At 46.5% G+C, this 57,671-nt stretch carries 53 protein-coding genes (2 of these 53 only partly in view); 25 read left to right on the plus strand and 28 right to left on the minus strand.

What is annotated here, in order from left to right; translation table 11 throughout:
• On the plus strand, window positions 1–1,439 hold the 3' portion of the coding sequence (locus tag L9P36_RS08455) for a sensor domain-containing diguanylate cyclase (RefSeq protein WP_237466263.1). It extends 190 nt beyond the left edge of the window; only the last 1,439 of its 1,629 coding nucleotides appear in the window; its start codon lies off the left edge, out of view; it ends in the stop codon at window positions 1,437–1,439.
• A 281-nt stretch (window positions 1,440–1,720) separates the two neighbouring features.
• Window positions 1,721–3,352, plus strand: coding sequence for a sensor domain-containing diguanylate cyclase (locus L9P36_RS08460; protein ID WP_237466264.1), 1,632 nt, complete (start codon window positions 1,721–1,723; stop codon window positions 3,350–3,352).
• Here L9P36_RS08460 and L9P36_RS08465 read toward each other — a convergent pair.
• The gene (locus L9P36_RS08465) at window positions 3,345–5,390 is read right to left on the minus strand and encodes a DNA topoisomerase III (protein WP_237466265.1); all 2,046 of its coding nucleotides are present in this window, start codon (window positions 5,388–5,390) and stop codon (window positions 3,345–3,347) included. The two genes, L9P36_RS08460 and L9P36_RS08465, sit on opposite strands and share 8 nt — an antisense overlap.
• A 278-nt stretch (window positions 5,391–5,668) precedes the next feature.
• On the opposite strand from L9P36_RS08465, the gene sppA reads away from it, so the two are divergent.
• Together sppA and ansA are read left to right on the plus strand one after the other, a co-directional pair.
• Window positions 5,669–7,501, plus strand: coding sequence for a signal peptide peptidase SppA (gene sppA / locus L9P36_RS08470; protein ID WP_237466266.1), 1,833 nt, complete (start codon window positions 5,669–5,671; stop codon window positions 7,499–7,501).
• A 101-nt stretch (window positions 7,502–7,602) separates the two neighbouring features.
• Window positions 7,603–8,619 carry an asparaginase gene (gene ansA / locus L9P36_RS08475; RefSeq protein ID WP_237466267.1) on the plus strand — a complete coding sequence of 339 codons (1,017 nt, stop codon included), beginning with the start codon at window positions 7,603–7,605 and terminating at the stop codon, window positions 8,617–8,619.
• A 61-nt stretch (window positions 8,620–8,680) separates the two neighbouring features.
• Here the strand turns inward: ansA and L9P36_RS08480 are convergent, their stop codons facing one another.
• On the minus strand, window positions 8,681–8,983 hold the full coding sequence (locus tag L9P36_RS08480) for a DUF1315 family protein (RefSeq protein WP_237466268.1): 303 nt from the start codon (window positions 8,981–8,983) through the stop codon (window positions 8,681–8,683).
• A gap of 120 nt (window positions 8,984–9,103) precedes the next feature.
• On the opposite strand from L9P36_RS08480, the gene L9P36_RS08485 reads away from it, so the two are divergent.
• Window positions 9,104–9,937, plus strand: coding sequence for a DUF2989 domain-containing protein (locus tag L9P36_RS08485; RefSeq protein ID WP_237466269.1), 834 nt, complete (start codon window positions 9,104–9,106; stop codon window positions 9,935–9,937).
• Between the two features lie 80 nt (window positions 9,938–10,017).
• Here L9P36_RS08485 and L9P36_RS08490 read toward each other — a convergent pair whose 3' ends face one another.
• Both L9P36_RS08490 and msrB read right to left on the minus strand, forming a co-directional pair.
• Window positions 10,018–10,980 carry an OmpA family protein gene (locus tag L9P36_RS08490; protein WP_237466270.1) on the minus strand — a complete coding sequence of 321 codons (963 nt, stop codon included), beginning with the start codon at window positions 10,978–10,980 and terminating at the stop codon, window positions 10,018–10,020.
• A gap of 264 nt (window positions 10,981–11,244) precedes the next feature.
• A complete protein-coding gene (msrB, locus tag L9P36_RS08495) occupies window positions 11,245–11,643 on the minus strand; it encodes a peptide-methionine (R)-S-oxide reductase MsrB (RefSeq protein ID WP_237466271.1) in 399 nt (132 codons plus the stop codon).
• Between the two features lie 324 nt (window positions 11,644–11,967).
• Here msrB and gap point away from each other — a divergent pair, with 324 nt between their 5' ends.
• A complete protein-coding gene (gap, locus tag L9P36_RS08500; protein WP_237466272.1) occupies window positions 11,968–12,963 on the plus strand; it encodes a type I glyceraldehyde-3-phosphate dehydrogenase in 996 nt (331 codons plus the stop codon).
• A 110-nt stretch (window positions 12,964–13,073) separates the two neighbouring features.
• A complete protein-coding gene (locus L9P36_RS08505; RefSeq protein ID WP_237466273.1) occupies window positions 13,074–13,967 on the plus strand; it encodes a D-hexose-6-phosphate mutarotase in 894 nt (297 codons plus the stop codon).
• A gap of 79 nt (window positions 13,968–14,046) precedes the next feature.
• Here the strand turns inward: L9P36_RS08505 and L9P36_RS08510 are convergent, their stop codons facing one another.
• Together L9P36_RS08510 and fadR are read right to left on the minus strand one after the other, a co-directional pair.
• A complete protein-coding gene (locus tag L9P36_RS08510; RefSeq protein ID WP_237466274.1) occupies window positions 14,047–14,424 on the minus strand; it encodes a VOC family protein in 378 nt (125 codons plus the stop codon).
• 216 nt (window positions 14,425–14,640) lie between these two features.
• Window positions 14,641–15,495 carry a fatty acid metabolism transcriptional regulator FadR gene (gene fadR / locus L9P36_RS08515; RefSeq protein ID WP_237466275.1) on the minus strand — a complete coding sequence of 285 codons (855 nt, stop codon included), beginning with the start codon at window positions 15,493–15,495 and terminating at the stop codon, window positions 14,641–14,643.
• Between the two features lie 498 nt (window positions 15,496–15,993).
• Between fadR and nhaB the strand changes: the two genes are divergently transcribed.
• The 4 genes from nhaB (at window position 15,994) to L9P36_RS08535 (ending at window position 21,242) form a co-directional block, all read left to right on the plus strand.
• Window positions 15,994–17,601: a Na(+)/H(+) antiporter NhaB gene (nhaB, locus tag L9P36_RS08520; protein WP_237466276.1), complete on the plus strand. Its 1,608-nt coding sequence runs from the start codon at window positions 15,994–15,996 to the stop codon at window positions 17,599–17,601.
• 84 nt (window positions 17,602–17,685) lie between these two features.
• The gene (gene dsbB / locus L9P36_RS08525) at window positions 17,686–18,213 is read left to right on the plus strand and encodes a disulfide bond formation protein DsbB (RefSeq protein ID WP_237466277.1); all 528 of its coding nucleotides are present in this window, start codon (window positions 17,686–17,688) and stop codon (window positions 18,211–18,213) included.
• Between the two features lie 291 nt (window positions 18,214–18,504).
• Window positions 18,505–18,951 carry a HAMP domain-containing protein gene (locus tag L9P36_RS08530; RefSeq protein ID WP_237466278.1) on the plus strand — a complete coding sequence of 149 codons (447 nt, stop codon included), beginning with the start codon at window positions 18,505–18,507 and terminating at the stop codon, window positions 18,949–18,951.
• Window positions 18,948–21,242, plus strand: a complete 2,295-nt coding sequence (locus L9P36_RS08535; protein ID WP_237466279.1) for a tetratricopeptide repeat protein — start codon at window positions 18,948–18,950, stop codon at window positions 21,240–21,242. The genes L9P36_RS08530 and L9P36_RS08535 overlap by 4 nt, the downstream gene beginning before the upstream one ends.
• A 19-nt stretch (window positions 21,243–21,261) precedes the next feature.
• On the opposite strand, the gene L9P36_RS08540 is transcribed toward L9P36_RS08535, so the two are convergent.
• Window positions 21,262–21,915: a YchE family NAAT transporter gene (locus tag L9P36_RS08540; RefSeq protein ID WP_237466280.1), complete on the minus strand. Its 654-nt coding sequence runs from the start codon at window positions 21,913–21,915 to the stop codon at window positions 21,262–21,264.
• A 505-nt stretch (window positions 21,916–22,420) separates the two neighbouring features.
• Between L9P36_RS08540 and adhE the strand changes: the two genes are divergently transcribed.
• Both adhE and L9P36_RS08550 read left to right on the plus strand, forming a co-directional pair.
• A complete protein-coding gene (gene adhE, locus L9P36_RS08545; protein ID WP_237466281.1) occupies window positions 22,421–25,093 on the plus strand; it encodes a bifunctional acetaldehyde-CoA/alcohol dehydrogenase in 2,673 nt (890 codons plus the stop codon).
• 226 nt (window positions 25,094–25,319) lie between these two features.
• Window positions 25,320–26,420, plus strand: a complete 1,101-nt coding sequence (locus tag L9P36_RS08550) for an SGNH/GDSL hydrolase family protein (protein ID WP_237466282.1) — start codon at window positions 25,320–25,322, stop codon at window positions 26,418–26,420.
• A gap of 65 nt (window positions 26,421–26,485) precedes the next feature.
• On the opposite strand, the gene L9P36_RS08555 is transcribed toward L9P36_RS08550, so the two are convergent.
• Complete coding sequence (locus tag L9P36_RS08555) at window positions 26,486–26,824, minus strand: Grx4 family monothiol glutaredoxin (protein ID WP_237466283.1); 339 nt, start codon at window positions 26,822–26,824, stop codon at window positions 26,486–26,488.
• Between the two features lie 208 nt (window positions 26,825–27,032).
• On the opposite strand from L9P36_RS08555, the gene sodB reads away from it, so the two are divergent.
• Entirely contained in the window at window positions 27,033–27,617 is a 585-nt protein-coding gene (gene sodB / locus L9P36_RS08560) for a superoxide dismutase [Fe] (RefSeq protein WP_237466284.1), read from the plus strand.
• Window positions 27,618–27,686: 69 nt separating this feature from the next.
• Here sodB and asd read toward each other — a convergent pair whose 3' ends face one another.
• The 6 genes from asd to znuA all read right to left on the minus strand — a co-directional run bounded on the left by asd (window position 27,687) and on the right by znuA (window position 33,460).
• Window positions 27,687–28,811 carry an aspartate-semialdehyde dehydrogenase gene (gene asd, locus L9P36_RS08565; RefSeq protein WP_237466285.1) on the minus strand — a complete coding sequence of 375 codons (1,125 nt, stop codon included), beginning with the start codon at window positions 28,809–28,811 and terminating at the stop codon, window positions 27,687–27,689.
• A 199-nt stretch (window positions 28,812–29,010) separates the two neighbouring features.
• Window positions 29,011–29,241 (minus strand): FeoC-like transcriptional regulator, encoded by a 231-nt coding sequence (locus tag L9P36_RS08570; protein WP_237466286.1) that lies wholly within the window; start codon window positions 29,239–29,241, stop codon window positions 29,011–29,013.
• Window positions 29,238–31,520 (minus strand): Fe(2+) transporter permease subunit FeoB, encoded by a 2,283-nt coding sequence (gene feoB, locus L9P36_RS08575; protein ID WP_237466287.1) that lies wholly within the window; start codon window positions 31,518–31,520, stop codon window positions 29,238–29,240. The genes L9P36_RS08570 and feoB overlap by 4 nt, the downstream gene beginning before the upstream one ends.
• Complete coding sequence (locus tag L9P36_RS08580) at window positions 31,517–31,750, minus strand: FeoA family protein (protein ID WP_237466288.1); 234 nt, start codon at window positions 31,748–31,750, stop codon at window positions 31,517–31,519. The genes feoB and L9P36_RS08580 overlap by 4 nt, the downstream gene beginning before the upstream one ends.
• A gap of 318 nt (window positions 31,751–32,068) precedes the next feature.
• Entirely contained in the window at window positions 32,069–32,311 is a 243-nt protein-coding gene (locus L9P36_RS08585) for a hypothetical protein (RefSeq protein ID WP_237466289.1), read from the minus strand.
• A gap of 243 nt (window positions 32,312–32,554) precedes the next feature.
• A complete protein-coding gene (gene znuA / locus L9P36_RS08590; RefSeq protein WP_237466290.1) occupies window positions 32,555–33,460 on the minus strand; it encodes a zinc ABC transporter substrate-binding protein ZnuA in 906 nt (301 codons plus the stop codon).
• A gap of 76 nt (window positions 33,461–33,536) precedes the next feature.
• On the opposite strand from znuA, the gene znuC reads away from it, so the two are divergent.
• Window positions 33,537–34,283 (plus strand): zinc ABC transporter ATP-binding protein ZnuC, encoded by a 747-nt coding sequence (znuC, locus tag L9P36_RS08595; protein WP_237466291.1) that lies wholly within the window; start codon window positions 33,537–33,539, stop codon window positions 34,281–34,283.
• A gap of 2 nt (window positions 34,284–34,285) precedes the next feature.
• On the plus strand, window positions 34,286–35,071 hold the full coding sequence (znuB, locus tag L9P36_RS08600) for a zinc ABC transporter permease subunit ZnuB (RefSeq protein WP_237466292.1): 786 nt from the start codon (window positions 34,286–34,288) through the stop codon (window positions 35,069–35,071).
• Window positions 35,072–35,141: 70 nt separating this feature from the next.
• Here znuB and sucD read toward each other — a convergent pair whose 3' ends face one another.
• From sucD to sdhC, 8 genes are all read right to left on the minus strand, one after another.
• Complete coding sequence (gene sucD / locus L9P36_RS08605; RefSeq protein ID WP_237466293.1) at window positions 35,142–36,014, minus strand: succinate--CoA ligase subunit alpha; 873 nt, start codon at window positions 36,012–36,014, stop codon at window positions 35,142–35,144.
• 4 nt (window positions 36,015–36,018) lie between these two features.
• On the minus strand, window positions 36,019–37,182 hold the full coding sequence (gene sucC, locus L9P36_RS08610; RefSeq protein WP_237466294.1) for an ADP-forming succinate--CoA ligase subunit beta: 1,164 nt from the start codon (window positions 37,180–37,182) through the stop codon (window positions 36,019–36,021).
• A gap of 106 nt (window positions 37,183–37,288) precedes the next feature.
• Window positions 37,289–38,509, minus strand: coding sequence for a 2-oxoglutarate dehydrogenase complex dihydrolipoyllysine-residue succinyltransferase (odhB, locus tag L9P36_RS08615; RefSeq protein WP_237466295.1), 1,221 nt, complete (start codon window positions 38,507–38,509; stop codon window positions 37,289–37,291).
• 10 nt (window positions 38,510–38,519) lie between these two features.
• Window positions 38,520–41,348, minus strand: coding sequence for a 2-oxoglutarate dehydrogenase E1 component (gene sucA, locus L9P36_RS08620; RefSeq protein ID WP_237466296.1), 2,829 nt, complete (start codon window positions 41,346–41,348; stop codon window positions 38,520–38,522).
• Between the two features lie 99 nt (window positions 41,349–41,447).
• On the minus strand, window positions 41,448–42,164 hold the full coding sequence (locus tag L9P36_RS08625; protein WP_237466297.1) for a succinate dehydrogenase iron-sulfur subunit: 717 nt from the start codon (window positions 42,162–42,164) through the stop codon (window positions 41,448–41,450).
• A gap of 10 nt (window positions 42,165–42,174) precedes the next feature.
• A complete protein-coding gene (gene sdhA, locus L9P36_RS08630; protein ID WP_237466298.1) occupies window positions 42,175–43,941 on the minus strand; it encodes a succinate dehydrogenase flavoprotein subunit in 1,767 nt (588 codons plus the stop codon).
• Window positions 43,938–44,288, minus strand: a complete 351-nt coding sequence (sdhD, locus tag L9P36_RS08635) for a succinate dehydrogenase, hydrophobic membrane anchor protein (RefSeq protein ID WP_237466299.1) — start codon at window positions 44,286–44,288, stop codon at window positions 43,938–43,940. The genes sdhA and sdhD overlap by 4 nt, the downstream gene beginning before the upstream one ends.
• Complete coding sequence (gene sdhC, locus L9P36_RS08640; RefSeq protein WP_237466300.1) at window positions 44,282–44,668, minus strand: succinate dehydrogenase, cytochrome b556 subunit; 387 nt, start codon at window positions 44,666–44,668, stop codon at window positions 44,282–44,284. The genes sdhD and sdhC overlap by 7 nt, the downstream gene beginning before the upstream one ends.
• Window positions 44,669–45,062: 394 nt before the next feature.
• Here sdhC and L9P36_RS08645 point away from each other — a divergent pair, with 394 nt between their 5' ends.
• Entirely contained in the window at window positions 45,063–46,385 is a 1,323-nt protein-coding gene (locus L9P36_RS08645; protein ID WP_237466301.1) for a citrate synthase, read from the plus strand.
• A 77-nt stretch (window positions 46,386–46,462) separates the two neighbouring features.
• Here the strand turns inward: L9P36_RS08645 and L9P36_RS08650 are convergent, their stop codons facing one another.
• Window positions 46,463–47,221 carry a Nif3-like dinuclear metal center hexameric protein gene (locus tag L9P36_RS08650; protein ID WP_237466302.1) on the minus strand — a complete coding sequence of 253 codons (759 nt, stop codon included), beginning with the start codon at window positions 47,219–47,221 and terminating at the stop codon, window positions 46,463–46,465.
• A gap of 69 nt (window positions 47,222–47,290) precedes the next feature.
• Window positions 47,291–47,497 (minus strand): DUF2517 family protein, encoded by a 207-nt coding sequence (locus L9P36_RS08655; protein ID WP_237466303.1) that lies wholly within the window; start codon window positions 47,495–47,497, stop codon window positions 47,291–47,293.
• Between the two features lie 112 nt (window positions 47,498–47,609).
• Between L9P36_RS08655 and L9P36_RS08660 the strand changes: the two genes are divergently transcribed.
• On the plus strand, window positions 47,610–48,392 hold the full coding sequence (locus L9P36_RS08660) for a DUF1853 family protein (RefSeq protein WP_237466304.1): 783 nt from the start codon (window positions 47,610–47,612) through the stop codon (window positions 48,390–48,392).
• A gap of 110 nt (window positions 48,393–48,502) precedes the next feature.
• On the opposite strand, the gene pgm is transcribed toward L9P36_RS08660, so the two are convergent.
• Both pgm and seqA read right to left on the minus strand, forming a co-directional pair.
• Entirely contained in the window at window positions 48,503–50,143 is a 1,641-nt protein-coding gene (pgm, locus tag L9P36_RS08665; RefSeq protein WP_237466305.1) for a phosphoglucomutase (alpha-D-glucose-1,6-bisphosphate-dependent), read from the minus strand.
• Between the two features lie 27 nt (window positions 50,144–50,170).
• The gene (gene seqA / locus L9P36_RS08670; protein ID WP_237466306.1) at window positions 50,171–50,722 is read right to left on the minus strand and encodes a replication initiation negative regulator SeqA; all 552 of its coding nucleotides are present in this window, start codon (window positions 50,720–50,722) and stop codon (window positions 50,171–50,173) included.
• Between the two features lie 94 nt (window positions 50,723–50,816).
• On the opposite strand from seqA, the gene L9P36_RS08675 reads away from it, so the two are divergent.
• From L9P36_RS08675 to L9P36_RS08705, 7 genes are all read left to right on the plus strand, one after another.
• Complete coding sequence (locus L9P36_RS08675; RefSeq protein ID WP_237466307.1) at window positions 50,817–51,614, plus strand: alpha/beta fold hydrolase; 798 nt, start codon at window positions 50,817–50,819, stop codon at window positions 51,612–51,614.
• 33 nt (window positions 51,615–51,647) lie between these two features.
• Window positions 51,648–51,863, plus strand: coding sequence for a DUF2788 domain-containing protein (locus tag L9P36_RS08680; RefSeq protein ID WP_237466308.1), 216 nt, complete (start codon window positions 51,648–51,650; stop codon window positions 51,861–51,863).
• Between the two features lie 19 nt (window positions 51,864–51,882).
• Window positions 51,883–52,176, plus strand: a complete 294-nt coding sequence (gene ybfE / locus L9P36_RS08685; protein WP_237466309.1) for a LexA regulated protein — start codon at window positions 51,883–51,885, stop codon at window positions 52,174–52,176.
• Between the two features lie 36 nt (window positions 52,177–52,212).
• On the plus strand, window positions 52,213–52,740 hold the full coding sequence (gene fldA, locus L9P36_RS08690; RefSeq protein WP_237466310.1) for a flavodoxin FldA: 528 nt from the start codon (window positions 52,213–52,215) through the stop codon (window positions 52,738–52,740).
• Between the two features lie 278 nt (window positions 52,741–53,018).
• Window positions 53,019–53,465 carry a ferric iron uptake transcriptional regulator gene (gene fur / locus L9P36_RS08695; RefSeq protein ID WP_237466311.1) on the plus strand — a complete coding sequence of 149 codons (447 nt, stop codon included), beginning with the start codon at window positions 53,019–53,021 and terminating at the stop codon, window positions 53,463–53,465.
• 186 nt (window positions 53,466–53,651) lie between these two features.
• Window positions 53,652–55,268, plus strand: a complete 1,617-nt coding sequence (locus L9P36_RS08700; protein WP_237466312.1) for a tetratricopeptide repeat protein — start codon at window positions 53,652–53,654, stop codon at window positions 55,266–55,268.
• Window positions 55,269–55,272: 4 nt separating this feature from the next.
• Entirely contained in the window at window positions 55,273–55,665 is a 393-nt protein-coding gene (locus L9P36_RS08705; protein WP_237466313.1) for a PilZ domain-containing protein, read from the plus strand.
• Window positions 55,666–55,772: 107 nt separating this feature from the next.
• Here the strand turns inward: L9P36_RS08705 and glnS are convergent, their stop codons facing one another.
• Window positions 55,773–57,440, minus strand: coding sequence for a glutamine--tRNA ligase (gene glnS / locus L9P36_RS08710; protein WP_237466314.1), 1,668 nt, complete (start codon window positions 57,438–57,440; stop codon window positions 55,773–55,775).
• 188 nt (window positions 57,441–57,628) lie between these two features.
• Window positions 57,629–57,671: the 3' portion of an N-acetylglucosamine-specific PTS transporter subunit IIBC gene (nagE, locus tag L9P36_RS08715; protein WP_237466315.1), read on the minus strand. The gene runs 1,637 nt beyond the window's last position; the window shows 43 of its 1,680 coding nt (coding positions 1,638–1,680); its start codon lies beyond the right edge, outside the window — the gene reads right to left on this strand; the stop codon is at window positions 57,629–57,631.

Raw genomic sequence — 57,671 nt, forward strand, 5'->3', positions numbered from 1 at the left:
ATTATTCACCGGCACGACCCACAGAATGCGCCTATGAAGCCGACGAAATCGCCTTCTACCACGACGATGATGACCCACAGCATCCCAATTCAGGCCAAGTCATTCTACCGCTCACCCGTCATCAGCAAAATTTTGGTTATGTGATGATCGATAGCAACCAATTGGATGGTTTTTGCAACCATGAGCTTGCCATTATTAGTCGCATTGCAGCCCTAGAGCTCGAAGCGCGTCAGTTATTTGAAGATATGATCGATCATGAACTGACCCGCAAAACCACCGAGCGTATGGTGGCTGAGCAGCATCACAATCAGCAGATTTTACTTGAGCAGATGAATGCCCTGCATGAGCTCTCCGATCACCTATGGAAGGCGAAAAGTGTCGATGAGCTGCTCTATCGTAGCGTGTTTTTAGGTCGTGAACTGTTGCAGCTCGATCGCATCGCAATTTTCTTGCTCAATGCCGATAAAACCGAAATGCAAGGCACTTACGGCACCGATATCGACGGCAATATTACCGATGAGCACTATTTCAAAGGGCCACTGCCAGATCTTTGGTTTCAACAAAGCATCAAGGACAACGATTTCATTAGCATTCGCGATAACACCAACCTCTTCCATGATGGGGTCAAAGTGGGAACGGGTTGGAATGCCTTTGTTGCACTTTGGCACAACGACCGGCAATTAGGGTGGATCGCTCTTGATAACCTGCTGACAGGCACACCGGTTCAGCCGCAGCTAACGCAGCTACTGAAACTCTATAGCGCCATGGTGTCTCAGCATTTACGCTACAAAGAAGCTGAAGAGCACCAAAAGAGCCTCAATGCCACCCTTGAACAGCACATTCAAGAGCGCACATGTGAGCTTGAGGACTCTAACCGCGTGCTGGAGCGATTGTCCAACGAAGATCCCCTCACCCGCATTGCTAACCGTCGCTGTTTTGGTAAACGTTTTGAGCAAGCTTGGCAGCAAGCACTCACGCTGCAGCACTCCCTCTCGCTACTCATTTTTGATATTGACCACTTTAAAAATTACAACGATTTTTATGGTCATGCGGCGGGCGACGAATGCTTGAAAAAACTATCACAGAAAATCGATGGGGTTTGCCAGCGCCGCGGTGTGCAACTATTTCGTTACGGTGGTGAGGAGTTCATTATTCTCATGCCGCAGCACAATCGTACTGAAGCTAAAACATTTAGCGATCAATTACTCCATGAGGTGCAGCGCCTAAACATCGCGCACTATGCATCCCCTATTACCAGCCACCTTACTTTATCTGGTGGTATTGCCACCCTGATCCCTGAGCCAAATTTTGATCGAGAGCTGATGATTAAAATGGCTGACGAAGCGCTCTATAACGCGAAAAACAATGGCCGTGATCAGGTGCTATTTTATTCGCCGCAAAAAAATCCAATTAAAACTGAGCGCATTTTGCTGCGATAGTGTCTTTTTAGCGCAAATATATAAACAGGTGCACGACTTGAGTGAGGCCTCTCAGCCGAATTATCTTTCAAGATGCAATATCAAATGAACTTTATGCTATTCAACCTCGATCACCAAGGTGTGAAATAGAGCATAATTTCCTGCTCATCGCTGGCCGAACTTTTGGTTTTCAGGCATTATGTGAGTGATATCAAAAGATTTTTTTCACAAGAAAAAATAAAATCGTAGACTCACCGTATTTAGCACAGTGAATCGCATTTAGCTGCCAAGGGATAGGAACAATGAGTGATGTGGATCTGATTCGTTTATTTCACGAACGAATCTCGCGCCAACTAAGTGAAGCCCACAGCCTAAGCACTGTATGCGAAATTATTTGTCGCAGCCTCAGCGAGCATTTGTCCTATCGCTATATTGGTTTATTTATTGTTCATGAAAATACGTGGTCGGTGATCACCGAAATGAATGAGGGCAATATTCATTTCTACATGCAACCCAAGCCTTTTGATAACAACCTCTGTGTGCCATTTCACCACATCAGCCCTTGTCTGCGTTCACGCAAAGAATACCGTTTAACACTGCAAAATACGGACACTCGGATTATTTTGCCGCTATTGCGCCGCAACCGACTGATTGGCTTGTTGGTACTGGATGTTCAAAACCAGTATCAGTTTTGCAGCAAACCACTGCGTCTGCTGACTTCTTTGCTGGCCGCAGAACTTGAAGCTCGTAACTACGTTTATCACGTGAGCCATACACAGCAGCAAACACGCAGCGCCGAACAAGCCCTGTGGCAAAGCCAGCAGGAACAACGCATCTTGCTTGATCAGCTTCAAGCTCTACACGATATCTCCTTTCAACTATGGAAATGCAATAGTTTGGATGAGATGCTCAAATATGCGGTGGAGATGGGCAAAGAACGCTTGATGGTCGATCGCTTAGCGATCTTTTTGCTCGATGGCGATAATAAAATGCAAGGCACCTACGGCACGGATATGCAGGGTAATTTGGTCTCTGAGCATGCCTTTTTAACCGAGATCCCTGATAATTTAATGCTGCGCACGGCATTAAACAAACATCAATATATTGCGATTGAAGACAATGTGCCGCTTTGGCATGACTTCAAAAAGGTAGGCACCGGATGGAATGCGGTTATCTCACTATGGGATGGTGATACCCCAGTGGGCTGGATTGCAGCCGATAATTTGCTGACGGGAATGCCACTGCAAAGCTACCATAAGCAACTACTTAAGCAATTTGCATCAACCATTTCACAACACTTAATTCGCCGCCGCGCGGAAGAAGATCTCCTCACACTCAACCAAAAACTTGAGCAGCGGGTCACTGAGCGCACCCAGGCACTAGAGCAAGTCAACGCTGAGCTAGAACGCTTATCTCAAGAAGATGCGCTCACCAGCGTCGCCAATCGCCGCGTCTTTGATTATACCTTTCACAATGAGTGGCACCGCGCAATGCGCCATCATCAGCCACTGTCTTTGCTGATTATCGATGTTGATCATTTCAAGCGCTATAACGATCACTTTGGCCATAGCGCGGGCGACCGCTGTTTACGTCAGCTCGCACAATCCATTCAGCAATGTGAACGACGCGCTGGCGCGCTATTTGCCCGCTATGGTGGTGAAGAGTTTATCTATTTATTGCCAAATACTGAGCAAGCGGAGGCCGAAGTGATCGCTAAGCGCATTATGACCACTGTGGCCAAATTGCAATTACCGCACGCACCCAATCTTAATCAGAAAATAGTCACTGTTAGTATTGGCGGTGCCAGCATCATCCCTAATGTCGGCATGGCACGTGGTGAGCTTTTTGGCCAAGCCGATAAAGCCTTGTATGAAGCAAAATCACAAGGCCGTTCGCAATACTATTTTGCAGGTGAGGCGATCGCTGTCAGCTAACGCGTTTTGCCCTACTCACTGAACTGACCACCTTTTTACGAGTGCCAGCGGCCTTTGTTGTTTTTGCTTTGGCGCTTTTCGATTTTGCGCCTGAATATCGGCCATTTTGATTGCCTTTTCGCCCATTTTTTGACCAGCGCTTTCCTGAGTCCGGCATCAACTGCGCTAACTGTTTCAAAGCCTCTGGCGCAGGTGCTTGTTTCACTTGCGCCATCATCTCACTCACCTGCTCGGTCAGTTGCCCCATAAATTGCTGATAGCTGACCTGCTTTTCTGTCATGAGTTGCAGCTGCTGCTCCCATTTGGCGGTCATATCAGGAAAACTCGCCCACTCAGGCAGTGCGGCAATCAAGGCGTGTCCTGCAGGACTAGCGTGAATCTGCTTACCCTCTTTAAGTAACAGTTGGCGGTCAAATAATGTTTGTAAAATCGATGCCCGTGTTGCTTCTGTTCCTAAGCCATCCGTTTCACGCAGCACGGCTTTTAATAGTGGATCTTGCACAAAGCGAGCGATCCCTGTCATCGCTTGTAAAATTGAAGCATCCGTAAAGGCAGCTGGAGGCTCGGTTTGTAGGCTCTGCAATTGCTGATCGATGCAAGGATACTGCGCGCCGATGCTCAACTTAGGCAAATCAACGGTAACTTCACCTTCATCTACTACTTGCGAAGGCTGATGACTCGCGCGCAGTAAACATTGTCGCCACCCCGGATCGACTTGAACCTTGGCTTTGGCAACAAACAAACCACCACTGATGTTGAAATCTAAACGCCGCTCAGCAAAGGTCGCCGCAGGAAAAAACTGCATTAAATATTGCCGTGCTACCAGCTGATATATTTTTTGCTCTTGCCCATTTAAGTTCACGGCTACTTTGGCTGTGGGAATGATCGCGTGGTGCGCCCCCACTTTACTATCTTGCCAAGCGCGACTTTTCACATCGAGATCAGCAACATGGACCAACTGTTGTAAATCAGTCGCATGCCCACTGATAGCTGAACACACTTGCTGGCGCATCGGCCAGTGGCTTTGCGGTAAATATCGACAATCAGAACGCGGATAGGTGATCACTTGATGCTTTTCATAAAGCTGCTGACAAATCGAAAGCACATCTGCCGCGCTCATTTGATAACGTTTAGCTGCATCAATTTGCAGCGCAGATAAGGAGTAGGGTAAAGGAACCGCCTGTTTAGAGGTTTTATCTTGGCAATCTTGCACCGTTGCCATTTGCCCTTGAATACGCTGACACACATTTTCTGCCAGTTGGCGCGACAGCACATGACCTGCAGCATCTTGCCATCGCGCGCAAGCTTCACTGGGTTGCCAGCGCGCTTTGACCTGCTGCGTATCGCAATCAATCAGCGCATCGACCTGGAAATAATCGACGGGTTGAAAATGAGCGCGTTCTAAATCGCGGCGCACCACCAAACCCAGAACGGGGGTTTGTACGCGCCCCACCGACAACACCCCGCGATATGCAAATTGCTGCCCCAATAAGGTGTAAGCGCGGCTCATATTCATCCCGTATAGCCAATCCGCACGGCTACGCGCCAATGCGGATACAGAAAGCGGAACAAATTCTTGGTTAGAACGCAGTTTAGTCAAAGCTTGGCGCACTGCGCTGGGATTTAAATCGCTAATCAGCAAACGCTGCGCTTGCTGTTTTTTCTGCTGACTTAAGCGGCAATAACTCAGTACTTCATCGACCAGTAGCTGCCCTTCCCGATCAGGGTCTCCCGCATGAATAATTTGCGTGGCTTCTTTTAACAACTGGCGAATCACCGTTAGTTGCTGGCGGGTTCCTTTTTTGACCACCAACTGCCACTGCGCTGGCATAATCGGTAAATCTTGCAGCTGCCATTTTTTATATCGTTCATCATATTGCTCAGGCATCGCCTGCTCTAACAGATGCCCAACACACCAAGTCACCCGATCGCCATTGCCAACCTCAATATAACCTTGATGATTTTTATGTGGTTTTGGCAAAACAAGCGCAATTGCGCGCGCAAGGCTGGGCTTTTCTGCGATATATAGAAGCGACATAGGAGGCTCAATAAAAACTGTATAAAACAACAGTAATTTATTCATCGCAATTTGCCAATAAAATTTTACAACTGCGCCCTTTCCTGCGGTTTTAATCCCTACTCGCTCACACAAAATTGATGCCTGACGCACCCTGTCAGTGCAACCGATAAAATTAGTACTGAGCCATTAAAAAAAGAGCTAAACTGTGGAATATATTAATGAAATTTGATGCTTATTGTTCTGATAGCAAATTCGTTTTTTTGCTATCCCTTGATTGCCAACCGCTAGGATAAATTATGCGCACGCTTATTCGATGGATCGGTGCTTTCTTTCGTTACCTATGGAAGACCATCAACTTTATTCGATTGCTTCTGATCAACGTTGTGTTTTTCACGCTCGTCGCTTTGATTTTTGTCGCGATCTCCAGTGATGAACCCAGTGTTACCTTGCCAGAAAAAGCTTATCTTCAAGTTGAGCTCTCCGGCCCACTCCTTGATCAGCGTACGCAAGGCGACCCCTTTGGTGAAGCTTCTCGTCTATTGTCCGGAGAATGGCAAAGCCAGCTTACACTGTATGAAATTGTGCAGACCATTCGCCATGCAGCAACCGATGATCGCATTCAGGGTATGGTGCTCAATCTCAATGAGCTAGAACCCACCAGCCTCACCAAACTTCGCTATGTGGCGAAAGCGATTGAGGAGTTTAAAGCGCATAAAAAACCTGTCATCGTTTATGGCGAGCACTACAGCCAAGGCCAATATTACTTGGCATCCTTTGCTGATGAAGTCTATATGGCACCCTATGGCAGCGTGATGCTGCAGGGATTTAGCAGCTACGGCTTATACTATAAATCGCTGCTTGAGCGCTTAGATATTCATCCTCATATCTTCCGAGTCGGAACCTATAAAAGTGCTGTAGAGCCTTTCCTTCGCGATGATATGTCCGTTGAAGCAAAAGAAGCTAGCTCCGCGCTGTTGAATCAACTATGGGGTACCTATCTTGCTGATGTTGCAGAAAACCGCGGCACCACAGTAGAAAAAATCTCACCAAATATCGACAAACTACTTGCAGATTTACGCCGTGCCAATGGCAATATGGCGCAGCTCAATGTTGAGTACAAACTCATTGACCAGCGCTTAAATCGTCCGCAGTTTGATGAACGGATTCACACTCGTTTTACGGATAGTGAAGCGCTCGATTTTTACGCCTATCATCAACAAATTCAGCCACAAGAAGGCTATCTCAACCATGGCAATATTGGCATCGTCACCATTGATGGCCCCATCGTTGATGGTTTATCCACGCCAACAGAAGTTGGCGGTGCAACCATCGCCTCATTGCTCCGTGAGGCCAGAAATAATGATGATATTAAAGCTGTGGTTTTACGTGTAAATAGCCCAGGTGGCAGCGCTTATGCCTCAGAAGCTATTCGCGTTGAAGTCGACGCATTGCGCAGTAGCGGCAAACCAGTGATTGCCTCCATGTCGAGCATGGCAGCATCTGGTGGCTATTGGGTTTCAGTGAGTGCCGATAAAATCATTGCCCAGCCGACTACCATCACTGGCTCTATTGGTATTTTTGGCCTTTTCTTAAGCTTTGAAGATGCGCTGAAAAATATAGGGATCTATAGCGATGGTCTCGGCACCACAGCATTTGCCGGTATGAGCCCAGCGCGAGAGCTCACCCCTGAGGTCAACGAATTTATCCAACTGGGCGTGGAGCATGGCTATCAGCAATTTATTGATTTAGTCATTCATCATCGCCAGCTCACACGCAAGCAAGTACAAGCAGCTGCGCAAGGACGTGTATGGACTGGACAAGATGCGCTCAAACTAGGGCTCATTGATGAACTTGGCGATTTTGATGATGCCATTCACAGCGCTGCTATCATTGCTGGTGTCGAGCATCCAGTGCCAACTTGGGTGCAACCGCCACTATCAACGTTTGAAAGTTTTATGCTTGGGCTGCAAGCAACAACTGGCATCGACATCAATCAAATCATGAGCCGCAGTTTGCCTGCCCCATTTGCTAGTACAGCACAGCAAGTCGTGAAGGATTTCAATCAATTATCAACATTCAATGATCCTAAAGGACAATATGCACTCTGCTTAAACTGTCTACAATTTTAAGACTTCGCAAAATAAAATATCGAGCCCAGCGGTGACTGGGCTTTTTTTCACGCGTCAGCCACGTATAATGCCGCCACAATTTGCTTGATCGATTTGCTGTTATGGAACGAAAACATATCTACATCGCCTATACAGGTGGCACCATTGGCATGGTCCGCTCTGACCACGGTTATGTCCCTCGTGCAGGCTATATGGAGAAACAGCTGGCCGATATGCCAGAGTTTCATCGTCCTGATATGCCTCGTTTCACCTTGCATGAATACGCCCCGCTCATCGATTCTTCTGATATGACGCCGCAAGATTGGCAACGTATCGCCAATGATATTTACGCACACTATGACCAATATGATGGTTTTGTCATCCTTCATGGCACGGATACCATGGCGTATACCGCTTCATCGCTATCCTTTATGTTTGAAAACCTCGACAAGCCGATCATTATCACAGGCTCACAAATTCCAATTGGTGAGTTGCGCTCCGATGGCCAAAGCAACTTACTCAATGCGCTGCATATTGCCGCCAACTACCCAATCAACGAAGTGACCTTGTTTTTCAACAATAAACTCTTTCGTGGCAATCGCAGCACCAAAGCACACGCCGATGGATTTGATGCCTTTGATGCGCCCAATATGGCGCCCTTACTCGAAGCGGGTATTCAAATTCAGCTTCAGCGCGGTACGGAAATTAACAAAAAACCTGCAGGCGATTTAATTTTGCACCAAATCACCCCGCAACCTGTGGGCATGGTGATGCTTTATCCTGGCATCTCTGCTGAAGTGATTCGCAATTTCCTTCGCCAACCAGTCAATGCCTTGGTTCTTCTCACCTTCGGTGTAGGGAATGCGCCGCAAAATCAAGAGCTTTTAGAACTACTCACCGAAGCATCATCTCGTGGCGTGGTGGTGGTCAATCTGACCCAATGTTTCTCTGGCCGTGTAAATATGGGTGGCTACGCGACAGGTTGTGCGCTTGCTGATGCCGGTGTGATTAGCGGTCATGATATGACCCCTGAGGCAGCACTCGCTAAGTTGCACTATTTACTCAGCCAACCCATTGATGTGGAGCAAGTGCGCCAATTAATGCAGCAAGACTTACGCGGCGAGCTAGTCGCCAATTGATGCCAGCATCGCGAAAATAAGCATATAATAAAAACGGCAGCCTTTTGGGCTGCCGTTTTTATTAACACGGGTTCGAGTTATCAATACTGTCAATTTGCTCGGCAAGCCATGTTTTTTGTGCCCACTCACGCTTTAGGTCCGCTTTTGATTTATGCTCAATTTGCCCGCTTTGATTAATAGTCATATGTGCATTATTAGGGTGAATCGATTGATAACACATCATCAGCTGTATCGCTTGATCGCGCTGCGTTATTGATAATGCTTCGCCATCTGGCCAGCGGCCTGTTTCAATCACATAACAAAGCGCTTGATAATGTTCTTCACTCAGGGTGCGTGCCTTTGCTGCAATATCATCCAACGTCATTGTTCGAACCTCCTTTTTCCCATTGAAATCGCTTGTGAGCTCACGAAATCACGTCCAATACCTTATCTTCTATCTAGCAATCGATACAATAGCGCTATATTCGATTGGCATGGATTCAGAATGCGTCGCCTGTTTACTCCCCTTGCACTTGTCCTACTCCTTAGCGGTTGCTGGGATCGACACACCTCAACTACAGAATTATGCGAAGACAAACCTTACCTTTGCCAAGGCACCAATAAAGGCGATGGTCAGTGCCGCGTGCAACGAACACGTTTTATTTGGCAAAAATATGAAGTCGAAAAAGATGCCAGCGACGCACAAAAATTCAAACTTCTGACGCAAGCCCAACATTATTATGACTGCTTAACACTCGCAGCGCGAATTGAGCCAACTGAACTGAAAGAGAGAAAAACATTGCGCGCAGATGCCGCCATGTTTGCGCAAGATGAGATTCTGCGGCTTGAACAAGAGCTCGCATCTTCCTCAAACCCTGATGTTCTGTATTATTTTTGGGGTAAAGGGAGTTATCAAGCACTTGAGCAATTTTTAGCCCTTGAAGGGCAAACGGTGATGAACACGCCAGATCTACAACTCAAGTTAGCAAGTTATTACATCGAGCGCGATCTTGAACATACCCTCAAGATACTGTCCTATGGACTCAGCCTTTACCAAGCAGGTGACACAGTCAACCCTGAGCTTCTTTCTGCGCTGGCAACTGTATCTCATCGCTCTGGATATAAAGATAATGCCTATATTTGGAGCTTAGTTGCACAGCATTATGGTGTCGCAATCGCCTCAGAAAAACAGTTAACACTGCTTTATCCCATGAATGCGGATCATCGCACTCTACTCAAACACCAAGCGGACCAAGTCACGGACGCACTTAAAGAGGGACGCTACCGAAGCCAAATGGTGCCAATTCCTTCATCTGAAAATGCAGCATTCAGCGAATAGTGTTGCGGGTTATCTACAATGCTAAAAAAACCACAAAAAAGGCCGCAAAGCGGCCTTTTGAACATTCATGATGGCGTATGCTATTGCGGCATCACCACTTCTTCATACTCAAACTCCGGCACAGTGATTTCAACGCGACGATTTTTCATCCGTCCCTCTTTTGTACCATTGTCTGCGATTGGGTTATTTTCACCTTCACCACGAGCTGAGATACGATCACTGCTAATCCCGCGACTTTCTAGATAGTCAGAAACGGCCATCGCTCGTTTTTCAGAAAGCTTCTGGTTGTAGCTTGCCTTACCAGAACTATCGGTGTAACCAACAATTTGAACTTTCGCTTGTGGATAGGTGTTCATTAACTCAACAAGATCAGCCAGCGCAGATTCGCTCGACGCGCTTAATTTCGCGCTATTGAGTTCAAACAAGCCAACACCGTGCACCTGCTCAAAGCTCTTGGTCATAATGACTGGCTCTGGTGGCGGTGGCGGTGGCGGTGGCACAACCACTGGCTTATCACGACCGAAGTGATATGCGATACCTAAGCTAAAGAAGTTCGCACCCAAACTGTCAGCTACATTATCATCAATATCAGGAATGGATTGATATTCAAAACGCACAGACCACTGTTCCAATGAATCGAATTCAAGACCGACAGCGCCCATGTATGTGAAATCTTCAATTGGACCATGGTCAACATAGGCACCGCCCACCTTGCCATACAAGCCCCAATTAGGATTAAATTTCCAAGTGAATTTGGGAGCTAGTGTAATCGCATGAAGACTGTCATTGACATTCCCCCCAGGAAAGCTGGATTGAAAAGTGCCAAAGAAATCGTAGCCAAGTTCTAAGCCAACATAATCATTGAAGCCATAACCGGCAAAACCACCTGCGCCAAAATCATCATCATTACAGAAACTAGAATCTGAACATGAGTCATCTAACCAGGTTCCTCCGGCCTTACCACCAAGATAAAAATCGGCGGATGCCGGAACCGCAACGACACCAAAAAGTGCTGCGGATACCACTGCTGCTAATTTATTCATTTATATATGCCTCGTGCGTTTTGTTGTGCAACAAAAGTCGTGCATACAAAGTAATAGTTCAGTGACATTTAATTGACAAAAAACTTACACACGAAAGCCGCATTTTTTCTAGCTTTGAACAATTTTTGAGACAAAAAAGCATACCCGAGGTATGCCTTTTCAACTGGACATCTGCACTGTAATTAAATTACGACCTGCAACTGTTTATTTTTATTAAAAATAAAGCGCTTGAAAAATGACTAATCATGCAGATTGCTGTTGAATCTACGCGCTTTCATCCTCTGCGTTAAAACGCATCGACACCGAGTTGACACAGTAACGTTCACCGGTAGTTTCTGGGCCATCTTCAAATACATGTCCTAGGTGCGCATCACAATGAGCACAACGAATTTCTGTGCGTGTCATGCCATGGCTATGATCAGTCAAATAGCGAATGGCTTGATCATGAATTGGCGCATCAAAGCTCGGCCAACCACAGCCTGAGTCATACTTTTGATCGGCATGAAACAAGGGCTTAAAACAGCATGCACACTGATATACCCCCGCTTCTTTGTGGTGTAGCAATACCCCAGAGTACGGCGCTTCTGTTTCACCTAATCGACACACTCGATAAGCTTCTTGCGTCAGATGTGGCCAGCGTTCATCTGTGAATTTGGATGTCATTGTCAACTCCGATACAAAATAAAGCGAGACACTTTTCTAACACATCCAGATTGCAAAATCGTCCCTTGATGTACACAATTTTCTCGCTTGGGTTAAAAGTTCAACAACAGAAACGAAAAGTGCATAAAGAAGGTCGCATTTTTATTCATTGTGAGTATGATGAATGACAGTTTGTGAGGTCATGTGAAAGCGTGTGTAAGAAACATTCATATTTTTTTGACCTTGAGCAATTAAAAATAGAATTTAGCTTGCAGGTTTGCGGCTGATTCTGTAATTTTACTACCAGTTTTCTTTAATCAGAAATTAAGTTGTGGAGCAACTATAATGACTATCAAAGTAGGTATTAACGGCTTTGGCCGTATCGGCCGTTTCGTTTTCCGTGCTTCTGTTGAGCGTAACGACATTGAAGTTGTTGGTATCAACGACCTAATCGACGTAGATTACATGGCGTACATGCTGAAGTACGACTCAACTCACGGTCGTTTCAACGGTACTGTAGAAGTTAAAGACGGCAACCTAGTTGTTAACGGTAAAACTGTTCGCGTTACTGCAGAGCGTAACCCAGCTGACCTTAAGTGGGATGCAATCGGTGTTGACGTTGTTGCAGAAGCAACTGGTATCTTCCTAACTGACGAAACTGCTCGTCAGCACATCCAAGCTGGTGCGAAGAAAGTTGTTCTAACTGGTCCATCTAAAGACGCAACTCCAATGTTCGTAATGGGTGTTAACCACGAGACTTATGCAGGCCAAGATATCGTTTCTAACGCTTCTTGTACTACTAACTGTCTAGCGCCTATCGCTAAAGTTCTTAACGACAACTTCGGCATCGAATCTGGTCTTATGACTACAGTTCACGCAACTACTGCGACTCAAAAAACTGTAGACGGTCCTTCAGCGAAAGACTGGCGTGGCGGTCGTGGTGCTTCTCAGAACATCATCCCATCATCAACTGGTGCAGCTAAAGCTGTAGGTGTTGTTCTTCCTGAAGTAAACGGCAAACTAACTGGTATGGCTTTCCGCGTACCAACTGCAAACGTTTCTGTTGTTGACCTAACTGTTAACCTTAAGAACGGTGCTTCTTACGAAGCTATCTGTAAAGCAATGAAAGAAGCTTCAGAAGGCGCTCTAAAAGGTATCCTTGGTTACACTGAAGACGCAGTTGTTTCTACCGATTTCAACGGTGACACTCGCACTTCTATCTTCGACGCAGCAGCTGGTATCGCACTATCTGACAACTTCGTTAAAGTTGTATCTTGGTACGATAACGAAATCGGCTACTCAAACAAAGTTCTTGACCTAATCGCTCACATCTCTAAATAATGTTTGCGTTAGCGAAGTAACTTCGTAAGAAAAGGCGGCTATATAGCCGCCTTTTTTATTATCTTTTTCAGAATCAAACTGATGCGCCATGGCGCTTACTGGAGTTTATGATGGATTTAAAGACTCTTCCCGCTCTGACTGTGCTTTCTGATAATGTCACCATCGTCGAGCAAAATGGCATCAAAATCGTTCGCGTAAATCATGATAAAGCCAGTGCAGGGATCTCTTTGCACGGCGGCCACGTGATTTGGTTTCAACCAAAGGATCAACAGGATCTCATTTGGATGAGCGAAAAAGCAGAATTTGATACAAACAAAGCCCTGCGTGGTGGTATTCCTGTGTGCTGGCCATGGTTTGGCAAAGCTGCTAACCCATCACACGGTTTTGTTCGTACCAGTGAATGGCAATTAATTGAACATCGCGAAAGCGAGCAAGGCGTCATTATCGTCTTGGGCATTGAAGATAGCGAAGCAACACAAGCGCTATGGCCTCACAAATTCTCTGCGCGACTCTATATTGATATTCAAGAAACCCTCAAGGTTACCTTGGATGCAGAAAATACAGATACCCAAGCATGGCAATGTTCTGGCGCATTGCACACTTACCTAACTGTCGGTGATATCAACCAAGTTGAAGTAACCGGAATGGGACCGCTGTATCTTGATGGCCTACAGCAAGGTAAAGCATGTGAAAGTGATGTTCAAACACTCACCATTGGTGCAATGTTGGATCGCGTTTACACCAAGGCAGATAGCCAACTATCAATGACTGATAAAGCGCTTAATCGCCAAGTGATGGTGAAAAATGGCGGACAAAATGCCGCTGTAATTTGGAACCCTTGGGTTGAAGGTGCTCAGAGCATGGCTGATATGGCTGATAACGGCTACCAAACCATGTTGTGTATTGAGTCAACCTACCACGCCACGAACCTTGAAAATGGCTACAACGTTGCCCCTGGTGAGCACTTTATTCTAACCACAGAAATCAGTACTAAAGCCAACTAAGCAATTTTTGATGCTTCCATGAATAACAGCACCGCATGGTGCTGTTTTTTATTTGCTTGAAAACCTATGGTTTTCGCCATTAAGCACGCATCACAACATAAGACTCCACCAGCGCCCATGCATTGCCATCAGGATCCGTAAAAGTAGCAAAACGACCATGCTCGACCTCCTGAATGGGAGATATCTCTACCCCACCCGATGCTAAGCGTTGATGCATGCCCTCAATATCGCTGGTTGGCACTAATAATCCCTGTGTCGAACCGGGTTGTAACCCTGCGCAAGGTGAAACCAATTCAATATGTCGCTGACTCCCTTTAGGGGCCAGAGCAATGATTCGCTCACTTTTGCTCTGACGATCATGGCGCAACTCAAACCCCAATAAATCTCGATAAAATATCAAGGAACGGCTGTGATCGTAGACCGGTACTGCGACCGCATCGCTCATCGCTGAACTCATCTAAACATCCTCTATTGAAATTGATGCAAATGCGCCAAAATCGAATTACATTCTTTTTGTGATACGCATACCATTAATCAATAGTGGTGCTCAGCAAAATTGGCAACCTTCGCTCTGAATCGATCACCTACTGTCGCAGATGTGAGTTTCAAACTTCTTGATTTTCAGACATAAAAAAACGCAGCCGAAGCTGCGTTTAACATCTCATGAATGCCTTTATTCTTCATCAGCCATGTAGTTGGCGATTTGTTCTTTGTTATGCATCCAAATCACCCCACTCTCGCGACCATATTGCTTCACGCGCTCAGGGACACCTTGATGGCCGTGGTTTGAGCACAAGCCTTTCAGATCAGCGTAAAAATCAAGCGCTAATTGGCAAGCCTGCGGATCCATAAAGTAGTAACCACCAACACGAGAATAGATCTTGCGAAGGCCATTTAAGGTCAATACATAAACTTTATTGCCTGACAAGAATGCCAAGCCTTGGAACAACTTGTAGTCAAAGAAGTTAAACACTTTTGAGCGGCAAATTTGCTCACATAGCACGGTATCTTCTTTGCCATAACGATCGATGATTTTTTTCAGCTCTTGCTGAATCGCTAAACGCAAGTCATCTGGACATTCCGCAAGGAAAGCTTCCAAACTTGGTGCGGCAAGTAACTGCTGACATTGACGAATAATGCTGTCAATTAGCTCTGCTGCCGCTTCTGGTTGACCACGCAATGCATAACGCATGTAAATACCGCTAATATCGGTACGCGCAGACAACATATTCTCAACAACCGCCTGAACATCTTGGCCATCCAACATGACTAAGGTATCCAGAATGTTCAGTCCTGATGTGTGCATAAAATCATTCACACGCGTTGGTTTACCATGTTGAATGGTCAACCAACCATCACGCGCCAAACGCTGCAACACTTCACGTAACGTTGTTCGTGTCACGCCAATCAGCTCAGAAAGCTCTCGCTCCGCCGGTAAAATCGACCCTTGAGGAAAGTGATTATTCCAGATGCTTTCAATAATATATTTCTCGGCAAATGTTGCCGGGCTATCCGCCTTAATGACCATGAATCAATTCCAACTAGATGAGTGGTGCATTTCGCATGCGCTACGTTAACTCATCTTACCTCCCCAAGACAAGCGACAGCGCAGGGAATCCGTCAAGAATTCGAGCCATCCTTCGATCGATGAGGCAAAAATTTGCGCAACGAAAACATTCAGCAGACGCATAACAAACGACTTACAAATTTTAAAATTGATATAACAGATCATTTTTCCGCGATGAAAATGAGTGTATATCGAAATATTTTAAACTCATTTCTTGACTGTAATCACAGGCAATATAAAGTTTAGCCCCAGTATGATTTGGCGATTAAATTGCATTTTTTAACTCTCAAGTTTCAAGATTTAAAAGTGTGATTTAGTTCTCAGAAATATATTACTTTCAGCCGTAGACCTTATGTCACTTCGTTTTGTGATCGTTATTTGCTGCGTGGCATTATTCAATAAATAATGTATTGGCATGTCTTCGACTGTTTTTTTCGACAATTTGAGAGAATAGCAACCATGTCCATTTCACTCGGTAACGCCTTTGTCAAAAACTTCCTTGGCAAGGCACCTGATTGGTATAAAGTTACCATCCTTTCTTTTTTAATTATCAACCCGATTGTTTTTTATCTCACCCGTGATGAAAACGGTCTATCGATGATTGCCGGTTGGCTTCTCGTCGTTGAATTCATTTTCACACTAGCGATGGCACTAAAATGCTACCCATTACAACCGGGTGGTCTGCTTGCCATCGAAGCGGTGATCATTGGCATGACCAGCCCTGACCACGTGAAGCATGAGCTTGCGGCAAACCTCGAAGTTATTCTATTGCTGATCTTCATGGTTGCAGGTATCTACTTCATGAAGCAGCTGCTGCTCTTTATCTTTACCAAGCTATTGATTGGCATCCGCTCGAAAAAACTTCTCTCTCTTGCATTTTGCGGTGCCGCTGCATTTCTTTCCGCATTCCTTGATGCACTCACCGTGATTGCTGTGGTAATTAGCGTAGCGATTGGTTTCTACGCCATTTACCACCGTGCAGCATCTGGTGCAGACAGCACCTCAGGCCATGACCACACCTCAGATGACAGCGTCAATGAGCTTAGCCGCGACGATCTTGAAAACTACCGTGCATTCTTGCGCAGCTTGCTGATGCATGCTGGCGTGGGTACCGCGCTTGGTGGCGTGATGACCATGGTCGGTGAGCCACAAAACCTAATCATCGCGGAGCGCGCTGAGTGGGGCTTTGTTGAGTTTATTTTGCGTATGGCGCCTGTAAGCGTGCCGGTACTCATCTGTGGCTTGCTAACCTGCTGGTTAGTAGAACGCTTTAAGGTCTTTGGCTACGGCGCTGAACTTCCAGAGCCAGTACGCGCTATTTTGGAAAACTTTGACCGCGAAGAGACAGCGCAGCGCACCAATATCGATAAAGCAAAGCTGATCGTTCAAGCTTTGATTGGTGTTTGGCTGATTGTTGGCCTTGCCATGCACTTAGCAGCAGTGGGCCTCATTGGCTTATCCGTCATTATCCTTGCGACTTCATTTACTGGTATTACCGAAGAGCACGCGCTAGGTAAAGCCTTTGAAGAAGCATTGCCATTTACAGCGCTGCTCGCAGTGTTCTTTACCATTGTTGCAGTGATTATCGATCAGCAGCTATTTGCGCCGGTTATCGCCACAGTACTTGCGATGGATGAAGCCGTACAGCTACCAATGTTCTACGTCGCAAACGGTCTGCTATCTATGGTTTCAGACAACGTATTCGTGGGCACGGTTTATATCAACGAAGTGTTGAGCGCTTGGCACCAAGGTCAAATCTCTCGCGAACAGTTCGATCTACTGGCGGTTGCAATCAACACAGGTACCAACTTACCTTCTGTTGCAACACCAAACGGTCAAGCGGCATTCTTGTTCCTATTGACCTCTGCGATTGCACCACTGCTTCGTTTGTCATACGGCCGTATGGTGATGATGGCGCTGCCTTACACCATCGTTTTGACCTTTGTCGGTCTACTCTGTATCGAGTTGAACTTGGTACCAATGACTGACATTTTGTACAACATGAACCTAGTGACACATCACCTTTCAGTGAGTGTTCCTGAGGCTGTTGCAGGCGCAGCACACTAATTCTGCGTTTTAAATCACTAAGGCCCTGTTTACACAGGGCCTTTTTTGTTTATATGATGGCACAAATTATTTTGGGTCAATTCTATGAACATCCTCACTTCCCTCTATCGCTTTTCCACGCTGCGAATCTCTTGGTTTCTTCTTGCTCTTGTCACCTTCATCTTTGAGTTATGTGCGCTCTATTTTCAGCATGGTCTCAATTTAGCGCCTTGTGTGATGTGTATTTATGAACGTGTTGCGATGATTGGACTCACCGCTGCAGGTTTGATTGGCATGATAGCGCCGCGCTTTTTGCTCGTGCGCCTCGCTGGTTTTGGGCTTTGGGGCTATAGCAGCTATCACGGTGCGGTATTGTCTTGGCAGCATGTGGCTTATCAATTTGATCCATCACCTTTTCACCAGTGTCCGCTCTTTGTCACCTTCCCAGATTGGCTGCCGCTCAACCAATGGCTACCGAGTGTCTTTGAAGCCACGGGTGACTGTAGCAAGGTGGTTTGGCAGTTTATGGGACTATCGATGCCACAGTGGCTACAAATTATTTTTGCTGTCAGTATCGCTGTTTGTGCAATATTCCTATTACTTCAGCCACTACGTTTTATAAAAAATAAATAACATTGAGATGAATCAATAAATATTGATAAAAAAGCCGAAAGCCTCTCTTTCGGCTTTTTTTATTCGATTTGACAGCTGACCAAGCACGGTCTTGACTCAACAAAGAGTCATTACAAGGACGTCGCTATGGTTAGCCAATTCAAATATCAATCTTTACGTGCTTCACATCTCTCGTGGCAACAACTAAAAGCGCCACTAGCAAAAAGAATATTAAGCCGTCTGTGCCTTATTTTTTTATTATTGTCCGCCACGACTCTGACCTTGCTTTATTTTTTTTATCAGCAATGGCAAATGCAATTAGCCGACGCACTCACGTTTCGACTACTGCCGCAGGAGCTTGAAGCTGTAGCCAGCGCACTTCCCTCCATTGATATCACCCTTTACCAACAGTTGATGGTTTTATCTGCAATTTTTGTCATTCTGTTTATTTGCGCTGCGATTTGGCTCAGCTTGCGGATCATCGGTCCGGTAGTGCACCTTAAAAACAGCATGCTAAAGATTGCCCAAGGCGATCTCACCACCCGCGTTGAGTTGCGTCATCACGATGCCTTTCATGATGTTGCGCACTCACTCAATGACAGTACCGCGCGTATTCAAGTCCTCGTCATGGGGCTCAAAGAGAATATTGCTGCGCTTGAAAACCAGTGTCAAAGCAAAGCACAACGACAAAACCTTGCCGCGCTTAAACAAAATTTGGCCTACTTTGACACCTTGCATACAGCAGAAATGGACTCATGAAACTCTATCGGCTAGTGACAACCTTGGTGTTGATGAGCTGCCAAGCCTGCGCCTCGCAAGTTGGCGATGCCATTCAGCAGCTTCAAACCGGTAAAGTGGCGCAAGCTAAAACCATCCTTGCGAAAATTGAACCGCCCTACCAAGGTGAGGCGCTCTTTCTGGCAGCTCGCGTCGCTGAACATGATCAGCAATATCAAAGCGCACTGGATTACTACAGGCAGTATTTAATCAGCCAGCCCTTTAGCGTGCATCGACTTGAGGCGCGCGCGGCAATGACGTTACTCGCAACTCATCAACATGACGCCGCCCTGCCCGATTATCTCAAGCTGATTGCCCTTCGCGATCAGCATCAGCTCGAGCAACTGCTCAAGCAAAGCCAGCAATTTCAAGCGCAATACGCCAACTCTCCTTTGGCGGTGGAAGCCGCGCTACTATCTGCCTATATACGCCTTGAAAGTCTGAATCAACCGCTGCAGGCCTATCAAAGCTACGTGTCTATCTATCAGCAGGCCCGTTCAGAAAATATCCAATTGCAAGCGCTCAATGGCATGGCCTATAGCGCCTTTCGTGCCAATACCCCGCAACAGCAAGCGCAAGCACTCGCGAAGATGCAAGATATGCTAGATAGCCGCTGGGCTGCGAGAAATCCACTGCTTGCCAAAAGCTGGCAGGCACGACTCACTGCCAATCAGCAGGTCATGGAGCAGCAGCGTAATCATGCGCAGCTAGCCAATATTCTTTGGGGAACGGGGGCGCGCTTGTATCTTGACCACCCGGCTGGATCCAATCAAAACTACGCCGGTGTTTGGCATGATTTAAAACAGCAGCAGCTGAACTTACAAAGCGCAACGCTATGGATCACCAACCAAAGTGATTGGCGCTGGTTACAATCGGATCGACTGTTAGCCCTCGAGCAACAAGGGCTCACGCCGATGATCGCTTTTTGGTATTTTGGCGACAAAATCAGCCCCGAATATGTCACTCAGAATCGTCAGGCCTATCTCCAGACGCTCAAGCAGCAACTAATTCCGCTGCTTCAGCCGCTTTCAAGTGGCTATCTCATCCTTGAGCCTGAATTTAATAAAAATGGCATAGAAAACTGGGATGGCTGGGATCCATTGATGCTGGAAGTGATTGCTTTAATTCGCCATGAATTGCCGCAAATTCAAGTAGGTTTGGCGCTGGGTGATTGGGACGCTATCGGCAGTAAACAAAGCTATCTCAGCGCACAAAAAGCCATTACAGCCAGCGATTTTGTTGCCTCGATGCTGATGATTTCAAGCTATACCGAGCGCGTACATCATCAGCCCGATTGGTCACCTTGGGTTCGCACCATGCGTTTAGCACATAAGCTCAACGCACAATTTAACAAACCTTGGCTGATCGCCTATGTTGCCATCGCATCTGAGCCCGGTTGGCAATCGCAGCAAAGAATCGAATTAGAAAAGCTATCCTTCTATTTACCCTATTTTGCTAACAATCATTTAATCGCGCTCAATTGGTTTTCCCTCGTTGATGAGCCCAACCAAACTGGTTGGTTTGCTGATGCAGAAAACAGCTTTGGCTTAATCAATGCCGATTATCAAGCCAAGCCTGCGCTGAAGCAATTTGCCGCACTGAGCGCGCAGCACCAGCGCCAACCCGTGTCTCATGTCACCATGCAAATTGATGAAGATGTCGGACAGTGGCGTATTCAAGCCAAATTTTCCAGCTGGCAGCCTTGGCAGCTGCTGTTATCACAATCAGGTAAATCGTGGCGCTATCAAGGCGCAGGGGATATGTTCAAAATTGATTGGTATGGGCAACTTGCCCATGGTTGGAGTAAAGATGGACCTGTCGAGATATCGCTGCAAGTCAATGGACAGTTAGTTGAACAGCGCACAGCGCAGTGGCAAGGCATACCTGCAGCATCACTCGCCAAAGGCCGAGAGAAACGCCTTGAACCATGGCAATCACTCTTTGTGTCATTAAATAAAAATGAACAAGCACTCACAAAGGGGCATCTTTATATTGAATTGGCGATCAATAAAGAGCAGCGACAACACTTTGCCTTGAGCTTGGTGGATCAAGCGGGCTATCAAAAGCCGCTTAACCTCGATATTGCTCGCCGATTTGACGATAAACTCGTGCTCATCATGCCTTTGTCTGAACTTGCACAAGGTTGGCGACGACACACACCTTCGGGTTATCTCTGGGCGGCGCAAGCAACCGGCTCACTACGCTTGCAGCTACGCAATGAAAGCGGGCATAAAAAAACCGCCAGCATCACCCAAGTGAGCTGGCGGCCCTAATATGAAAAATTATGAAGGTTTAAGCGACGCCTGCAGCTGCTAACCCAGGGAAAAGTACCTTCAAACCCGTGGCAATAAATTCAATGCCCAGCGCAGCGAGAATCAAACCCATAATACGGGTGATCACGTTAATCCCTGTTTGACCGAGCATTCGCACAATCAAAGGGGCGCTGCGAAACAGCAGCCAACAGCCCACAGCAAAAATCACAACGGTGATAGAAAAACCGAGCAAAGACAAAGGCTCAGGATAGCGACCGGCATAAACGATGGTTGAGCTAATCGCCGCAGGACCCGCCATCAGCGGCATCGCAATGGGTACTACCCCCACTTGCTCACGGCTAATAGACTCAGATTGCTCTTGCTTGTTTTGCTTATCGTCGCCCAGCTTACCGCCCATCATCGAAAATGCCACAGACAAAAGCAGCAAACCACCAGCCACACGAAATGAGTCCAGTGAAATACTGAACATATCCAGTAGCATTTGCCCTGCCAGCATAGACACGATCAAGATGATCGCTACCGCCAAATTCGCAACATAAGCAGTACGCGCACGATCCTGCGGACTCATATTGTTAGTCAATGAAACAAAGACAGGCATGATGCCCACTGGGTTTACCAAGGCGACCAAACCAACGAAAAACTGAAGAAAAATTGCCAAATCAATGTGTTGCATGAATCGCGCCTCAATAACAAAAACAGGGGCTCATTGAAAGTGGCGCTACTCTAGGCCAAAGCAACTCGATAATCCAATTAGATTTCACATCATGTATTCCCAAGTAAAACTAATGTAATGAAGCTGTATCAGATCTGACCAGTTAAAAATCATGAAAATTTACAAGTTGCAAAGGGTCTTTTTGTTCACATTTCCATTCATGATCGCGATCACAAAAGCGGTGTCAAAATGAAAGAATACTACGTAATTTTACGTAATTCGTAATATTCTATGCCCCGTGAGAGCGCTCATGGTTTTGAAGGAAAGCCAAGGGACACCTGTTAAATCAGGGGCTGTACAGCTTACATTAAGGCAAAAATGTGAATTGTGTGGCAAAGTGATCTCGATCAAGAAATTGACAGTTGTGAAAATTTATAATCAATTTTGAAAGCAATTTACTAAGTTGGCTGCCCTACAAGCCACCACCTTACTAAAAAGTTTTCATAAAATTGTAGGAGTACATAATATGCCTGTAACTAATATGGCAGAACTTGATGCTTTGGTCGCTCGCGTAAAAGCTGCACAAGCAGAGTTTGCGACTTTCTCTCAAGAGAAAGTTGATGCAATCTTCCGTGCTGCATCTCTAGCAGCTAACCAAGCACGTATCCCACTAGCACAGCAAGCTGTTGCTGAGTCTGGCATGGGTATCGTGGAAGACAAAGTAATCAAAAACCACTTCGCTTCTGAGTACATCTATAACAAGTACAAAGACGAAAAAACCTGCGGCATTCTTGAAGAAGACGAAAGCATGGGCACCATGACCATCGCTGAGCCTGTAGGTATCATCTGTGGTATCGTACCAACCACAAACCCAACTTCTACTGCGATCTTCAAGTCTTTGATCTCTCTTAAGACTCGTAACGCAATCATCTTCTCACCACACCCACGTGCAAAAAACTCTACCAACGATGCAGCGAAACTTGTACTAGACGCAGCTGTTGCAGCGGGTGCACCGAAAGACATCATCGGTTGGATCGACCAACCTTCTGTTGAACTTTCTAACGCACTAATGAAGCACAATGACATCGCGCTTATCCTTGCAACTGGTGGTCCAGGCATGGTGAAAGCAGCTTACTCTTCTGGTAAGCCAGCGATCGGTGTTGGTGCAGGTAACGTTCCTGTAGTTATCGACGAAACTGCTGATATCAAACGTGCAGTTGCATCTGTATTGATGTCTAAAACTTTCGATAACGGCGTAGTTTGTGCATCTGAGCAAGCTGTAATCGTCATGGACGAAGTTTACGACGAAGTGAAAGAGCGTTTCGCTTCTCACAAAGGTTATGTTCTGTCTAAAGCAGAAGCAGATAAAGTACGTAAAGTACTTCTAATCAACGGCGCGCTAAACGCAGACATCGTTGGTCAACCTGCTGTTAAGATTGCAGAACTAGCTGGCGTTAAAGTGCCTGCTGACACCAAAATCCTTGTTGGTGAAGGCCTAGGCGAAGTTTCTGGTGACGACGAGTTCGCACATGAGAAACTATCTCCAACTCTTGGTATGTTCCGTGCGTCATCTTTCGAAAACGCGGTTGACCAAGCAGTTCGCATGGTTGAAATCGGTGGTATCGGCCACACCTCTGGCATCTACACCAACCAAGACGTAAACGCTGAGCGTATCAAGTACTTCGGTGACCGTCTGAAGACTGCACGTATTCTTGTAAACATCCCTACCACTCACGGTGGTATCGGTGACCTTTACAACTTCAACGTTGCACCGTCTCTAACTCTTGGCTGTGGTTCATGGGGTGGTAACTCTATCTCTGAAAACGTTGGTCCTAAGCACCTAATCAACAAGAAAGTTGTTGCGAAGCGAGCTGAAAACATGTTGTGGCACAAACTACCTAAATCTATCTACTTCCGTCGTGGCAGCCTACCAGTTGCACTTGGCGACCTAGAAGGCAAAAAACGCGCATTCCTAGTAACTGACCGTTTCCTATTCAACAACGGTTATGCTGACGAAGTTGTAAGCCTTCTTAAAGGTCTAGGTATGGAAGTTCAAACTTTCTTCGACGTGGAAGCAGATCCAACGCTTTCTGTTGTGAAGAAAGGTGCTGATTTGATGCAAAGCTACCAGCCAGACGTGATCCTTGCCCTAGGCGGTGGTTCACCAATGGATGCAGCGAAAATCATGTGGGTTATGTACGAGCACCCAGAAACTGAGTTCGCTGAACTAGCAATGCGCTTTATGGACATCCGTAAGCGTATCTACAAGTTCCCTAAAATGGGTCAAAAAGCTGAGCTTGTATGTATCACTACCACTTCAGGTACTGGTTCAGAAGTTACTCCTTTCGCAGTTGTAACTGACGACAAGACTGGCGCGAAATACCCACTAGCTGACTACGAACTAACGCCTAACATGGCTATCGTAGATGCGAACCTAGTGATGAACATGCCTAAGTCTCTAACTGCTTTCGGTGGTTACGATGCAGTGACTCACGCACTAGAAGCTTACGTATCAGTTCTTGCGAACGAGTACTCAGACGGTCAAGCGCTACAAGCTCTTAAACTGTTGAAAGAGTACCTACCTTCTAGCTATGCGAACGGTGCAAACGACCCAATCGCTCGTGAGAAAGTACACAATGCTGCGACCATCGCTGGTGTTGCATTTGCTAACGCATTCCTAGGTGCATGTCACTCAATGGCGCACAAACTAGGTGCTGAGTTCCACGTACCACACGGCCTTGCGAACGCACTGCTTATCTCTAACGTTGTACGTTACAACGCGAACGATAACCCAACTAAACAAACTGCATTCTCTCAATACGACCGCCCACAAGCACGTCGTCGCTACGCAGAAGTTGCTGACCACCTAGGCCTAAGCCAAGCTGGTGACCGTACTGCGCAGAAGATTGAGCGTCTACTAGGCTGGTTGGAAGAGCTGAAGCGCGACCTAGACATTCCATTGTCTATCCAAGCTGCAGGTATTCAAGAAGCTGACTTCCTTGCGAAAGTTGACGCACTATCTGTAGAAGCATTCGATGACCAATGTACTGGTGCGAACCCACGCTACCCATTGATCAGCGAACTAAAAGAAGTGCTTCTTGCTTCTTACTACGGTAAGCCTTTCGTTGAAGGTGAAACCTTCGAAGGTACCACTGTAATCAAGAAAAAAGCTGACCAAAAACCAGCTGCTAAGAAGTAATTCTTTCTAGCAAGTTTGAAAAAGCCCTCTTCGGAGGGCTTTTTTTATCGCTATTTTTCGGCGAAATTTTGAACCAGTTCAACATATCCATCGGTTCAGTAATGAAAACACAGCCTAAAGCGCTGGCAACAACCTCTCGATTTAACACGCACTACCTTGCGACACCTGCCGTCCCTATCCATCATCAAACCAGTTTCATAACACCAGAAAAACAAGGATGATGGCTATGCTCAAAAAAATTACGCGCAGTATGCTCGCTTGCGTTCTGGGCTTCTATGCCCTTACACCTGCCATTCAAGCGCAGGAGATGGACATTGCAGCAACCGACTATCGCATACAATATCAAGGCCGTATCAATACGGACTGGCAACATCAGCAAGTCACCATGAATTGGCCCGGTAGCCAAATCGCTTTTCAATTTGAAGGGCGCCAAGTCGCCATTTGGCTCAATGGCCAAGGCAGCCAGTTTGATCTGCTGATTAATGGTGAGCGAAAACAAACCATTAAAACCAGCTGGCTCATGCAGCGCTATGAATTACTCAATACACCCCATGCGAACAAAGTTGAGATCCGTTTAGTCAAACGGACTGAATCGCCAGGCTCATTGGTCACCATTCGCGGTTTAGAAACCCAAGGGCGAGTGGAGGGTATCTGGGGCTATCGCCCACATATTTTATTTATCGGCGACTCCATCAGTGCTGGTTATGCGGCTGAATCCAATCAACGTGAATGTACTTGGCAAGAGATTGAAAACAGCTCTAACGCACGCATCGCCTATCCCATGCTCACCGCACAGCAACTAGGCGCAACCCATTCACAGGTGTCTTATTCAGGGCTAGGTTTGCTTCGAAACTGGGAAGGCAATGCCAGTCACCATAACCTCACCCACTACTTTGATAAAGCGGCCGCTATTTACCAAGGCAGCACAGAATATATCGATAAAATGCCGCAGCTCATTGTATTGCAGGCCGGAAATAATGACTTTAGCTCTGATTTACAGCCTGGTGAACCATGGACGAATCCAGACCAACTGCAAAAAGATTGGCAAGCGCACTATATTGCACAAGTCAATCAGCTGCGTCAGCGCTATGGTCAACATACACCGATAATCGTGGTCTCCACCTATATCTGGCCCCACGATCGCCTCACCAAAGCAGTCGATGCTGTCGAAGCGCATTTTGCATCCATCAACCAACCCGTACACCGATTTATACTCAGTGCTTCACTAGAAGGCTGTCAGTGGCATCCGACAGCCAGCGATCATCAGAGCATCGCTCAAGCGCTTGCGACGCTAATTGAAAGCAAACACTTGCTACCCGCCTATTAATGGCTAAAAGCGCATACAAAAAAGCCGAGCATGGCTCGGCTTTTCATCAGCATTCGATGTCGATACTAGGCTTGTTCGTCATCTTTATATTTGGCTGCCGTTTCTTTAATCAGGGCTTGAAGCTCGCCCTTTTGGAACATCTCGACCATGATGTCACAACCGCCGATCAACTCACCATCAATCCAAAGCTGTGGGAATGTTGGCCATTGCGCGTAGTTTGGAAGCTCAGCGCGAATATCTGGGTTTTGCAAAATATCAACAAACGCGAATTTCTCGCCACAGCTCATGACAACTTGCGCAGCTTGTGAGGAAAAACCGCAACTTGGTAGTTTTGGCGAGCCTTTCATGTACAACAAAATCGGGTTTTCGCCGATCTGCTTTTTGATTTTATCAATGGTTTCCATACGAACCTCTCAAATATGCTTGGCAGAAAGTGTACCTGCAAGGCAGGACAAAGCAAATGCTTAACACTGTTTTATCATAAAAAGGGTTTTAATAAAGTAAAAACTTGCTAAAATAATTTGCAGCCCAAAAGACAGTTTTGAATCCAGTTCATCACTATACTGGGAAGAACAAAAAAACAGGCACGTTTGTGACCAAGGAGAATGAGCAATGGCATTTGAACTACCAGCACTACCTTTTGCAAAAGATGCACTAGAACCACATATCAGCGCTGAAACTTTGGATTACCACCACGGTAAGCACCACAACACCTATGTTGTAAAACTAAATGGCCTGATTGAAGGCACCGAATTTGAAGGCAAATCTCTTGAAGAGATCATCAAAACTTCAACAGGTGGCGTATTTAACAACGCTGCACAAATTTGGAACCACACCTTCTACTGGCACTGCCTCAGCCCAAATGGCGGCGGTGAACCAACAGGTGAACTTGCAGATAAAATCAATGCAGCATTTGGCTCATTTGCAGCATTCAAAGAAAAATTCAGCGATGCCGCAGTCAACAACTTTGGTTCATCTTGGACTTGGCTTGTTGAAAATAGCGCAGGCGAGCTTGAGATTGTAAACACCTCAAACGCGGCAACCCCGCTAACTGAAGCGGGAGTAAAACCACTGCTAACCCTTGATTTGTGGGAACACGCTTATTACATCGATTACCGTAACGTACGTCCTGACTACATCGCTGCGTTCTGGAAATTGGTGAACTGGGAATTTGCTGCGCAAAACCTTGCTGCATAATATTCCAGCGAATTAACCCAATAAAAAAACGAGGCGATTGCCTCGTTTTTTTATGCGTGAAATTTGTCATTACGCGCCAAATTTCTCTTGCAGAATAATGCGAAGCGTACGGCGCAGTGGTTCTGCCGCTCCCCACAATAGCTGATCGCCAACGGTAAAGGCATTGAGGAAATCATTGCCCATGACCATCTTACGCAAACGACCAACAGGCACAGATAGCGTGCCAGTCACTTTCGCTGGTGACAGCTCTTTGACTGTAATATCGCGCTCATTTGGAATCACTTTCACCCACTGATTGTGCTCTGCAATCATGGCTTCGATTTCATCCAGAGGAACATCTTTGGTCAGCTTAATAGTCAAAGCCTGTGAGTGACAACGCATCGCACCGATACGTACACAGGTACCATCAATCGCAATTGGGTTATCTTGACGGCCAAGAATCTTGTTGGTTTCAACACTACCCTTCCACTCTTCTTTGCTTTGACCATTGTCTCGTTTCACATCGATCCATGGAATCAAAGAGCCAGCCAGCGGCGCACCAAACTCTTGCGTTGGGAACCCTTCATTGCGCAGCGTCGCAGCGACTTTACGGTCGATATCAAGGATCGAGGTTGCTGGATTTGCGAGCTCATGGCTCACGCTATCGTTAACCACACCCATTTGTGAAATCAGCTCGCGCATGTTCTTCGCACCAGCGCCAGAAGCCGCTTGGTAAGTCATCGCGCTCATCCATTGCACCAAACCTTGTTCATAAAGGCCGCCCAATGCCATCAACATCAGACTCACTGTACAGTTACCACCCACAAAGGTATTGGTGCCATGATTTAGGCCGTGCTGAATCTGCTTAAGGTTCACAGGGTCAAGGGTAATGATCGCGTTACTGTCCATACGCAACGTGGATGCAGCATCAATCCAATAGCCTTTCCAGCCTTGCTGGCGCAATTTTGGATATACAGATTCGGTGTAGCTGCCACCCTGACAGGTGATGATCGCATCGAGTTTTTTCAAACTTTCGATATCAAATGCATCTTGAAGAAGGCCTGCGTCTTTACCAAAATTTGGCGCCGCAATGCCGATTTGAGAGGTACTAAAAAATACAGGCTCAATATGGTTAAAGTCTCCTTCTTCGACCATACGCTGCATCAAAACTGAGCCGACCATACCACGCCAGCCAACTAAACCCACTTTTAACATCTGCCCAAACACTCCGTGTTGAAATGAAAGAAAATCTAGCATCTATTTGTAATGGGTTCCGACCGCATTCGCAACCCTTTCCAGCGGGATATTTTATATTTTTTTCAAATCCATCCTTAAATTAGCAACAAATTATGGGTAAAATTCAAAAACATGGCAATTTCACAAGAAAAAAGCCACCTTTTGGTGGCTTTTTTTGTTAGTGCATACACACTATCGACAATTCATTTTCTGCAACTGGTTTGTAATAAACCAAGGGCACTTTGTCACAACGTCGCTGATAAAGCTCTTTACTGACCTTACCACGTGCCATATAGCGCTCCAGCATCACATCCACACCATCCTCACTGAGCGCAAAATGTTGTGCTAGCTTGGCGCGAGATGTACGCCCATTGGCATTTAAATAGCCAAAGAGTGATTGCATGATCATGATAAGGACAGCTCACCTAATCGATTCTTCTGACCACTGCGCTTCATCAGCAAGCAGCACAGCACGAGGACGGCAATAAAGAATCCAGACCATAACAAGCTCACCATAGGGTGCGCGCCAAAGAGTGCAATTTGGTAAATCAAAGTCGCAACCACATAGGCCAATAGCATGGTCCAGCCAGCGATAAAGGCAGCATAACTACGGCCAAATTCACGCACATAGGTACCCATAGCAGCGACACATGGGGTGTAGAGTAAAATAAATGCAAGATAAGCAAGGGCCGCTGCTGGCGTAATAAATTTCGCCTGCAGGTTGCCAAAGATACTGCCATCCACTTCTTGCTCTTCAGCAGCTACATCTAAATTTTTCAACTCGCCCACTTCAATACCCAGCGGATCGCTATAGTTAATATCAAACAATGCAGCTGGAATTGACATCACCGCTTCGTGAAGACTTGCACCTAAATCATATTCAGCTGCTTCACCGCCCTCTTCAGTACTTGCATAAAGACTATTGAGTGTACCAACCACTGCTTCTTTAGCGAAAATACCCGTGATGATGCCTACAGTTGCTGGCCAGTTTTCCTCTTTCACGCCAATTGGCGCCAGTAGTGGCGTTGCCATTTGCGCAGCATGCGAAAGCACTGAACTCTTACTATCTTCATGACCAAAACTGCCGTCGGTGCCCATGGAGTTAAAGAAACTCAGAATGGTGACCACCACCACAATGGTTTTACCTGCACCCAGCACAAACTTGCTCAACTTTTGCCAAGTTTTAATGAATACGTTGCGAATGCTTGGCAATTCATAATCTGGCATCTCCATGATAAAGCTTTCGCTCTTACCTGGATAAAGGGTTGCGCGCAGTACAAGCCCTGTAAATACAGCAACCAAAATGCCTAAAAGGTACAAACCAAAGACCACATTCTGGCCATCTTCAGGGAAAAATGCAGCAGCGAACAGGGCATAAACGGGTAGGCGCGCACCACAAGACATAAAGGGAGCCATTGCAGCAGACAAGCGGCGCTCACGCTCTTGCTCTAAGGTACGGGTTGCCATAATGGCAGGTACGTTACAGCCAAAACCCAACACCAAAGGTACAAAGGCTTTACCTGGCAAACCAATCTTTTGCATTAGTTTATCCAATACAAAAGCAGCGCGAGCCATATAACCGGTACTTTCGATCAGTGCCAAGAACAAATAGAGGCAAGCGATCACAGGAATAAAGGTTGCAACCGTTTGAATACCACCGCCAATACCATCAGCAATCAAGGTCACCAACCACACGGGTAGATGCCCATCCAATAGATGATGGCCACCGTCCACCAATAGCGCGCCCACACTGATATCGAAGAAATCAATGAATGCACCACCAATGTTGATGGAGAATAGGAACATCAAATACATCACAACAAAGAAGAAGGGGATACCAAACCAACGGTTAAGCAGCACCGCATCAATTTTTTCTGATGTGGAGCGCGTCAAATGCCCCTCTTGTCGGCGGACTTGCTTACAAAGATTGTGTAAAAAGGTGTAGCGCACATCCGCAATCGCCATATCCGCATCAAGCTCAACCGCCAATCGGTTATTGATGTTAATACACGCGTCACGCGCTTCCGGTGTTAAGCCATTCAACACCAAAGGATCTTTTTCAAGGACACGAATCGCAGCGGCGCGCTCGTTCAATGCCAAATCCTGCACATGTGCCATTGCCTCAGTGATAGCGCCTTCAAGCGTCGACTGATAATCCAATTCAATGGGTTGGCTTTGAATACCTTGCGCTAGCAATTTGTGCAGCTGCTTCTTAAAGTGATCGATCTGCTGGCTATTATGCGCACTTAACGCAAACACAGGGCAACCAAGTGCACTTTCCAACTTATGGATATCAATCTGTTGCTTTGCTTTTTCAACAGCATCCATCTTGTTAAGCACAACTACCATTGGGCGGCCAAGCTCGCGCAATTGTAGCGTCATATATAAGCTGCGCTCTAAACAAGAGGCATCAACCACATTAATGATGACATCCGCTTCACTGGACAAAATTGCACGTGATGCGATGGTTTCATCCAAACTATTGAGGTCATCACCACTATCAAGCGCATAAATCCCAGGCAAGTCAGTGAGCTCAAATGTATCACCACTACAGTGATACTGACCGGTTTTCTTTTCTACCGTCACCCCAGCCCAGTTGCCCACATGCTGACGTGCACCCGTTAACTGGTTAAACAATGTGGTTTTACCCGTATTTGGATTCCCAACGGTCAGAATTTTGTAACTCATGCTTTGACAACCTCAACTTCAATTTCTGCGGCAATGCTTTTACGCAGTGCGATATTCACATCTCGCACTTGGACTTGAAGTGGATCGCCTAAAGGTGCGCAACGCACCACCATAATTTCTGTGTGCGGTAATAACCCCATCACCATCAATTTTTTACGTGTTTCTGGTGCAAGTGCGGAGACACTAGACACGACAGCCACTTGTCCATGTTGGAGCTGTGATAATTTCATCTGACGTCCACTTAAATATTGAATAGGAATAGTTTTCATTTTCGATAATATTACTACCTTGATTCCCCAAAAGTCTTGCGGAAAATCAAAAAATGGTCGTTTGTTGCTGTAAAGCCTTATGACCGATTGGATGAACGGTAAATTCAATACATGAAACAGTGCGTTAAATTCGTTAACGCGCTGAAAAATGAATATCAACAAATTATTGAAAACGGCTGTTGAGTTAATTTGCGACAAGAATTTATTGCGACTGAAATCACAAGCTATTGATGTAGAGGGAAGAAACGACCTTTTCAACTTCCTTTCTAAAACACTCTCTTATATTCTTTCGTCCTGTAAGTGTTGTGAAAGGAAGAACAACACAGTGCTCGGAAAAAGCAATTTTGCGATAAACGGTAATTTTGCCCTTCCTTCCACGCGATCCAGTTCTTCAATTTGTCTCTTTTGAGTCTTCTCTCTTTCAACACTCACCAGTGCATGTGCTTCTAGCACACAAATTCCAGAGACAGCGTTATCTTTTGGTAATGCTGTCCCGGCAGCAAGCGAAGGTGTCGTTGGCACCCGCGGTATGGTCCCCCGGCTATGCCGCGTTTTTTTTTACCTGTCACTTTATAATTTCATTTCGACTCTAACTGAAAGTCAAAAATCCAGCGCTCATATTTCAAACAGATTGATTCTTTGCACAAGCTCCCAATTTTTCCTGAGATTTGCTCATATTGGTTATCAACCCATTTTCATGATGAAAAAATTCGCCTTTATTTCAATCGTAAATTAAGGGGGCAAATGCCCCCTTATCACCAGTGACTACTGTAGGCAGGCCACATAAGACTGACCCAATGCCTTAATAAAGGCTTGATAACTACCATCCCCGACTTCAACTTGCGATGCCAGCGGGTCTAAAATTCCCACATTTACTTTCGTTTTTGCTGCAATACGCTTCACTACATTGGGTGAAAACTGCGGTTCAACAAAAACGCATACCGCTTGGTGCTGACGAATTTGCTGCTCAATATGACTCAAGGTTTTAGCGCCAGGTGAACGACTTGGATCGACCGTAAAATACCCTTGTTTATTGAGACCAAAATGGCGCTCAAAGTAACCATAGGCATCATGGAAGACAAAATAACCATTGCCTTTAACCGAAGCCAATTGCTGTGCTAATTGCTGCTCAGTAATATCAATGCTATTCACAAAAGCTTGATAATTTGCCTTGTATTGCTCAGCGTGTGCAGAATCTAGCTGCGCTAAACGCGTTGACAGAATCAGTGCAATCTCTTTGGCCTGCGTTGGGCCAAGCCAAACATGCGCATCCATACTACTGTCACCATGATGATGGCCATGCTCGTCATCATGGTGATGATGACCTTCCCCATCAGCGAAATAAAAGCGGCTCAAACCACTCACATGGGCTAATTCAATATTGGGTTTATGGTATTTTTCAATCATTCGCTCAAGATAGGGCGAGATGCTTGGACCGACCCATAGCACCAAGGTGGCTTCTTTGATTTTTTGCATATCCGCAGGGCGCATCGCATAGTCATGAGGGGACGCTCCAACCGGAACAAGGAAATCACTTTGCCCCACACCTTTGGTTATTTCATGGGCAATAAGAGCTAAGGGTTTGACACTGGTCAATACCTTGGTTTGCGCCATAACGGCGGTGGGTATCAACAGAGCCAGCGCTGCGAAGAGCGAGAAAAGACGCTTCATTTTTGTAAACCTCATGACAATCACAAGCACTAAATGTTACATTATAACAATCCAATGATGCAAACCATTCCCATTTATGACCAAGTTATTGTCTCTTGAACGCGTTAGCGTCAATTTTTCGGGCCGTGATGTGCTCGACGATATCTCCTTTGATCTCAATCAGGGCGAGATCACGACACTCATCGGTCCAAATGGTGCAGGTAAATCAACGCTCGTAAAAACAGTGTTGGGTTTACAAAAGCCGACTCAAGGAAAAGTGAGAAAACACAAAAAACTTAAGATCGGCTATGTTCCACAAAAAATGCAGCTTAATGATGCCCTTCCATTGATCGTGGAACGCTTTTTACGTTTAGTCGCCAAGCCCAAACTCAGTGCAGAGCAAGCCTTAGCAAAAACGGGCGCAGGCCATCTGCTACAAGCCAATATGCATAGCCTCTCTGGCGGTGAAATGCAGCGCGTACTCCTAGCTCGCGCGCTTATGCTTGGCCCGAACCTTTTGGTACTTGATGAGCCTTTACAAGGGGTCGATGTACAGGGCCAAATTGCGCTCTATGAGCTCATTGGCCAGCTTCGCCATGATCTTGATTGTGCAATTTTGATGGTCTCTCACGACCTGCATTTAGTGATGGCCAAAACAGACCATGTGATCTGCTTGCAACACCATATTTGCTGCTCTGGTGGCCCTGAAGCTGTTTCCACTCATCCTAAATATTTGGCTCTGTTTGGTCATATAGGCGCTGAGCAACTTGCGCTTTACCACCACCAACACAATCACCAACACGACTTAGCAGGCCAGCATGTCTGCCAACATAAGCACCATTAATCATGTTTGAATTCTTACTTCCAGCGCTACTTGCCGGTTTCGCTATCACACTTATTGCAGGCCCGCTAGGCTGCTTCGTGGTTTGGCGAAAAATGGCCTATTTTGGCGACACTTTGGCCCACGCCTCACTGCTTGGCATCACTTTTGGCTTGATGTGGGCCATTGATTTGCATATCGCCTTGGTCATTTCAAGTTTGCTGATTGCCCTATTATTGGTCTTGTTACAACGTCAACGATTGATTGCCACCGACACCCTGCTGGGGATTTTATCGCACAGTGCTTTATCTATCGGTATGGTGACTTTGGCGTTTTTTGACAATATCCGTGTCGATCTCATGAACTATCTATTCGGCGATCTACTCGCCGTGGGCTATCAAGATATTCTTTGGATTACAGCGATCGCGCTAACTGCTTTAGCTATTTTAATTGTGCTCTGGCGACCGATGCTACTCACCACCATCAACCCAGATCTAGCCGCCGTGGAAGGTATTAATACCCAACGTATGCAGCTATGTTTAATGCTACTCATGGGCTTAGTGATTGCCATCGCCATGCAATTTGTTGGCGCCTTGATTATTACAGCGCTACTCATTATTCCAGCAGCCAGTGCACGTAAACTGGCAACCAGCCCTGAAGTGATGGCCATCTTTGCTGTGATTTTTGGCATGATTGCTGTCGTGGGCGGTTTGGGACTCTCATGGCACTACAACACACCAGCAGGGCCTTCTGTGGTGGTCTGTGCATCCATGCTCTTTGTGATCACTCAGCTCATTCCCAAAAAACAATAACAGTAATCAAATCACATAAAATAAAAAGGGACGCATTAAGCGTCCCTTTTTCAAAGCATCATTTTAGACATTACCAGCCGGTGCGCTCGCGCAGTGCTTGGCCGATATCCGCCAAACTTTTTACTGTCGTCACACCCGCAGCTTGTAGCGCTGCGAATTTCTCATCCGCAGTCCCTTTGCCACCTGAAATAATCGCGCCAGCATGACCCATACGTTTACCTGCAGGTGCAGTCACACCAGCAATATAGGATACCACTGGTTTGGTGACATGCGCTTTGATAAAGGCGGCGGCTTCCTCTTCTGCACTGCCACCAATTTCACCAATCATCACGATCGCTTCAGTTTCAGGATCTTGCTCAAAGAGCTTAAGAATATCGATAAAATTCGAGCCCGGAATTGGATCGCCACCGATACCAACACAAGTCGATTGGCCGAAGCCTTCATCTGTAGTTTGTTTCACCGCTTCATAGGTCAATGTACCTGAGCGAGAGACAATCCCCACTTTTCCTTTACGATGAATATGGCCCGGCATAATACCGATTTTGCACGCTTCTGGCGTGATCACCCCAGGGCAGTTTGGTCCAATCATGGTCACACCTGATTGCAGTAGCTTTTCTTTAACCACCAGCATATCAAGGGTTGGGATCCCCTCGGTAATGGTCACAATCAGTTGAATACCTGCATCAATCGCTTCGACAATGGCATCTTTACAAAATGGTGCAGGTACATATATCACTGATGCGGTCGCACCAGTCGACTTGACAGCCTCAGCAACCGTATTAAACACAGGCAAGCCTAGATGCGTTGAGCCACCTTTACCAGGAGAAACACCACCGACCAATTGTGTGCCATAGGCCAGTGCTTGCTCAGAGTGAAATGTGCCTTGGCCACCGGTAAAACCCTGACAAATGACCTTGGTATCCTTATCAACTAAAATCGCCATTCGCTTATTCCTTTGCTGCTGCCACAACTTTCTCTGCGGCTTGAGTCAGCGATGTTGCTGCAATGATATTTAAGCCACTCTCTTTTAGACGTGCTGCGCCTTTATCTGCGTTATTGCCTTCCAAACGCACAACCACAGGCACAGACACACCCACCTCTTCGACTGCGCCAATGATCCCTTCTGCAATCAAATCACAGCGAACAATGCCACCGAAGATATTAACCAGCACTGCTTTCACATTGCTATCAGATAAAATGATCTTAAAGGCTTCGGTGACACGCTCTTTAGTTGCACCGCCACCAACATCAAGAAAGTTTGCCGGTGAACCACCATGCAGTTTGATGATATCCATGGTGCCCATGGCAAGACCTGCACCATTGACCATGCAACCAATATTGCCATCAAGCGCAACATAGTTGAGATCCCAAGCCGCAGCTTGCGCTTCACGCACATCTTCCTGACTTGGATCATGCATTTCACGTAGCGCGGGTTGGCGATATAAGGCGTTACTATCCACCACGACTTTGGCATCTAGGCAGAGCAGATCCCCTGACGCAGTGATCACCAAAGGATTGACTTCCACCAAAGCTAAATCGCGTTCTAAAAAGAGTGTCGCTAAGCGCATAAAAAGCTGCGTAAATTGCTTAATTTGATCGCCAGCGAGGCCAAGAGCAAAGGCCAACTGACGCCCTTGAAATGGCTGTGGCCCAGTCAATGGATCGAGTGCGACTTTATGAATTTTTTCAGGTGTTTCTGCTGCCACTTTTTCGATTTCAACACCGCCCTCGGTAGAAGCCATAAAGACCACACGGCGAGAGCTGCGATCCACCACAGCGCCAAGATACAACTCTTTTTGAAAGGCGCTACAAGCTTCAACCAGAATCTTACTCACGGGCTGGCCATTAGCATCCGTTTGGTAGGTCACCAGCGGCTTACCTAGCCACTGCTGGGCAAAGGCTTCAACTTCTTGTGGCGTTTGCACCACTTTCACACCGCCCGCTTTGCCGCGACCACCAGCATGAACCTGACATTTCACCACCCATGGCGCGCCAGGAATTGATTTTGTTGCAGCAACAGCTTGTGCTGCACTATCACAGGCGATGCCTTCGGCTACAGGCAAGCCATATTCAGCAAAAAGCTGTTTAGATTGATATTCGTGTAGATTCATTTGGATCTATCCATAGTTTTCCATTGTCGACTGAATCAGGCGGCATTGAGATGTATCTTGATTACACCTCAATTACCGCCACCACGCAAAGCGTTCGACGCTTTAATTACACATCCAGTAATAAGCGGGTTGGATCTTCCAACAGTTCTTTTACTGTGACTAGGAAGCTGACCGATTCCTTGCCGTCAACAAGGCGGTGATCATAGGAGAGGGCCAGATACATCATAGGCAGAATCACGACTTTACCATCAACTGCCATGGGTCGGTCTTGAATTTTATGCATTCCAAGGATCGCAGATTGAGGTGGATTAATAATTGGCGTCGACATCAATGAGCCAAACACCCCACCATTGGTAATGGTAAAATTCCCACCCGTTAGTTCATCAACGGTAAGTTTACCGTCACGACCCTTCTCTGCGAGCTCTTTAATACCTTTTTCGATTTCCGCCAAGCTTAAACGCTCACAGTTCTTTAGCACTGGGGTTACCAAACCGCGCGGCGTAGAAACCGCCATGCTAATATCAAAATAGTTATGATAAACAATATCATCGCCATCAATAGAAGCATTGATTTCAGGAAAACGCTTCAATGCCTCCACAACGGCTTTCACATAAAACGACATAAAGCCAAGACGGACACCATGGCGCTTTTCAAACTGCTCTTGATAGAGTTTGCGAATATCCATAATCGGCTGCATATTGACTTCATTAAAAGTCGTTAGCATGGCTGTGGTATTTTTTGCATCCAGCATACGCTCAGCAACACGCTTGCGAAGACGCGTCATCGGCACCCGTTTTTGGCTGCGATAACCTTCCTCAATTTCACTCAATGCAGCTGTCGTGATCTCAGGAACTTTAGGCTCTGCTTGCGCTTTTCGCTCAACGACCGCCATTACATCTTCACGGGTAATGCGACCGCCAACACCAGATCCAGCCACTTCATTTGGATTTAGCTCATGCTCAGCTAACAAGCGACGCACTGCTGGCGTTAAAGCATCATTGTCACCATCAGACAAACCCGCGCGATAACGCTGCTCAGGTGATGTTTGTGTATTCGCGGCGCTGTCTTTGGTTGGCTCACCCGCGACTGCGCCAGGTTTCAGTCGACCAATAAGCTGTTTGCTCAGTACCGTGGCACCGTCTTGCTCCAAGATTGCCTCAAGAACCCCCGCCTCAGGCGCAGGAACTTCCAACACCACTTTATCCGTTTCAATATCGACCAACACTTCATCACGTGCAACCACATCACCCGGCTGTTTGTGCCATGTTGCGACTGTGGCATCAGCCACGGATTCAGGTAGGTCAGGCACCAAAATTTCAATCGTCATTGGCTATTCCTTATTGTTCTTGTCCATGGTCAAGGGTTAGCGCTGCCTCAACCAATGCTTTTTGTTGTTTCATATGAACCGACATATACCCTACAGCAGGGGATGCCGATGCGGGTCGACCTGCATAATGCAGCATGGATTGCGCGGGCAATACCGACCAGAAATTATGTTGGCTTGAATACCATGCGCCCTGATTTTGTGGCTCTTCTTGGCACCAAACGTAATCGCGGACATGTGCATATGGCGCAATCGCCGCTTCTACCTGCGCTTTCGGGAAGGGATAAAGCTGCTCGATACGCACAATCGCGACATCGTTTTGTTGATTCTTACGACGCTGCTCAAGCAGATCGTAATAAACCTTACCTGAGCAAAATACCACCCGTTTCACTGCGCTAGGCTCTAAATCATCGATCTCAGCAATTGCTGGCTGGAACTGTCCCTGCGATAGGTCTTCAAGCGACGAGATACATTGCGGATGACGCAGCAAAGATTTAGGTGACATCACTATCAAAGGCCGGCGCATTGGACGAAACACTTGCTGGCGAAGCAGGTGATAAATTTGCGCTGGGGTCGATGGCACCACCACCTGAATATTTTGCTCGGCGCATAATTGCAGGTATCGCTCAAGACGCGCTGAGGAGTGCTCGGGGCCCTGTCCTTCATAACCATGAGGCAACAACATGGTTAAACCACATAAGCGACCCCATTTTTGCTCGCCAGAGCTAATAAACTGATCAATCACCACCTGAGCGCCATTGGCAAAATCACCAAATTGCGCTTCCCACACGGTTAAACCGCGCGGCTCAGTGGTGGCATAGCCATATTCAAAGGCCAATACGGCCTCTTCTGAGAGCACCGAATCAAACACTTGAAAATGTCCCTGACCATTGTGCAAATGAGTCAGTGGAATATAGATGCTGGCATCGGCTTGATTATGCAGTACAGCATGGCGATGGAAGAAAGTACCGCGGCCTGAATCTTGGCCCGTAATACGCACTCGGCTCCCTTCATCAAGAATGGTGGCATAGGCCAAAAGCTCCGCCATCCCCCAATCATATGCTTTGGTTCCTTCAAGCATGGATTGACGATCTTGATACAGTTTTTGCACCCGGCTTTGCAACTGATGCGACTCAGGGAATTGGCACAGTTTTTTACCAAGCTCAATCAATCGATTTTGCGCAAACTGACTTTGCCACGGCACTTCCCAGTCATGTCCAACATAGGGCTGCCAGTCGACAGAGTGCATCTTCATTGGACGCCACTCTTTCACCACGCACTCACCACTATCAAGTGCGTCACGATAGCCATTCACCAATTCAGTGGCTTTTTCGATATCGCAAATTTCTTGCTCGATTAATACGTCGGCATAAAGTTTACGTGGCGTTGGATGCTGCTTGATTTTTTGATACATCAGCGGCTGAGTCGCATTGGGCTCATCTGCTTCGTTATGACCGTGGCGGCGGTAACATACCAAATCGATCACCACATCACGGCCAAAGGTGTTGCGATAATCAATGGCCACCTGTGTAACAAATGCCACGGCTTCCGGATCATCGGCGTTAACGTGAAAAATCGGTGCCTGTACCATTTTGGCTATATCAGTACAGTACTGCGTGGAACGAGTGTCGCGCGGATTTGACGTGGTAAAACCAATTTGGTTATTGACCACAATACGCACGGTACCGCCTACACGATAGCCACGCGCTTGCGACATATTAAAGGTTTCTGCCACAACCCCTTGGCCTGCCACAGCCGAGTCACCATGAATAGTGATGGGTAAAACGCTGCGCCCTTCTTTATCACCTAAGCGATCTTGCCGCGCACGGACCGAGCCCATCACCACTGGATTTACAATCTCCAGATGCGACGGGTTAAAAGCCAGAGCCAAATGCACATCGCCGCCAGGTGTCGCGAAATCAGCGGAGAAACCTTGGTGATACTTCACATCACCCGTGCCCCATGTGTCTTCATGCTTGCCAGCAAACTCATCAAAGAGATCCGTTGGTTTTTTACCAAGCACATTGACCAGCATATTGAGGCGACCGCGGTGCGCCATGCCAATGACAATTTCACGCGTGCCTTGTTCACCTGCGCGGCGAACCAGCTCTTTGACCATGGGGATCAGCGCATCACCACCTTCCAGTGAAAAACGCTTGGCGCCTGGGAATTTTGCTCCTAGATAGCGCTCAAGCCCTTCTGCAGCGGTGAGCTCTTCAAGAAAGGTGAGCTTTTGCTCTGGCGTAAACTGCGAAACACCTCGCTCTGCTTCAAGGCGCTGCTGAATCCATGCTTTTTCTTCAGTATCGGTAATGTGCATATACTCAGCGCCAATCGCGCCGCAATATACATTTTCGAGGATCGCAATAATCTCTTGTAAGGTGAGCTTTTGCTCATCTTTGACCAAACTCGGAACAGGGAAAGCAATGGCTAAATCCTCTTCCGTTAGGTTGTGATAAGTCAAAGAAAGATCTGCGACATCGGCAGGTTGCAATAATCCGAGCGGATCAAGTTTGGCGCGCTGATGGCCACGAATTCGATAAGCGTTAATTAGCTGCTGAACACGAATATGTTTGGCTTCAACATCAGGATCAGTCACTTCAGTATGATGTGCAAAGGTCGTTTCTTTTGCTAAGCGACGAAAATAATCACGGACACGTGAATGCGGTTGTTCTTGTGGGCTATCTGTCGGCGGTGTGAGCTGTTCAAACATCGAACGCCATGAAGGCTCGATCGCTTCAGCATCAAGCAAATATTGCTCATACAGCTCTTCAACATAAGAGGCGTTAACCCCTGCCAGATGGGATGATGCAAGCCACTCTTTCATCAGGCTACTGGACATGTTCTCCCCTTCTCCCTTGAGACATTTGGTCTGCCACTTACTCACAATTCGAAGCAAATGACAGAATTATTGTACCTCGCCACCTCCGTGGCTGTGTCATTACACCGATTGCTGCACCAGCATCGCTTTGATCTCACCAATAGCCTTGGTGGGATTGAGTCCTTTAGGACAGACATTGACACAATTCATAATGCTATGGCAACGAAAAACACTAAATGCATCATCTAATTGAGCGAGTCGCGCGCGCGTTGCTGTATCTCGGCTATCAATTAACCAACGATGCGCTGCCAAAAGCCCCGCAGGGCCAATGAATTTGTCTGGATTCCACCAAAATGAGGGGCATGACGTGGAGCAACACGCACATAATACACACTCATAAAGTCCATCTAATTTGGCACGCTGCTGCGGTGTTTGTAACTGCTCACCTTGATCCTGTTTGTCTTGATGTTCAGTCATCAAATAGGGCTTCACCCGCTCATAATTTTGATAAAACTGCGTCATATCAATAATCAGATCGCGGATCACCGGCAGTCCAGGTAACGGACGAATCACGATAGTTTTTTGATTCATCAATGCAGAAAGCGGGGTGATACAAGCCAATCCATTGGTCCCATTCATATTAACGCCATCAGAGCCACAGACCCCTTCACGACATGAACGGCGAAATGAAAGGCTAGGATCTTGCTCTTTTAACGCAATCAGCGCATCGAGCACCATAATGTCCGTGCCTTGCTCCACCTCCAGCTCAAAGGACTGCATATAAGGACGGCGATCAGTTTCAGGGTTATAACGATAAATCGAAAAACGTTGTTTCATCTCGCCCTCCTTAGTAAGTACGCACTTTCGGCGGAAAGGCTTCGCGCAGATGTGGCGTCATATTCACATCTCGCGTGGTCATTCGTTCTTGCTCTGGCAAATAAAGCGAATGAACCAGCCAGTTGGCATCATCACGATCAGGGTAATCAAATCGCGTATGTGCACCGCGACTCTCTGTGCGATAATTTGCCGCCACTGCTGTGGCGTAGGCCGTTTCCATCAAATTATCCAACTCTAAACACTCAATTCGCTGCGTATTAAAAGACAATGATTTATCTTGAAGATGGGCATTCGCAACACGCTCTCGAAGCTCAGCCAGTTCAGCCAAGCCTTTGGCCATGGCTTCCCCTTCGCGAAACACCGAGAAATTAGTCTGCATGCAATGCTGCAACGCTTTACGAAGCGCGTTGGGATCTTCACCTTGTGTTGAATTATCCCAACGTTTGAGTCGGCTCAAAGCAAGCTCAATATCCTCATCCGTTGCTGGGCGCGCATCCGGCTGAGCGGCCAGTGTTTTACCCAAATGCAACCCCGTAGCACGACCAAACACCACCAAATCAAGCAGTGAATTACCACCCAACCGATTGGCGCCATGCACCGACACACAGGCAATTTCACCGCAGGCAAATAAGCCTTGCACGTTTTGATCATCGCCCTGTGCATTTTGGGTGATCACTTGCCCTGATACTTGGGTTGGCAAACCGCCCATCATATAGTGACAGGTCGGGATCACTGGAATCGGCTCTTTGACAGGGTCAACATGGGCAAAGGTTCTCGATAGCTCACAGATCCCAGGTAAACGCGACTCCAGTACATCCTCACCTAAGTGATCGAGTTTCAGCTTCACATGCGGTCCCCAAGGGCCATCACAACCACGCCCTTCGCGAATTTCAATCATAATGGAGCGCGCCACCACATCACGGCCAGCTAAGTCTTTGGCATTGGGTGCATAACGCTCCATAAAGCGCTCCCCCTCTTTATTGAGCAAAAATCCGCCCTCACCGCGACATCCTTCAGTGACTAACACGCCAGCGCCAGCAATCCCCGTTGGGTGAAATTGCCACATTTCGCCATCTTGAATGGGCACGCCAGCGCGAATCGCCATACCAATACCATCTCCAGTATTGATATGGGCATTGGTCGTCGATGCGTAAATTCGTCCAGCGCCACCGGTGGCAAGCACGGTAGCTTTGGCTTTGAAATAACAAACCTCACCACTTTCCATATCAATGGCGGTACAACCCACTATTGCGCCATCGCTATTTTTCACTAAATCGAGTGCGTACCATTCAGAAAAGATGGTGGTTTGATGTTTGATATTTTGCTGATACAGGGTGTGTAACAAGGCATGGCCGGTGCGATCGGCAGCCGCCGCGGTACGCGCAGCTTGTTCACCGCCATATTCTTTCGACTGGCCACCAAAGGGGCGCTGATAAATGGTGCCATTATCAAATCGCGAAAAGGGTAACCCCATTTTTTCCAACTCAATGACAGATTGCGGCCCTTGCTGGCACATATATTCAATCGCATCCTGATCGCCAATGTAATCAGAGCCTTTGACTGTATCGTACATATGCCATTGCCAATCATCCGGGTGCGAATTGCCAAGAGCGACAGTAATGCCGCCTTGCGCAGAAACGGTATGCGAGCGTGTCGGAAAGACCTTGGACAGCAAAGCGCAACTAAGCCCCTGCTCTGAAATTTGCAGTGCCGCACGCATGCCTGCGCCACCAGCGCCAATTACAATGGCATCAAATTCTCGTATCATCACACTCATAAAACACTCCCTGTCATTAAGATGCCCATAAAAAAGCAGCTCACAAGCCAAATTATGACGATAAATTGCAGCAGTAATCGCAATCCTGCTGATTTGACATAATCAGTCAGCACTTGCCACAAACCAATCCAGGCATGAACCAAAATGGAAAGCAGCGCGAGCAAAGTGAATACTTGGGTTAGCCAGAAACCAAAGAACTGAGACCAAATGTCATAACGGAGGGGAGAAAGTATGATGATCGCAGCGATCAAATAGAGGGAATAAAATAGAAGAATCAGTGCACTGGCGCGTGCCAATAAAAAATCCTGTACACCGTTGCGTCCTAGCGCGGTGATCGGTTTTACCATAACCATATCCCTCCGAGTACAGAAAGCACTAATGCGATACCAATAGCAATTATGGCGCTTTGCTTTCCTGCTTTCAGGCTTTCGCCAAACCCTAGATCCATGATTAAGTGACGCACACCTGCACAAATATGATATGCCGTCGCTGTCAATACAGACCAGAGAATGAGTTTCATCCACCAATAACTGAGCCATATTTGCACCTCTGCAAATTGGCTTGGCGATGCGAGAGATTGGTTTAATAACCATAAGAGGGGGGCTAGAGAAAGAAATAGCACTACCCCGCTGATGCGATGCAAAATCGAGGCGATCGCAGGGATCGGAAAATGCATCGTCAACAGATCGAGATTGATCGGTCTTGATTGTTTCACGTTATTGCTCACTCAGCTCATCTTGAGCATGTTATTGCGCGACTGTTCATGGATAAAAAAGCACCTATTCTTAACATGTTAGAAACAGGAACCACACTTATCCAGTTGAAACTACGCTATAGTTATGATGAATCGAAAAACCACAGAAAACCTATTGTATTTAAAGGCTGTGTTTTCTATGGTGTGGGTTGAATTCATATTCAACCGCCGAATAGCAACAACAATATCGTTACATAACGGTTACAAATAAAGCAATAGTAAACCGTGATGTTACTTTTATATATTGAATAGTTATTATGTAAGACACATTTTGTACGACGCGAATTGACAAAGTTGAAATTGCCGCGTACAAAATATGCTCTTAATCTAGGATGATTAATTTCGCATAAAAACAAAGGAGAGTGTTATGGCAGAGAAGACTGCGATCCTTCATATTGAAGGCAGAGAGGCGATCGAATTGCCAATCCTCAATGGCAGCATCGGCCCTGACGTAGTTGATGTGCGTGCGCTCGGAGCGAACGGCTATTTCACCTATGATCCTGGTTTTGTCGCAACAGCAGCTTGTGAATCAGCCATTACCTATATTGACGGCAACCAAGGCATCCTACTCCACCGTGGCTATCCCATTGATCAATTAGCAAATAATGCTGATTATCTTGAAGTTTGCTATATCCTACTCTACGGCGAAGTTCCAACCCGCGCACAGTACGAAAGTTTCCTTGAAACTGTTACGCGCCACACCATGGTTCATGAGCAAATTGCAAGTTTCTTCCACGGTTTCCGCCGTGACGCACACCCAATGGCAATCATGTGTGGTGTGGTTGGTGCATTGGCTGCGTTCTACCACGACTCATTAGATATTAACGCTGACGAGCACCGTGAAATTGCCGCATATCGACTGCTATCGAAAATGCCAACACTGGCAGCCATGTGTTACAAATACTCCATTGGCCAGCCTTTCATCTATCCACGCAACGATCTCGATTACGCTGAAAACTTTATTCACATGATGTTCTCAACACCTTGTGAAGAGTATGAAGTGAACCCAGTGATCGCCCGTGCCATGGATAAGATCTTTATTTTGCATGCTGACCACGAACAAAACGCATCAACCTCAACGGTTCGTCTTGCTGGCTCTTCAGGTGCTAACCCATTTGCCTGTATCGCGGCGGGTATTGCATCCCTTTGGGGCCCTGCGCATGGCGGTGCTAATGAAGCCTGTTTACGTATGCTGGAAGAGATTGGTTCAGTCGACAATATTCCTGAATATATTGAGCGCGCAAAAGACAAAGACGATCCATTCCGTCTTATGGGCTTTGGCCACCGTGTTTACAAAAACTACGATCCTCGCGCCACAGTAATGCGTAATGCTTGCCATGAAGTACTGAAAGAGCTGGATATTGAAGACCCATTGCTTGATGTAGCCATGGAGCTTGAGCGTATTGCCCTTTCAGATGCCTACTTTATCGAGAAGAAACTCTATCCAAATGTGGATTTCTACTCAGGTATTATTCTCAAGGCCATTGGTATTCCTGTATCCATGTTTACTGTTATCTTTGCGATGTCACGAACCATTGGCTGGATCGCGCACTGGAACGAAATGCATGGCGACCCAGACAACCGTATTGGTCGTCCTCGCCAGCTCTATACCGGCGCTAAACGTCGCGATTTTCGTTCCATGGAAGAGCGCGAGTTGTGTCCAGAAGAGCCAGAACAAATCATGGCTTAAGCTCTAGATACTTCAGAAAAATAAAAAGCCGCAATTGCGGCTTTTTATTTTCTTAAAACACAGATTAAAGAGCGCTATTAGACTGGATTATCCACATCAATAAAGGTCACATCAAAGCCATAGGTCTCAGCTAACCATTCACCCAAGGCTTTCACCCCACCACGCTCCGTCGCATGATGGCCCGCTGCAAAATAATGGATCCCCTGTTCTCTGGCGCTATGTGTGGTTCGCTCTGACACCTCACCAGAAATAAAGGCGTCAATTCCTTGCGCTGCCGCTTGATCAATAAAATCTTGCCCACCGCCAGTGCACCAAGCAATACGGCGAATCACCTGTGGCCCCGTATCACCAATATGCAAAGGCGCGCGCGCAAAAACGCGCTCAATGCGATTGGTGAGGGTTTGAATATCAACAGGCTTTTCAAAATGGCCCTGCATTGCGATAGATTGCGGGTTATGTATTTCCAATCCACCATCGACTGTGATCTCCAGCGCCTTGGCTAACATTGCGTTATTGCCTAGCGTCGGGTGAATATCCAGAGGTAAATGGTAGGCATAAAGGTTAATTTCATGCTGAATCAATGCAGCAATACGGCGGTATTTCATGCCACGTAGCGGCGCACTTTCACCTTTCCAAAAGAAGCCATGGTGCACTAACAAAGCATCGGCATGTTGTTCAATCGCAGCATCAATCAAAGCCTGACAAGCTGTCACGCCCGTCACAATTTTTCGAATCTGCTGTTTACCTTCGATCTGTAAACCATTTGGACAATAATCTTGAATCAGTTCAGGTCGCAATTCTTGATTGAGTCGCTGCTCAAGCTCAATGTTATTCATCAATATTTCCACCATTTTTTAGTCATGGTAATCATTTGAAAAATTGAGCGCAATCACCAAGAAACAGGACTAATACAGTTCATCGCCAGGAACCGTTTTTTCAGATTGCTCTAACCAGACCGGCTTGTTGCTGGTTTTCATCCACAATCGATGCAAATAACTGTAGCAACGGCGTCGTAAGCGAGGAAATAAAATGGTAGGAAAAGCCAAAATGCCTAACAACAGTGCAACGATACGGCGAAGCACCACTTTATAAAGAGGGTATGAGGTATACATCCGTGTCTAACTCTGCTTAGAATAATGAACTATCATCTTAAACCTGTATCGTGATGGAAATCAGTTTATTTCCGTTAAATTTCCTCAAAAAAGAGGGTGCCCGATCACAAATATGATGAAACCCCAAACTCACTTTACCCATCCCTTAGATTGGCTTCATCAAGCACCTTCTTTGGTGCTGGGGCATCACTGGATTTTTACGCCAGAGCACCCATTGTGGCAAAGCCATTCTCAACAATGGCCAACCATACCTCAGCCCTTGCCTCGCGCTGTCGGCCACTATTATCAATTGCTGTGGCGATTATGGATTCAGTCACATCCAATGCTTGATTTAGTCGCAGAAGAGATCCAAATACAAGGAGAACAACGAACTTTAGGGGCCATCGATTTTATCGTGCACAATAAAATCAATCATCGCTTTGAGCATTGGGAAGTAGCCTGCAAATTCTACCTCGCTTATCAAGGCCAATGGCTTGGCCCCAATGCGTCCGATAGCTTGACACGAAAAATGACACATATGTTGGCACATCAATTACCGCTGAGTCAGCACGATACCATTGCCAAACGCTGGCCTATTAAAGCTCGACGACTCATTTTACAAGGGCGTCTTTATACAGCCAGAGACCAGAATCAAAAATACGCTCTGATTCAAGAAAACAGCGGCTGGCAAATCAATCCCAATGCCCTACAAGGGTGGTGGCGATATCAGCCTTATCAAGGCGACGAGCCCATTCTCCAACTTCATAAGCCCAATTGGCTCACTCAAGCCCGTGCAACACCGGTGACATCGCATCAGCTTGATCCGCATCAGTCGACACATATTGTCGATCCACTGGGACAGTTTGGCTTTATTATGCCCCAAAGCTGGCCAAACCTTGGACCATCTGCCGTTTAACCGCTCAAAAACGAAAACTTATCTCGCAGTAAAAAAAAACGTAGCTACGGGAGCTACGTTTTTTTTCATTTAAAATTAAGCGCTCATTTGCATAAGCTTCAGTCCGCAGCTTACGCCACATTCATGGCAAATACTGCATCCACAATTTGCTGCGCTTCAATCTCAATTTGTTTGCGATGCGCCTCACCACAAAAGCTCTCACAATAAATTTTGTACATCGCTTCTGTGCCAGATGGACGAGCGGCAAACCAACCATTTTCAGTCATCACTTTCAAACCACCAATGGCCTCGCCATTTCCCGGCGCATGGGTCAGACTCTGAATAATCGGATCGCCAGCCAATGTTGTCGCGGTAACATCACTGGCACTCATGGCCTGCAAACAAGCTTTTTGGCTTTCATTGGCTGGTGCCTGCAAACGCGCATAGCTTGCTTCACCATATTTTTGTGCCAACTGCTCATAGTATTGCTGTGGCGTTAGGCCTGTCACTGCCATGATTTCTGCAGCAAGCAAACACAGCACGATACCATCTTTGTCTGTGCTCCATGGCGAACCATCAAAGCGCAGCAAAGATGCACCCGCACTCTCTTCACCACCAAAGCCAAGCGCACCGGTATGTAAGCCTTCCACAAACCACTTAAAACCAACCGGCACCTCACAAAGCTCACGTCCTAACCCTGCGACAACGCGATCAATCAAGGCGCTAGACACCAAAGTTTTACCAACGGCGACATCAGATCCCCACTGCGGACGATGCTGGAATAGATAATCGATACATACCGCAAGAAAATGATTTGGATTCATTAAGCCTTTTGGCGTCACAATGCCGTGGCGGTCAAAATCAGGATCATTTGCAAAGGCAAGATCATAATCATCTTTCAAAGCCAGCAGCTGACTCATGGCATAGGGTGAGGAGCAATCCATACGGATGACACCATCTTTATCCAAAGGCATAAAGCGAAAATCGGCTTCAACGCGCTCATTGACCACAGTCAAATCTAGCTGATACTGCTCAGCAATCGCTTGCCAATAAGCAATCCCCGCGCCGCCTAAAGGATCAACCGCAAGCTTTAATTGCGCCTTTTGAATCGCAGCCATATCAATGACATTGACCAAATCTGTCACATAGCTCGGAACCAAATCTTGCTGCGTCACTTGGCTAAGCGCCGTTAGATAATCAACGCGCTTCACTTCACTCAGCTCGCCGGCAAGTAGCGCATTGGCACGATTCTCAATGGCTTTGGTAAAGCGCGCCTCAGCAGGGCCGCCATGTGGCGGGTTGTATTTAATGCCACCATCTTGCGGCGGATTATGGGATGGCGTAATCACGATGCCATCAGCAAGCTGAGCGTGCTGACGGTTATACTGCAAGATTGCATGAGAAATCGCAGGCGTTGGGGTATAACCTAGATCCTGTTGCACAATCACATCAACATGATTGGCTATCAGCACTTCAATGGCACTTCGAAATGCCACTTCAGAAAGGGCATGGGTATCTTTACCCAAATAAAGCGGACCTGTGATCCCCTCTTGCAGACGAATATCTGCAATCGCTTGGCAAATGGCCCAAATATGATGTTGGTTGAACGTAGATAAATCAGCACACCCACGATGTCCCGAAGTACCAAAAGCCACTTGCTGACTTTTTAATTGCGGCTTCGGTGTCAATGAGTAGTAATTAGCAACGAGCGAAGGGATATCATGAAGATCACAAGAGCTGGCCAACTGGCCAGCACGAGGATGTTGAGGCATAAATTACGCGTCCTTGTCGGTCGGTGATTAAATTGCGTTGGCAATACGCTCACATTCTTCTTCACCGTACCCCATACGCTGCATCATCTGGATAATCATCTGACGCTTACGACCGGTGTTTGTATTCGTGATCACCCAAAATGGTGTTTCAGGGATCTGTTTTGGTTTGGTGGTATTCCCGTTTGCCAACAGTGTTTGTGCATTATCAGCAAAGTAAACACGGGTGCGTCCTTTGATTGCTGCTGCATCAGAGAAAGCTTGCGGATTTTGCTGATACAGTGCTGTGAGAATCATCATAAAACGACCAATCACTCGCGATTGCTGCGTAAAGTGACTGGAGTTCAGCACAGACTCTAAGTTGATACTACGACGTGCTTGTGTGGTTGGTTCACCCACAACAATTGGTTTTGCTGGCACAGCTAGCGTGCTTTCGACGGCTGCGACAGTGGACTCAGCAGCAGCGCTTTGCGCTGGCACATGCAACAAGCGGCGCAGGATATCCGAGGCGCTCTCACCAATATGTTGAGTTTGGCCAGCAATATAACGGTATAGGTCTTCGTCTACTTCAATAGTCTTCATGGTGCCTTGGTCATGATTCGATAAAATAACTGCGACAGTATACCCATAACTCGAGGTATACTCTACGTTCAATCACCGATATTAAGAGAGCAATATGGATCTTCACTTTCGTGTCCAAGGTCAAGGTGACCCCGTTATTCTGATGCACGGTCTATTTGGAAGCTTAGATAACCTTGGTCTTTTAGCCAAAGAATTAAGTAAAGATTATCAGGTGATTAGCGTTGATTTACGCAACCACGGTCAATCCCCCCACTCACCACGGGTGAGCTATGCGCTGATGGCAGAAGATGTACTGAATGTGATGCATCGCCTCAATTTGCCGCGCGCCATTGTGATTGGCCACTCCATGGGCGGTAAAGTTGCCATGAAACTCGCGCAAGACTGGCCAGAGCAAGTTCGCGCCTTAGTGGTATTGGATATTGCGCCAGTGCTCTACCCATTTCGCCGTCACGATGCAATTTTTGCCGGCCTGCGTGAAGTTGCCGGCGCGCCGCCAAAAAGTCGTAGTGAAGCAGATAGCTTACTGGCACTTCATATTGACACGCCCTTCGTGCGCCAATTTTTAGGAAAATCACTGTATCGCGGTGAGGACAGCCGCTATCACTGGCGTTTTCATGTTCGCGCACTCTCCGATAATTATGAAGCCATTATGGGATGGCCCAATCCATCGGTTTATCATGGCCCAGCACTACTGCTCAAAGGTCATTTATCTGAATATGTTCAACTTGAGCACAAAGATGCGATTGTTAGCCAATTCCCAGCGATGAAAACCCATATCATTGCCAACACGGGCCACTGGCTACATGCCGAAAAACCAGAGAGCGTCCATCGACATATTCGCCAATTTTTAACGACATTAGCACATGAAAATCATGAACCGCTTATGCTATAGTGCGCGCTAAACGCAATAAAGCGGCTTGTTATCATGTTTTATGAGTACATTCCGATCCTCGAAACCTTAGGTTTTGACCTACTGATTGCCGCGCTTTTTTTACTAATTGCGCTAGCAATTCGCGATGTGCTCAAACAAGGCAAAGTCCCCCCTTTCGGGCAATTTGCCGTTTGGTTTGTCCTATTTTTGGGATGCTTCGGCTTTATTCTCAAGGGCATTCTTAAGCTACTCTGGCAGGATGCAAGCTAGCTTCACGACATAACTGTATATGGCCAAAGAACAGAACGATCGCACGACACTGGATCTCTTTGCAGATGAGAAACGTCCCGGGCGACCAAGAACCAGCCCCCTGAGTCGTGCTGCGCAATTAAAAATTAATAAACGAAACCAACTCAAACGCGACAAAGCGCGCGGTTTACGTCGTATTGAAATTAAAGTTGAGCAAACCGTCGTTGATGCACTAAACGTGCTGGCGGATCAACAAGGCTTAAGTCGTAGTGAGTTGATTGAAACCATTTTAATTGAGAAATTGGGTTGTGCGCCTGAGACTCATTCAGCATAAATCGCGCATTGACCCAGAAGAACAGGTAGAAAAAATATGGCAAGTGTAGGCATCTTTTTCGGTAGCGATACTGGCAACACAGAAGCTGTTGCGAAAATGATTCAAAAAGAGCTGGGTCAGCACATGGTTGATGTTTTTGACATCGCCAATGCAAGCCAAGAGCAACTCAATGATTTTGACTTACTGCTACTTGGTATTCCAACGTGGTACTACGGCGAAGCGCAGTGTGACTGGGATGATTTCTTTCCACAGTTAGAAGGCATCGACTTCTCAACCAAGCTTGTGGCTATTTTTGGCTGTGGTGACCAAGAAGATTATGCAGAGTACTTCTGCGATTCCATGGGCGAGCTTGCACGCATCGTTGAAAGCAAAGGCGCAACAATTGTCGGCAACTGGCCAACCACTGGCTATGAGTTTGAATCTTCAAAAGCTGTGATTGGTGATGATCTATTTGTCGGCCTGTGTATTGATGAAGACCGCCAACCAGAACTAACAGAATCACGCGTAAAAGCTTGGTCTGCTCAAGTCTACGAAGAGATGTGCTTGGCCGAGCTTGAAGACTAATCTTCACTTTGCTTGTAATAATACAGCACATGATTAAAACGCACTTCGGTGCGTTTTTTTATACCGGTTATCCCTCATGATTTGAGGCTAAGCACACGATATATCACTACATTTTGTGTGTTTATGCGGCTTTCTTTCGCGCTCATCCGCCGTTTTTTTGACTGAAATAGAATTTCTAGGCCTCATGAGGTTTATTGTTTTAGTTTGGTCACTTATAATCAATCGCATTCAATGAAGCCCGAAACTGCTGCCCTTTCGACAGCCAAAGGAATTGATTCATGTCAGATAATAATCAAGCGCTCAAGCAAGCTGGTTTGAAAGTCACCTTGCCACGCCTTAAGATTCTTGAGGTACTTCAGCAAGGGGATACAAGCCATATCAGCGCTGAAGATCTATATAAGAAGCTGATCGACCTTGGTGAAGAGATTGGTCTTGCCACTGTCTACCGTGTGCTCAACCAGTTTGATGATGCTGGGATCGTTACACGTCACCACTTTGAAGGCGGAAAATCTGTATTTGAATTGGCCACGCAACAACACCATGACCACTTGGTCTGCTTAGATTGCGGTAAAGTCATTGAATTTTCAGATGAAGTGATTGAACAGCGCCAACGTGAAATCGCAGCACGCTTTAATGTTCGCCTCACCAACCATAGCCTTTACCTATACGGCCACTGTGCTGATGGGGATTGCAAACGCGACGAAAATGCTCATAACGAGCAATAAGTTGCAGTAATTTGCAGAAAAAAGCCGCGCAATTGCGTGGCTTTTTTTTATTTAAAATCAAAGGCGTGCATTAGTTCAAATTTACCGAATCCAAATAGCCGCAGCCGTTGCCAGCAACTATTATTAACTTCATACTCAATTCGCACGGAAGCATAAGAGTAGAGTTGAGATTGGTGCTAAAACACGATGGCCGATAGTAATAAAATCCCAGGATTAAATCGTCTTAGCGTCTTAATTTGCGGTAAAACGCAAAGCGGCTGTAATTTGGTTCGAACCAGTCTTGCCTCACGCTCACCGACCCAAGTTATCTTGACTCAGCGTCCAGAAGAAGTCCCTCGCCTCATTAATCAAGCCACCTTTGATGTCCTTATCGTCAATGGCGATAAGCCTTTTATTCAGCGGGTAAGCGAGCAATATCTTTCCGTCAAAGCGCCGATTTTACAGGAGATGAAATTAGCGGTATTGGTGGTGATTGATGAGTCAGAACTAGCGGGTCCCTTACCCGATCAAGACCGCCAACAGGAGATTGATCTTTGGATTAGCGAACAGCGCATGGGTATCGATAGCGCTTTGTTTGCCCCTTACACCATTGGTGAACTGGTTGATTGCTACGACAATGCTGCAACCGCACTCAGTCGGCGAAAAGAGATCTTTATGAAGATCAGAACCATCGTGAAGCGAGCCTCGCTACCCATGGTGCAATATCGCGCAGCTAGCTATCTCGCCAATGATACGCGAACCATTACTCTATTTTGCCGTCATTTTAGTGGTAGCGAAGCAACCATTGAATATCTAGAAAAACTCAGTGACCAAGAAAAGGTGACTGAAAGTTCCATTTGGCTGGCGCGTTACTGTCATGACCACGGTTTTATTGAAAAGGGCTATCGCTACGCAAGTCGTACGCTGGACAATAACCCCAATCATTTTGATGCCCTGCTCATTGCCGCTAAATCACGCATGATGACTGATCCACAGCAGGCTTTGGAGCTCTATACACGCGCCATTGATCGCAGCCCTTTAGATATTCATCATCTTAAAGCATTTTTACAGCTAGCCATTAGCCTAACGGACAAGTCAGCGCTGAGCGCGATTATTATTCAGCTCTCAGAGCCTGAATATCTAATGCCAAGTTTTCAAGATCTACTGCTATTTTTAATCACCAGCCATAAACTTCTGGAAAAAAAAGGACGGTTTTTAAGAAAGCATCTGTCCATTATTCGCGCCACATTTACCGACTCAATGCAGCGTAAACGCACGGTAGCTATGCGCGATTGGCATATTAAATTACTGCTTGGTTTTGCCATTTTTAAAACAGCCATGGGTCAATCAAGGCAAGCCTTTAAGCTTTTGCCTTTGATTGATCACAAACTCAGTAAAAGTAACGCTATTGATGAAGAAACCATGCTGCTCTGCTGCACTTTTTGGTGCTCTCTTGGCGATATGAAGCGAAGTACAGAGTTTCGCGACCAATTAGAGCAGCGGCGCAATCATCTCACCACAGCGCAGCACAGGCTTTTAGAATTTATCAAACAACGAATCAGCCGCAATCAACGCCTGTATTCTCAGTTATACAAAGAAAATTGCCAGAGCTTTCAAAAAGAGTCAATTAAGCACTTTATCAAGCAATATCCCATGTGTTACCTCGCACGAACCATGCTGGTTTCATTGCGCTATCGCAACCAAGATACTGATCATGATTATCTGCGAGATATTCGCAAAGCCATTCGTTACGAACAGGATCCACGCAACCACCAGATCCTCGATCGCCTTTTGAAAAATGCACGCGCTTTGCCTCGAGGTTAACCCTATGCATGAACGAAAAGAACACCGCTATCTACTGCAAACCCCTATGCCAGCTCAGCTTAAAAGGGGATGGTTTCGACGTACATCCGTCATTTTGGTCGATATCTCCATCGACGGGCTAGCCATTGCTTGTGAAAAAGCACTGCCTAAAAATACACAACTCGAGTTTCACCTCAAACTCGGCACGCAAAAACTCACCATCACTGGAGAAGTGATCTATCAAATGGGGTTTGGCGATCGCGCGCGTTATGGCGTGCAACTGCAGCCAGCGCTCTCTCTTGAGACACTCAACCTATTCTCGCCCTATTTCAATGAAGAAGATCGCATCATTTTGCAAAACGAACGCCTCCTCTCACTGGGCGATCAATTAAACTGCGACGATGGATGCAATACATAGCGAGCATAGAAAGCTATCAGAGTGCGTAGATAGACATGCAGAGATAGATCAAAGGGCATAAAAAAAGCCATGGCAATCGCCATGGCTTTTTCACATTATGCAATCAATTAATCTTGGCCTTCAATTTTCGCCCAAGTATCGCGCAAGCCTACGGTACGGTTAAATACCAAATGCTCTGCAGATGCATCTTTATTGTCTAAGCAGAAGTAACCCATACGCTCAAACTGGAAGCCTGACTCAGCCACCGCATGTTGCAAGCTAGGCTCAACAAAGCCTTGGCATAGCGTCAATGATTCAGGGTTGATCACTGATGTGAAATCTTCCGCGGCACCTGGGTTTGGTACAGTAAACAGACGATCATACAGACGAATTTCAGCAGCAAGACCTTGCTCTGCACTCACCCAGTGGATAACGCCTTTCACTTTACGCCCATCGGCTGGGTTTTTGCCCAAGGTTTCTGGATCGTAGCTACAGAAAATTGTGGTGATTTCGCCATTCGCATCTTTTTCAATACGCTCAGCTTTAATCACATAAGCACCACGAAGACGCACTTCTTTACCAAGCACAAGGCGCTTGTACTTCTTATTCGCTTCTTCACGGAAGTCTTCACGCTCAATCCAAAGCTCACGGCTAAATGGAACCTCACGGCTGCCCATTTCAGGTTTATTTGGATGATTGGCAATGTTCAAGACTTCAGTATCGCCAAAGTTCTCAATCACCAATTTCACAGGATCAAGTACAGCCATGGCACGTGGCGCGTTTTCGTTTAAGTCATCACGAATACAAGACTCAAGTGAACCAAACTCAATCATGTTATCTTGCTTGGTCACACCGATACGCTTACAGAACTCACGCATAGATGCAGGTGTAAAGCCACGGCGGCGCAGGCCAGAAATAGTTGGCATGCGTGGGTCATCCCAGCCGTTTACCAACTTGTCAGTCACAAGTTGATTCAGCTTACGCTTAGACATCACGGTGTATTCAAGATTTAGACGGCTGAATTCATACTGACGTGGGTGGCAAGGAATCGAGATGTTATCTAACACCCAGTCATACAAACGGCGGTTATCTTGGAACTCAAGGGTACAAATTGAGTGAGTGATCCCTTCCAGCGCATCGGAAATACAGTGGGTGAAATCGTACATTGGGTAGATGCACCATGCATCACCGGTTTGGTGGTGGTGGGCAAATTTAATACGATAAATCACAGGATCGCGCATCACAATGAAGGATGAGGCCATATCAATTTTGGCACGCAAACAGGCTTTACCTTCTTCGATTTCACCTGCACGCATCTTGGCAAAAAGCGCCAAGTTTTCTTCAACGCTACGGTCACGGTAAGGGCTGTTTTTGCCAGGCTGACTCAAAGTACCACGATATTCGCGGATCTCTTCAGGGGTCAGCTCATCAACATAAGCAAGGCCTTTTTCGATCAGCTCAATGGCATAGCCATGAAGCTGCTCAAAATAATCAGATGAGTAGCAAATATCGCCACTCCAGTGAAAACCAAGCCACTCAACATCACGCTTGATTGATTCAACGTATTCGATGTCTTCTTTAGCGGGGTTGGTATCGTCAAAACGAAGGTTGCACTGACCCTGATAATCCTGCGCAATGCCAAAGTTCAAGCAAATTGATTTCGCATGGCCAATGTGCAAATAACCATTTGGCTCTGGCGGGAAACGGGTATGGATCGCATTGTGCTTTCCAGTGCGCAAATCTTCATCGATGATTTGACGAATAAAGTTAGTCGGGCGAGCTTCGCAGTCACTCATTTAAACACCCCTAAAAGACAGTTTGAGATAGCTGGTAATCATCCCCCATTGTCGTCACACAGACAATAATAAGCAAGGGAGCAATGCGCTAATTGGATAAAAAGAAGTCAGTTTCTTGCCCATTTCGGCATAAATAAAAGCGGCGCTCACAGAGCGCCGCTTTTTATGCAATCAAATCAATGATTGAATTATGGCAATTCAACGTCTGATAGGTCGTCAGAAGCTGGAATT

This window comes from Vibrio stylophorae (assembly GCF_921293875.1).
Taxonomy (GTDB): domain Bacteria; phylum Pseudomonadota; class Gammaproteobacteria; order Enterobacterales; family Vibrionaceae; genus Vibrio_A; species Vibrio_A stylophorae.

Excerpts from the sequence above, each read along its gene's own strand:
- L9P36_RS08460 (WP_237466264.1), top strand. The coding sequence starts at position 1,721 with ATGAGTGATGTGGATCTGATTCGTTTATTTCACGAACGAATCTCGCGC.
- sucD (WP_237466293.1), bottom strand. The coding sequence starts at position 36,014 with ATGGCGATTTTAGTTGATAAGGATACCAAGGTCATTTGTCAGGGTTTT.
- L9P36_RS08540 (WP_237466280.1), bottom strand. The coding sequence starts at position 21,915 with ATGCAACACATTGATTTGGCAATTTTTCTTCAGTTTTTCGTTGGTTTG.
- L9P36_RS08465 (WP_237466265.1), bottom strand. The coding sequence starts at position 5,390 with ATGTCGCTTCTATATATCGCAGAAAAGCCCAGCCTTGCGCGCGCAATT.
- pgm (WP_237466305.1), bottom strand. The coding sequence starts at position 50,143 with ATGCCTCAACATCCTCGTGCTGGCCAGTTGGCCAGCTCTTGTGATCTT.
- L9P36_RS08700 (WP_237466312.1), top strand. The coding sequence starts at position 53,652 with ATGGCCGATAGTAATAAAATCCCAGGATTAAATCGTCTTAGCGTCTTA.
- asd (WP_237466285.1), bottom strand. The coding sequence starts at position 28,811 with ATGTTAAAAGTGGGTTTAGTTGGCTGGCGTGGTATGGTCGGCTCAGTT.
- znuC (WP_237466291.1), top strand. The coding sequence starts at position 33,537 with ATGACCAAGTTATTGTCTCTTGAACGCGTTAGCGTCAATTTTTCGGGC.
- sdhD (WP_237466299.1), bottom strand. The coding sequence starts at position 44,288 with ATGGTAAAACCGATCACCGCGCTAGGACGCAACGGTGTACAGGATTTT.
- L9P36_RS08705 (WP_237466313.1), top strand. The coding sequence starts at position 55,273 with ATGCATGAACGAAAAGAACACCGCTATCTACTGCAAACCCCTATGCCA.
- msrB (WP_237466271.1), bottom strand. The coding sequence starts at position 11,643 with ATGACATCCAAATTCACAGATGAACGCTGGCCACATCTGACGCAAGAA.
- fur (WP_237466311.1), top strand. The coding sequence starts at position 53,019 with ATGTCAGATAATAATCAAGCGCTCAAGCAAGCTGGTTTGAAAGTCACC.
- sodB (WP_237466284.1), top strand. The coding sequence starts at position 27,033 with ATGGCATTTGAACTACCAGCACTACCTTTTGCAAAAGATGCACTAGAA.
- dsbB (WP_237466277.1), top strand. The coding sequence starts at position 17,686 with ATGAACATCCTCACTTCCCTCTATCGCTTTTCCACGCTGCGAATCTCT.
- L9P36_RS08650 (WP_237466302.1), bottom strand. The coding sequence starts at position 47,221 with ATGAATAACATTGAGCTTGAGCAGCGACTCAATCAAGAATTGCGACCT.
- znuB (WP_237466292.1), top strand. The coding sequence starts at position 34,286 with ATGTTTGAATTCTTACTTCCAGCGCTACTTGCCGGTTTCGCTATCACA.
- znuA (WP_237466290.1), bottom strand. The coding sequence starts at position 33,460 with ATGAAGCGTCTTTTCTCGCTCTTCGCAGCGCTGGCTCTGTTGATACCC.
- L9P36_RS08680 (WP_237466308.1), top strand. The coding sequence starts at position 51,648 with ATGTTTTATGAGTACATTCCGATCCTCGAAACCTTAGGTTTTGACCTA.
- ybfE (WP_237466309.1), top strand. The coding sequence starts at position 51,883 with ATGGCCAAAGAACAGAACGATCGCACGACACTGGATCTCTTTGCAGAT.
- L9P36_RS08660 (WP_237466304.1), top strand. The coding sequence starts at position 47,610 with ATGATGAAACCCCAAACTCACTTTACCCATCCCTTAGATTGGCTTCAT.
- L9P36_RS08675 (WP_237466307.1), top strand. The coding sequence starts at position 50,817 with ATGGATCTTCACTTTCGTGTCCAAGGTCAAGGTGACCCCGTTATTCTG.
- fadR (WP_237466275.1), bottom strand. The coding sequence starts at position 15,495 with ATGGTCATTAAGGCGGATAGCCCGGCAACATTTGCCGAGAAATATATT.
- fldA (WP_237466310.1), top strand. The coding sequence starts at position 52,213 with ATGGCAAGTGTAGGCATCTTTTTCGGTAGCGATACTGGCAACACAGAA.
- L9P36_RS08645 (WP_237466301.1), top strand. The coding sequence starts at position 45,063 with ATGGCAGAGAAGACTGCGATCCTTCATATTGAAGGCAGAGAGGCGATC.
- L9P36_RS08555 (WP_237466283.1), bottom strand. The coding sequence starts at position 26,824 with ATGGAAACCATTGATAAAATCAAAAAGCAGATCGGCGAAAACCCGATT.
- feoB (WP_237466287.1), bottom strand. The coding sequence starts at position 31,520 with ATGAGTTACAAAATTCTGACCGTTGGGAATCCAAATACGGGTAAAACC.
- glnS (WP_237466314.1), bottom strand. The coding sequence starts at position 57,440 with ATGAGTGACTGCGAAGCTCGCCCGACTAACTTTATTCGTCAAATCATC.
- ansA (WP_237466267.1), top strand. The coding sequence starts at position 7,603 with ATGGAACGAAAACATATCTACATCGCCTATACAGGTGGCACCATTGGC.
- sdhA (WP_237466298.1), bottom strand. The coding sequence starts at position 43,941 with ATGAGTGTGATGATACGAGAATTTGATGCCATTGTAATTGGCGCTGGT.
- L9P36_RS08505 (WP_237466273.1), top strand. The coding sequence starts at position 13,074 with ATGGATTTAAAGACTCTTCCCGCTCTGACTGTGCTTTCTGATAATGTC.
- sppA (WP_237466266.1), top strand. The coding sequence starts at position 5,669 with ATGCGCACGCTTATTCGATGGATCGGTGCTTTCTTTCGTTACCTATGG.
- adhE (WP_237466281.1), top strand. The coding sequence starts at position 22,421 with ATGCCTGTAACTAATATGGCAGAACTTGATGCTTTGGTCGCTCGCGTA.
- L9P36_RS08535 (WP_237466279.1), top strand. The coding sequence starts at position 18,948 with ATGAAACTCTATCGGCTAGTGACAACCTTGGTGTTGATGAGCTGCCAA.
- L9P36_RS08625 (WP_237466297.1), bottom strand. The coding sequence starts at position 42,164 with ATGAAACAACGTTTTTCGATTTATCGTTATAACCCTGAAACTGATCGC.
- odhB (WP_237466295.1), bottom strand. The coding sequence starts at position 38,509 with ATGACGATTGAAATTTTGGTGCCTGACCTACCTGAATCCGTGGCTGAT.
- L9P36_RS08485 (WP_237466269.1), top strand. The coding sequence starts at position 9,104 with ATGCGTCGCCTGTTTACTCCCCTTGCACTTGTCCTACTCCTTAGCGGT.
- sucC (WP_237466294.1), bottom strand. The coding sequence starts at position 37,182 with ATGAATCTACACGAATATCAATCTAAACAGCTTTTTGCTGAATATGGC.
- L9P36_RS08570 (WP_237466286.1), bottom strand. The coding sequence starts at position 29,241 with ATGATCATGCAATCACTCTTTGGCTATTTAAATGCCAATGGGCGTACA.
- L9P36_RS08530 (WP_237466278.1), top strand. The coding sequence starts at position 18,505 with ATGCAATTAGCCGACGCACTCACGTTTCGACTACTGCCGCAGGAGCTT.
- L9P36_RS08580 (WP_237466288.1), bottom strand. The coding sequence starts at position 31,750 with ATGAAATTATCACAGCTCCAACATGGACAAGTGGCTGTCGTGTCTAGT.
- L9P36_RS08480 (WP_237466268.1), bottom strand. The coding sequence starts at position 8,983 with ATGACGTTGGATGATATTGCAGCAAAGGCACGCACCCTGAGTGAAGAA.
- seqA (WP_237466306.1), bottom strand. The coding sequence starts at position 50,722 with ATGAAGACTATTGAAGTAGACGAAGACCTATACCGTTATATTGCTGGC.
- L9P36_RS08655 (WP_237466303.1), bottom strand. The coding sequence starts at position 47,497 with ATGTATACCTCATACCCTCTTTATAAAGTGGTGCTTCGCCGTATCGTT.
- L9P36_RS08550 (WP_237466282.1), top strand. The coding sequence starts at position 25,320 with ATGCTCAAAAAAATTACGCGCAGTATGCTCGCTTGCGTTCTGGGCTTC.
- sucA (WP_237466296.1), bottom strand. The coding sequence starts at position 41,348 with ATGTCCAGTAGCCTGATGAAAGAGTGGCTTGCATCATCCCATCTGGCA.
- L9P36_RS08490 (WP_237466270.1), bottom strand. The coding sequence starts at position 10,980 with ATGAATAAATTAGCAGCAGTGGTATCCGCAGCACTTTTTGGTGTCGTT.
- L9P36_RS08510 (WP_237466274.1), bottom strand. The coding sequence starts at position 14,424 with ATGAGTTCAGCGATGAGCGATGCGGTCGCAGTACCGGTCTACGATCAC.
- nhaB (WP_237466276.1), top strand. The coding sequence starts at position 15,994 with ATGTCCATTTCACTCGGTAACGCCTTTGTCAAAAACTTCCTTGGCAAG.
- gap (WP_237466272.1), top strand. The coding sequence starts at position 11,968 with ATGACTATCAAAGTAGGTATTAACGGCTTTGGCCGTATCGGCCGTTTC.